We start from the raw sequence: 56489 nt of genomic DNA, 5'->3' as shown, positions 1-56489 counted from the left end.
CGGACGTGCAGCCGACCGTGACTGGCGGCCTCACCTTCTTCGGCGCGCCGCTCAACACCTACATGACCCATGCGGCCTGCGCGATGGTGCGGCGTGTGCGCGACGGCGCAAAGCTCGGCCTGCTCTACGGCCAGGGCGGCTTCGTCACCAAGCATCATGCGCTGGTGGTGTCGAAGGCGCCGCCGCGTGAAGCATTGGCACAGGAGACCAGCGTGCAGGCGGCGGCGGACAGCAACAAGCGCGCGGTGCCGGAGTTCGTCACGGATGTCTCAGGCAGGGGCAAGGTGGAGAGCTTTACGGTGCTCTACGGCCGCGGCGGCGAGGTCGAGCATGGCGTGGTGATGCTGCGGACGGAAAACGATAGGCGCACGCTGGCGCAGATTCCCGCGAGCGATGCGGCAACGCTGGCGCATCTGCTCGACATGGATCGCACGCCGGTGGGTTCGCTCGGCGAGATCACGATGACGGTAGATGGCGTGCCGGAATGGAGGGTGGCGTAGCTCTCGTAGGGTGGGCAAAGGCGCTCTTGCGCCGTGCCCACCAATCTTTTTTAGGATCGCAGAGAGATGGTGGGCACGCTTCGCTTTGCCCACCCTACGAAACCGAGGCTACCCCTTCGGCGCCTGCTTCTCCGACGCCGTCGCGGGCTTGCCCTTGGCGCCGGCGCCGGTCACGCGGACCTGGTCGCCGTCGGAGAGGCCGTCCGGTGGTGCCGTGATGACGCGGTCATCCGCTGCAATTCCCGAGGCGAGCTCGATCTCCTTGCCAAGATCGCGGGCGATGGTCACGGGCTTGAACAGGACCTTGTCGTCCGGACCGACGGTTGCGACGCGCAGGCCGCTGCCGTTGAAGATCAGCGCACTGGCGGGAATGCTGAGCGGCGCGGCGTCGCGCTGCAGGCTGAGCTTCACGCTAGCATAGCCGCCGGGCATCAGCTCGCCTGAGGAATTGTCGAGACCGAGCTGCATGCGCGTCGTGCCGGAGGCGACGTCAACCGCCTGCGAGGAGGCCTCCACCGTCGCCTGGAAGGTCCGGTTCGGATACTCCGGCAGCACGATGGCGGCCTTGGCGCCGATCTTGATCGCGGGCACGTAGTTCTGGGGCACGTTGATGTAGACGCGCAGCTTGGTGATGTCGGAGACCACGAACATTGCCGGGCCCGAGCCGCCGCCTGAATTGATCAGCGCACCGACGTCGGTGTCGCGCGCCGTGACCACACCGTCAAACGGAGCGGTGATCTTCTTGTAACCGGCCAGCGCTTCGAGGCGCTCGACGTTGGCCTGGCCCGAGCGAACCGCCGCGTTCTTGTTGGAGAGATCGGCGGTACGCTCGTCGATCTCCTGCGCGGAGACGAAGTTGGAGGCGACCAGCGTCTTGCGGCGGTTGAGGGTGGCTTCCGACAGCCTGGCGCTGGACTGCTGGCTGGCGAGGTCGGCGCGGGCCTGAAGCAGTTGCTGGTCGAGGTCGGGCGCCTCGATCTCGGCGATCACCTGACCGGCCTTCACCCGCGCACCGATGTCAGCGCTCCAGCTTTTGAGATAGCCGGGAACACGGGCAAAGATCGGCGCGCGATAATAGGCTTCGAGACGGCCCGGCAAGTCGATGGTCGCATTGAGAGCCTTGGCATTAGGCAGCGTCACCGCGACGCTGGGAACAGCCTGATCATCGGTCCATGCCTTCAATTTGGAGCCCTGCTCCTCGCGGGCGCGGATGCCGGTGCCCACGACCAAGCCGGCCGCGATTAGCGCCACCACGCCGAAAATGCCCAGTTTCCGGTGCGACACCGGGGAGCGGGGTTCAGTGGGCGACATGCGGGGGCTCCAGGGAGGCGGCGCCTTTGGCGCCTTGCTTCTTGTGTACCATACTGAACACCACGGGAACGAACATCAGCGTGGCGAAGGTTGCAAAGATCAGGCCGCCGATCACGGCACGGCCGAGCGGCGCATTCTGCTCGCCGCCCTCGCCGAGCCCCAGCGCCATGGGCGCCATGCCGATGATCATGGCGAGCGCGGTCATCAGCACCGGGCGGAACCGGACGAAGCCGGCTTCGAGCGCCGCGGCGATGGGATCGCCGAGCTCTTCGTAGCGCTCGCGGGCGAACGAGATCACGAGCACGCTGTTGGCGGTGGCAACGCCCATGCACATGATCGCGCCGGTCAGCGCCGGCACCGACAGCGTCGTCTCGGTGGCGAACAGCATCCAGACGATCCCGGCGAGTGCTGCGGGCAACGCCGTGATGATCACGAAGGGATCGGACCAGGACTGGAAGTTCACGACGATCAGGAAATAGATCAGGACGACCGCGCCGAGCAGGCCGAACAACAAGCCGGTGAAGGCGCTGTTCATGGTCTGCACCTGGCCGAGCAGCACCACGGAAGAGCCTTTCGGCACCTCCTTGGCGGTGTCGGCGATCACCTGGCGGATGTCGGTCGCGACCGCACCGAGATCGCGGCCCGAGGTCGTGGCGAAGATCTGCACCATCGACTGGATGTCGTATTGCGAGACCACCGCGCTCGAAGTCGATCGCTTGATATCGGCGATGCCGCCGAGGATCGGCGACTGCGAATTGCCGGCCGCCGTGATCGGCAACGTCTGAAGCGCGCTGAGCGAATCCATCTGGTATTGCGGCGTCTGCATCACGATCGAATAGGATACGCCGTTGTCCGGATTGAGGTAGTAGGTCGGCGCCACCTGCGAGGAGCCGGCAAGGTTGACCACGAGACTGTTGGTGACGTCACGCTCGGTCAGCCCGACATACTGCGCGCGGGTGCGGTCGACATCGATATTGAAGGTCGGATTGTTCGGTGACTGCTGGATGCGCGCATCGGCGACGCCGGGAATCCTGCGAACCTTGGCCAGCAGATTGTTGGCATAAACGAAGTTGGCGCTGATATTGGCGCCGCGGATCTGCAGGTCGATCGGCGCCGGCGCGCCGAAGTTCAGGATCTGGCTGACGATGTCGGCCGGCAGGAAGGCAAAGCTGACGCCGGGGAACAGCCGCGGCAATTGCTCACGCAGCACGCGCACATGCTCTTCGGTCGGCTTGTGGCCTTCCTTCAGCTTGATCTGGATGTCGCCATCCTGCGGGCCGATCACGCCGGTGTTGTTGTAGGTCATGTTGATGCCGGAGATCGGCATGCCGATGTTGTCGGTCAGCGTTTCGATCTCACCCGGGATCAGCTTGCGGATCGCCTTCTGCACGTCGGCGAGCTGGTTCGCTGTCTCCTCGACGCGGGTGCCGACCTGGGTGCGGACGTGCATCAGGATGTTGCCGGCATCGACCGCGGGGAAGAAGTTGCGTCCGAGGAACGGGACCAGCGCGAAGGACGCGCCGACCACGCAGAGGAAGCCGATCACGAACACCGGACGGTGCGCGAGCGCGAGCCCGAGGAAATTGTGGTAGCCGCCGCGAATGCGCTCGAAGCGAGCCTCGAAACCGCGCTGGAACCAGACCAGTGGATTGCGCGACTTCGGCGGACCGTTCTCGTGATGGACATGCGCCTGCAATAAATAGTTCGCCATGGTCGGCACCAGCGTGCGCGACAGCAGGAACGACCAGATCATCGCGAACATTACCGCTTCCGCCATCGGCACGAACAGGAAGCGCGCCACGCCGGTGAGGAAGAACATCGGCACGAACACGATGCAGATGCAGAGCAGCGAGACGAAGGCCGGCGTCACGATCTGGTTGGCGCCGTCGAGGATCGACTGCTCAACCGGCTTGCCCTGCTCCAGATGGTAGTTGATGTTCTCGATCGTGACCGTGGCATCGTCGACGAGGATGCCGACCGCGAGCGCCAGGCCGCCGAGCGTCATGATGTTCAGCGTCTCCCCGATCGCCGACAGCATAATGATGGCGCCGAGCACCGAGAGCGGGATCGAGACCGCAATGATCACAGTCGAGCGCCAGCTGCCGAGGAACAGCAGGATCATGACGCTGGTGAGCAGCGCCGCGATCACGCCCTCGAACGCGACGCCTTCGATGGCGCCGCGGACGAACACCGACTGATCGCCGATGAAGCCGATCTTGAGCGCGTCCGGCAGCTGGTCCTTGACGTCGATCACCTTCTGCTTGATGCCCGCGATGATGTCGAGCGTCGAGGTCGCGCCCGCCTTCAGCACCATCATCAGCACCGAGCGGTTGCCGTCGACATGGACGATGTTGGTCTGCGGCGGGTTGCCGTCCCTGACGGTCGCGACGTCGCGCACATAGACCATCGCGCCGTTGACGGTCTTGATCGGCAGATTGCCGAGCTCCTCGATCTTCAGCGGCGAGTTGTTGAGCTGGATGATGTATTCGAACTGCCCGATCTTCTGGGTGCCGACCGGCGTGATCAGGTTCTGGGCCGCGAGCGCGTTGGCGACGTCCTGGCCGGACAGGCCGCGGGCCTGGAGCGCGGTCGGGTCGAGGTCGATCTGGACCTGGCGCTGCTTGCCGCCGAACGGGTACGGGATCGCGGCGCCGGGCACGGTGACCAACGGCGTACGGAGCTGGTTGATGCCGATATCGGCGAGGTTCTGCTCGGTGAGGCCATCGCCCGAGAGCGCCACCTGGACGATCGGCACGGTGGAGGCGGAGTAGTTCAGGATCAGAGGGGGCGTCGCGCCCGGCGGCATCTGCTTGATCAGCGTCTGCGAGATCGCGGTGACCTGCGCGTTGGCGGTGCGGATGTCGACGTTCGGCTGGAAGAAGATCTTGATGATGCCAAAGCCATTATAGGAATTGGCGGTGATGTGCTCGATGTCGTTGACCGTTGTCGTCAGCGCGCGCTGGAACGGCGTGGTGATGCGGCCCGACATCTGATCGGGCGGCAGGCCGGTGTATTGCCAGACCACGCCGATCACAGGGATGCGGATGTCCGGGAAGATGTCGGTCGGCGTCCGCAGCGCCGCCAGCGGTCCGATGATCAGGAGCAGGAGCGCGAGCACGACAAACGTGTAGGGCCGGCTCAGGGCAATACGGACCAGAGCAATCATTCGTTGGGCAATTCCAGATCAGGGACAGGAAACACCGCCCCCGCGGGTTCCTCGGCTGATTTACCTGAAGACCGCCCAAATGGCCAACGGCACTGCGTCACGAGCGGTCAATTCCCTGCTATCGCACTGCGAAATAGCATTCCAGATATGCACCTCGCGCCCCGAAAGATGACAGATGCCGCGGTCCATCCATAAAAAAAAGCGGCGCCCAAGGACGCCGCTTTCAGCAACTCCGTGCCTGCCCGGCCTAAGCCGCGCGAACGTTGGTCAGGAACTTGCTGACCTCGGTCTTGAGCCGGCCGGAGTCGTTGGAGAGCATCTGTGCCGCCGACAGCACCTGCGAGGAGGCCGTGCCGGTCTCGGTTGCGCCGCGCTGCACGTCGGTGATGTTGGAGGAGACCTGCTGGGTGCCCTGCGCCGCCTGCTGGACGTTGCGGGCGATCTCCTGGGTCGCAGCGCCCTGCTCTTCCACGGCCGCCGCGATGGCCGACGAGATCTCCGACAGACGCTCGATGGTCGACGAGATCTCCTTGATGGCGCCGACCGAGTCGTTGGTCGCCGCCTGGATGCCGGAGATCTGCTGGCCGATCTCACCGGTCGCCTTCGCGGTCTGCTCGGCGAGCGCCTTCACCTCGGAGGCGACCACCGCAAAGCCGCGGCCGGCTTCGCCGGCACGTGCGGCTTCGATGGTCGCGTTCAGCGCCAGAAGGTTGGTCTGGCCGGCGATGGTGTTGATGAGCTCGACGACGTCGCCGATGCGTGAGGCTGCCTTCGAGAGTTCGCTGACGCGTTCGGTGGTGGCGCGGGCCTGGCCGACGGCATCGCCCGCCATCCGCGCAGATTCCTGCACCTGACGGCTGATCTCGCCGACGGACGAGGCCATCTCCTCGGTCGCCGAGGCCACCGACTGCACGTTGGTCGAGGCTTCCTCCGACGCTCCGGCAACGGTGGTCGCCAGCCGCTGCGAGCGGTCGGCGGTCGAGGTCAGCGTCGAGGCCGAGGCCTCCAACTGGGTCGAGGCCGACGACACGGTCTGGACGATCTCGCCAATCATCGTCTCGAATTCGCGAGTGATGTTGTCGACGCGGCGGCCGCGCTCGATCTTGGCTTCTGCATCGGCAGCGGCAGCCTCGTCCGCAGCCTTCTTGGCGATCAGCGCTTCCTTGAAGATCTGGAGCACGTCGGCCATGGCGCCGATCTCCGTCTTCTCACCGCGATGAGGGACTTCGGCGGAAAGCTCGCCCTTGCCCAGCGCCTGCATCGGCTCGATGATCGAATTGATGCCGCTGGAGACGTCCTGGACGAGGTAGAAGCCGACGCCGATGCCGACGACGACGGCCGCGCCGAGGATGATCGAGACCAGCATGAAGGCATAGTAGTAGCTGTCGGCGGCATCCTGCGCGGCCTGGTCTCCGCCCTTGGTGTTGAGCTCGATGTCCTTGGTCAGGATCGCGTCGGCCTCAAGGCCGATCTTGTTGACCGTCTTGGTGTTCAGCTCCTGGGCCTCATGCGGAACCTTGCCGGCCTCCTTACGCGAGAGCGCCATGACATCTTCGGTGCCCTTCTTGTAGTCCTCCCAGAGCTTGGCCCAATCGTTGTAGAGCTTCCGTTCCTCCGGAGAGGTGATCATCGGCTCGTAGGCCTTGCGGGCCTTGGCGAGCGCCTCGATTACCGTGGCGCCCGTCTTCTCGTTTGCGAGCTTGTCTTCAAGGATTTCCGACAGCATGTGCTGACGAACCACGTTGCGATAGGTGATGACTGATGCCCGAAGCTCGCCCAGCACCCTCACGCTCGGCATCCAGCTCGTGGTGATCTCGGTGGTATTGGCATTCATCGACCGCATCTTCATGACGGCGAGCAGGCCCATGCCGGCCATCGCGACCAGCAGGAACGCCACGACACTGATGATCTTGGCACGAATGGAAATGGTGGCGAGCATAATCGGTCTCTTTGCGTTGGCGCGGCGGCGTCCGGAACTTTTACGAATCAACCTAAGGGAGCAGAACCGACATCCAACACGAGAGCACCTGAGCAGATGTTAACGACGACTCCGTACGAGTACGAAGCCCGAAACAAATGAACAGGGCGCTAAAAATGCCCTGCGCTCAGCGCATGAGCCCAAGCGCGTCGGAGAAAAACTCCGCGCCGCCGAAATTTCCGGACTTCAAGGCGAGCAACATGTCGCCTTTTTCAGCACCGACCGCGCGCAGCACTGGAACGCCCGCGGCGATCTCTGCTCCCACGAGAAATCCGGGAATCTTCAACCGGTCGACCACGGCGCCGGATGTCTCCCCGCCGGCGACGACCAGGCGCTTCACGCCGGCCCGCACCAGACCCTCGGCGATGTCGGCCATCGCCTGCTCGATGGCGTGACCGGCCGCGTCGCGACCATGGCGCGCCTGGAGGGCGGCGACCTGATCGGGCGTCGAGCTCGATGCGATCAGGACCGGACCGTCCGCCAGCCGCGGCTTTGCCCAGGCCAGCGCGCGCTGCGCCTCGTCCTCGCCCGTAGTAATACGGTCCGGGTCGAGATGCAGCACCGGCATGACGCGCTCGGCATTGGCGATCTGCTGAAGCGTCGCCTGCGAGCAGCTTCCGGCAAGGCACGCCGCCGGTCCGCCGACGGCGGCTCCCGCGGCGCTGCTCGCCGCGGTCGATGTGACCTTGCCTGTGGACATCAGCGCCCGCGCCAGCCCAAGACCCATGCCGGAGGCACCGACCGACAGCCGATGCTGGGCAGCGACGAGGCCGATGGTCTCGAGGTCGCGATCGAACACGGCGTCGATGATCGCCGCGCCAATGCCCTTGCCCGCGAGTTCGGCCAGCCGCGCCCGCACGGCATCCGCGCCGCGCGTGACGATGGCGAGGTCGACCAGGCCGATTTGCGCCTTGCTCTGGCGCGCGAGCACGCGGACCAGGTTGGAATCGTGCATCGGGTTGAGCGGATGGTCCTTCAGCGGGCTCTCGTTCAGCGGCACGGCGCCGACGAACAGATTGCCCTGGTAGACGGTGCGGCCGGTCTCCGGAAAGGCCGGCGTCACCAGCACGGCCGTCTCGCCGCAATCGGCGCGCAACGCGTCCATCACCGGGCCGATATTGCCGGCATCGGTGGAATCGAAGGTCGAACAGATCTTGAACAGCACGTGGCCGGCGCCACGGCTGCGCAGCCATTTGTCCGCCGCGCGCGAGCGCGATACGGCAAGACCGGCTTCGATCGAACGGCTCTTCAAGGACACCACGACGGCGTCGACCTCGGGCAGCGCGAGATCGTCCGCGGGCACGCCGATAGTCTGCACCGTGCGCAGGCCGGCGCGCGTCAGCGTGTTGGCGAGGTCGGAGGCGCCGGTGTAGTCGTCGGCAATGCAGCCAAGGGATATTTTCGCTGCAAATGTCACGGCTTCACTCCCGCATAAGGCCTGAACCAGGCAAGGCCGTCGGTGGTCTTGCCTCGCGGATTATATTCGCAGCCGACGAAGCCGGCATAACCGAGCCGGTCGAGTTCGTCGAACAGGAACGGATAGTTCAGCTCCTCGCCGTCAGGCTCGTTGCGCGAGGGAATGCTGGCGATCTGGATGTGACCGATCACCGGCATCATCTCGCGCAGCCGCATCGTAACGTCGCCATGGATGATCTGGCAGTGATAAATGTCGAACTGGAGTTTCAGGTTCGGAAGCCGCAGCTCCTGGATCAGGTCGCGCGCGAAGCCGAAATCATTGAGGAAATAGCCGGGCACGTTCCGCGCATTGATCGGCTCGAGCACGATGTCGATGCCGTGCGGCGCAAAGAACTCGGCGGCCCACGCCACTGATTTGTAGAACGCCTCGATCGCGACGCGCTCGCCACGGTTGGCGATGCCCGCCATCAAATGCAGCCGCTTGACGCCGGTCGCCTTGGCGTAGGGCAGCGCAGTTTCCAGGCTCGCCTTCAGCTCGGGGAATCGCGACGGGAGCGCCGCAAAGCCCTTCTCGCCGGCATTCCAGTCGCCCGGCGGCAGGTTGAACAGCGCCTGGGTTAAGCCGTTGCGCTTGAGCCGCTCGCCGACCGCCTCGGCGGGATGCTCATAGGGAAAGAGAAACTCGACGGCGGTGAAGCCGGCTGCCGCAGCGGCGTCGAAGCGGTCGAGGAACGGCACCTCGGTGAACATCATCGAGAGATTGGCGGCAAAACGGGGCATTGGAATCCTCTTGTCTACTTGTCGCCGGGCAGTTTGACGCCGGTGACCTGCGCATACATCCGCGCCACCGACGCATCGTCGTCGCGGCCCATGCCGGCGGCTGCCGTCATCAAGAACATCTGAAGTGCTGCGGCGGAGACCGGAACCGGGAATCTGGCACTGCGCGCCATATCCTGGATGATGCCGAGATCCTTGACGAAGATCTCGACCGCACTGCGCGGCGTGTAATCGCCGTCGAGCACGTGCGGCATGCGGTTCTCGAACATCCAGGAGTTTCCGGCGGACGCCGTGATCACCTCATAGACCTTGCGGATGTCGAGACCCTGCTTGGCCGCGAACGCGATCGCCTCGCTGGCAGCGGCGATATGCACGCCGGCGAGCAGCTGGTTGATCATCTTGAAGGCGGCGCCCTGGCCTGCGGCATCGCCAAGCTCGTAGAGCTTCGCGGCCATGGCATCGAGCGCGGGCCGCGCTTTCTCAAACGCAGCCGGACTGCCGGAGGCGAGGATCGTCAGCTCGCCCTGCGCTGCGCGCTGCGCCCCGCCGGAGATCGGTGCATCCAGATAGTGCCGGCCGGTCGCCTCCAGCTGCTTGGCGAGACGCCGCGCCACGTCGGGATCCATGGTCGCCGACGACAGGAAGACGCTGTCCTTGGCCATGGTTTCGGCGACGCCATCCTTGCCGAACAGGATCGTCTCGGTCTGCGCGGCATTGACGACGACGCTGACGACGATGTCGGCGCCCTTGGCGGCTTCAGCCGGCGTCTTGGCGCCGGCGCCGCCCTCCGTCACGAAGCGCGCGACCGCATCAGCCGAGACGTCGCAGCCGGTGACGACATGACCGGCGCGCTTCAGCGAGCTCGCCATGCCGAACCCCATCGAGCCGAGCCCGATGACGGCGATGCGCTGATTCTGTGACGTGGAGGCGGACATACAACTGATCCTTGCAACGTTTCCCGGACGGCCGCCTTTTGCGGCAGCTTGGCAACCGAATAACACGGCTTGGCCGCGCTGCCAAAGCGTGAGACAAACGGACATGACGGCCATGAGCAACGAGACATTGCTGCGCGAAGACATTTGCCGCTTCGGACGGTCGCTGTTCGAGCGTGGGCTGACGCCCGGCTCCTCCGGCAATATCAGCGCCAGGCTGGACGGCGGCGGCTGGCTGGTGACGCCGACCAATGCCTCGCTCGGCTTCCTCGATCCCGCAAAACTGTCGCGGCTGGACGATCAGGGCCGACTGGTTTCGGGCGATGCGCCGACCAAGGAAGTTCCGCTGCACAATGCACTCTACGCCACGCGCGGGAGCGCAAGGGCGATCGTGCATCTGCATTCCACCCATTCGGTCGCGCTGTCGATGCTGCCGGAGATCGACCCGCGCGCCGCGCTGCCGCCGATGACCGCTTATTATCTGATGAAATGCGGCGCCACCGCGCTCGTGCCTTATTACCGCCCTGGCGATCCCGCGGTCGCCGATGCGATCAGGGGTCTGGCGGGGGAATATTCGTCCGTGCTGCTCGCCAATCACGGTCCGGTCGTCGCGGGCGACACGCTGGAAGCAGCCGTGTTCGCGACCGAGGAGCTGGAGGAGACGGCGAAGCTGTACCTCCTGCTGCGCGGATTGAACCCGCGGTATTTGTCGCCGGAGCAGGTGAATGATCTGGTGAAGGTGTTTGGGCTGACACTGCCGGAGCATGGGCACGAGCATTGAGCCTCGTGCAGCCGTGGGCGAACTAACACCGCCCTACTCACCGCTGTCATTCCCCGCGAAGGCGGGGAATCCAGTACGCCGCGGCTTCTCGACTCAATCACAGCGGCCTCTGGAATACTGGATCGCCCGCCTTCGCGGGCGATGACGCCGAGTGTGTTGCGCGACGTGCCCAACGCTTCGCGGCTACAGCCCCAGATAGGCCTTGCGCACGTCGGGATTGCCCTTGATCTCGCTTGCCGCGCCCTGCATCAGCACGCGGCCGGTTTGCAGGATGTAGGCGCGGTCGGCGATTTCCAGGCACTCCGCCATGCGTTGCTCGACGATCAAGACGGTCATACCGGCATCGCGGATGCGCTTGACGGCCTGGAAGATCTCGTCGACCAGCTTCGGCATGATGCCCTGCGAGGGCTCGTCCAGCATCAACAGCCGCGGGCGCGTCATCAGCGCACGGCCGATCGCGAGCATCTGCTGCTCGCCGCCGCTTAGCGTCTCGGCGCGCTGCTCGAGGCGTTCGGAGAGGCGCGGAAATAGCTGGAACACGAGATCGAGCGGGCTCTCGCGGTCGGCCTCGCCGCGGTAGAGATAGCTGCCGAGGCGCAGATTGTCGCGCACGGAGAGGCGCGGAAACAAGCGGCGGTTCTCCGGCACATAGGCGATGCCGGTCGCCGTGATGTGGTGCTGCGCCATGCCGTCGAGGCGCTTGCCGTCGAACGTCACCGTGCCCGAGCGCGGGCGCTCGGCGCCGGCGATGGATTTCAGCAGCGTCGACTTGCCCGCGCCGTTGGCGCCGGCGACGCAGACGATCTCGCCCTTGGCGACTTCGATGCTGACCGCGAAGATCGCGACCAGGCCCTGATAGGCGGTCGTGACTTCACGCACCGACAGCATGACGATCTCCCAGATATGCGCTGATCACCTTGGGATCGCGGACGATTTCAGTGGGCTTGCCCTCGACCAGCACCTTGCCGAGGTCGAGCACGATGGCACGATCGACCAGCGGCATCACGATCTCCATGACGTGCTCGACCATCAGCACGGTGATGCCGGCGTCACGCACCTTGCGCACCAGCGCGACACCGGTCTGCGCCTCGGTCGGCGTAAGACCAGTGAGGACTTCGTCGAGCAGCAGCAGCTTTGGTTCAGTCGCAAGCGCGCGCGCGACTTCGAGGCGGCGCTTTTCGGCCGGCACGAGGTCGCTCGCGAGCACGTTGGCGCGCGCAGCAAGGCCGGTGAATTCGAGCACCTCATGCGCCTTGCGGCGTGCCTCGCGCATCACGGTGTTGCGCACCAGCGCACCGACGATGACGTTGTCGATCACCGTCATGGTCTCGAAGCTCTTGACGACCTGGAAGGTGCGCCCGATGCCGCGCTGGCAGCGCTCGGCGGCCGGCATGCTGGTGACATCCTCGCCGTCGAACCAGATCGAGCCTTGCGTCGGCGGCAGCACGCCGGCGATGAGATTGAACAGCGTCGACTTGCCGGCACCATTCGGGCCGATCAGGCCGACGATCTCGCCGCGACCCACAGAGATCGAGACGTCGCTGTTGGCGACGAGGCCGCCGAAACGCTGCCAGACGCCGCGGGTTTCAAGCAGCGGGGTCATCGCGTGGCTCCCTTCCGCTTCGCACGAGAGAACAGGCTCACCAGACCCTGCGGCAGGGCGAGCGAAATCAGCACGATCAGCGTGCCGTAGACAATGAGGTCGACGCCGCGGCCGGAGCCGCCGATATAGGAGCGCGTCAGCTCCGTCATCGGGATCAGGATGGCCGCCCCTAACACGGGTCCCCACAGGGTGCCGATGCCGCCAAGCACGGCGGGCAACGCCATCAGCAGCGAGAACTGGAAGCCCATCACGCTTTCAGGATCGATATAGGCGAGAAACTGGGCATAGAAGGCGCCGCCGATGGCGACGAGGAAAGCGGAGACGGCGGCCGCGCCCATCTTGGAGTTGAACACGACGACACCGAGGCTCTCGGCCGCTTCCGCATTGTCCTTTACCGCGCGCCACCAGAAGCCCCATTTGGAGTCCTCCAGCCACCAGGTGACGAACCAGGCGAGGCTGCACAGCACCAGCGCGAAATAAAAGTAAGGCAGCTTGCTGCGCATGAACTGGAACTTCAGCCAGCTGTCGCCGCGCACCGGAATGGTGATTCCCATCGCAGCCCCCGCCCATTCCCAATTCTGGAACAACAGCAGCCCGATCTCGGCGATAACGATGGTCGCGATCACGAAGTAATGGCCGCGCAACCGAAAGAAGGGATAGCCGAGCCCCATCGCAATCGCGGCCGCGACCGCGCCGCCGGCGAGCATACCGAACCATGGCAGCACGCCGAACTTAGTGAACAGGAGTTCGGTGGTGTAGGCGCCGATGCCGAAATAGAGCGCATGTCCCAGCGAGATCTGCCCGCAATAGCCAGAGAGAATGTTCCAGCTCTGCGACAGCGCCGCATACATCAAGGTCAGGATCAGGATGTTCTGGACGTAGACGTCCTTGATGAACAGCGGAGCGAGCGCCGCCAGGGCGGTCAGCACCGCGGCGATGATGAGGTCGCGGCGGCGCCGCGCGGCAAAATCCTTGTCCATCACATCGATCCGAACAGGCCACGCGGCCGGATGAAGACGACCAGCAGGTAGACGGCGTAGATGCCGACCGATTTCAGCGACGGCGGCAGCACCAGCGCGGTGGTGGCCTCGACGAGGCCCACGATGATCCCGCCGGCGAACGCGCCGAACACGCTGCCGAAGCCGCCGAGCGCGACCGTGACGTAGGCGATCAGCGCAAAGGACGCGCCGACGTCGGGATAGATATAGAAGAAGCTTGCCATGATCGCTCCGGCGAGGCCGACCAGCGCGGCACCAAGCCCCCAGCCGAGCGCGAACACGCGGTTCTTGTCGATGCCGACGAGGGCCACCGCGCCGGGATCTTCACGGGTGGCCTCCAGCGCGCGACCGAAATCGGTGCGATGGATGAAGAAGTAGAGGCCAGCAAAGGCCAGGATCGAAACCAGCGCACCCATGAGCTGCGGCTCCGGCAGGAAGACGCCGGCGATCGAGATCGTCTTGCCGCCGAGCCAGGACTGCGGAACGCTGCGATAGTCAGGCGTGAAGAAGAACTGCGCGAGGCCGCGCATCACGATGGCGAGGCCAAAGGTGGAGAAGATCTGCACCATGCCCGCGTTGGCCTTGGCCCGCATGGCGAAGCGCACGATCAACAGATAGACGACCGCTCCGAATACGAACAGCGCGGCGGCCACGAGCGGCGCCGACAGCAAGGGGTCGATGGCGAAGAACGTGAACAGGAAGAAGCTCACATACATCGCGATCATCAGGAACTCCCCGTGAGCGAAGTTCACGACGTCCATCAGGCCGAAGATCAGCGCGAGGCCGACGGCGATCAGTCCGTAGAGCAGGCCCATGAGGAGGCCGCTCGCGAGACTTTGGATAATGGTTTGGGCTGTCAAAAGTCTGTCCCCCGAACTACGTCCTCATCCTGAGGAGCGCGCACCGCGCGCGTCTCGAAGGATGGCCCAGCCCTCGTCCTTCGAGACGCGGGTTGCGCCCGCTCCTCAGGATGAGGGCGGGAGCTACGATCTGTGCTCCCGCAGCGCTCACTTCATCGGCCAGATCGCCTCGGCAATCGCGGCCTGCGGCGGGAAGATGGTGACGAACTTGCCGCCGACATATTGCAGCAGCACCGGGTCGGCGTCGTTGTTCTGGCCCATCTCGTCGAACTTGACGCGCTTCCAGGGCATGATGGTCTGCTCGCCCGGGATGTCGGTGGCGGCCAGCGCGTCGCGGATCTTCTCGCCGTCAGTCGACTTGGCGCGGCTGATGGCGTCGGCGAGGATGATCAGGCCCATGAACTGACGCGAGGTGAGGTCGTTGAAATCCTTGCCCGACCGCGTCTTGAACATCTCGTTGATCTTGCCAACCATCGGACGCTTCTGCGCGAGGTCGAGCGAGAAGGTGCCGCGCGAGATCACGCCTTCCAGCTTGTCGCCGACAGCGTCGTAGAGCGCCTTCTCGGAGAAACCGGCGTCCTGCGCCACGATCGCGTTCGGCTTGTAACCAAGCTCGCCCATGGTCTTCACCAGCAAGATGCCATCAGTGGTGTAGCTCGAGGGCATCAGCACGTCGGCGTTGGCGCTCTTGAGCTGCTGCACCTCGGCCGAGAGCGAGGGCGAGTTGGCGCGATACTTGATGTCGGAGACGATCTTGTAGCCGCGCTCGCCGGCGATCTTGGCCTGGGCGTTGCCGGAATCGGTGCCGAAGATGGTGTCCTCGTGGAACAGCGATAGCGTCTCGATCTTGGTGCCCTTCTTCTTCAAGGCATCGAAGAAGTCGAACATGGCGGCCGAGTACATCTCGTCATGCGGCGCGGCGCGGAAGTAATATTTCAGGCCACGGCGATGCAGGCTGGGCGAGGAGTTGTCGGCCGAGACGAACGGGATCTGGTAGCGCTCGCAGATCTGGCTGACGGTGACGGCGACCGCGCTCTGATAGGTGCCGATGATGGCGGAGACCTTCTCCTGCGTGATCAGGCGCTCGGCCTCGGCGCGGCCCTTCTGCGGATCGGCCTGGTGGTCGGCGAAAACGAGGCGGACCTTTGCGCCGCCGAGACCCGGCAGGCCCTCGCCCTTCGCCAGTGGCAGGTCGAAATCGGTGTCCTTGTTGATGACCTCGAGCGCGGTTTCATAGGCCTTCTGCGCGTCGACGCCCTGCTGTGCGCTGCCGCCGGAGAACGGATAGATCACGCCGATCACGACTTCCGAAGTCTGTGCGCGCGCTGCCAGCGGCACTAGCGCGGCCGTAGCGGTGGCTCCCAACAATACGTCGCGGCGAGTGATCGTCATGGCAAAGTCCCCTGTTACTGAATTTCAGCCGATCGAATGAAGCGATTGATGGATGCGGTAAAGCTCGAAGAAGCAGCAAACGCTGCCCACTAAATCACGGCCATGGTCCTGTTCTTGAGATCCGTCACCAGCATCAGGCCGGGCGAATGCGTGATCGCAAACGGCAGCTTGGCAGCGTTGATGACCGATTGCGGTGTCACGCCGCAGGCCCAGAACACCGGGATCTCGTCGTCGGCGACCGGCACCGGATCGCCGTAATCGGGCTTGGCGATGTCCTTGATGCCGATCAGGTGCGGATGGCCGAGATGCACGGGCGCGCCGTGCACGGCCGGATAGCGCGAGGTGATCTGCACCGCACGGATCGCATCCGCCGGCTTGAACGGACGCATCGACACCACCATGGGACCGGCGAAGGGACCGGACTCGCCGCAAGCGATGTTGGTGCGATACATCGGCACGCGCACATTGTGCTCGATGTGGCGGATCGGCATGCCCTCGTCGAGCAGCGCCTCTTCGAACGAGAACGAGCAGCCGAGCACGAAGGTCACGAGATCGTCGCGCCAGTATTTGGTGACATCGGTCGGCTCGTCCACGACTTCGCCGTCGCGCCAGACGCGATAGCGCGGCACGTCGGTGCGAATGTCGAGATCGGCGCCCAGCGCCGGGATGTGCGGACTGCCCACATCGGACATGCCGATGATCGGGCACGGCTTGGGATTGAGCTGGCAGAAGCGATGGAACGCCCCGGCATATTCCGCCGGCAAGATTGCCAGATTGCCCTGGACGAAGCCGGGGGCAACGCCGGCGGTGGAGGCGACCAGCCCCTCGCGGTAGGCAAGCCGCGCCTTGCGGCTCGGGAGCGTGTCGGGCGTTTCAGTTTGCTGCACTGCCACCAAAACAGTCATGGGATCGACCTGCCTATAAACTCGACAAAGACAAGCCAACACCACGCGTGCTATAAAGTCTAATCTTCCTTTCTAATCAATATCGATAAATTTCATTTATCGGACGGGAATCCTTCCAATGCTGGACTTCAGATCGATCGAGACGTTCCTTTGGGTTGTGAAGCTCGGCAGCTTTCGCGGCGCCGCAGCACGCCTCAACACGACTCAGCCGGCGATCTCCCAGCGCATCGCCCAGCTCGAGCGCGAGATGGGGGTGAAGCTCCTAAATCGCGACCACCGCGTGGCCTCGCCGACACCGAGCGGCCGACAGATGATGGTCTATGCGGAGAAGCTGATCGGCCTGCGCGCCGCGATGATCGCCGAGATCGGCGACCGCTCGGCGATGCGCGGCGTGATGCGACTCGGCGTCGCCGAAACCATCGTGCACACTTGGCTGCCGCGGCTGGTGAAGAGCATGAACGACGTCTACCCAAACCTGTCGCTGGAGATCGAGGTCGACATCACGCCGAACCTGACCGCGCGCCTGCTTGCGCAGGAGATCGAGCTTGCCTTCGTCGTCGGTCCGCTCTCGGCCTCCGGGGTGCACAATCGCGTCCTCGCCGACTATCCGATCGGTTTTCTCGCCAGCCCCTCGCTCGGCCTCGGCGATGGACCGGTGACGCGGGCTGAGCTCGCGCGGTTTCCGATCATTACCTTCCCGCGGAAGACGCGTCCCTACGAGGTCGTGCGCGAAGTGTTCGACCGGCCGGAGCTGCCTCCGATCCGGCTGCACGCCTCCGCCTCGCTTGCGACCGTCATCCACATGGCGGTCGAGGGCCTCGGCATCGCCGTGATCCCCGACGCCATCGTCGAGAACGAGCTCGCAGACGGGCGGTTGCAACTGCTCGACACCGATTTCAAAATCGCGCCGCTGACATTCACCGCGAGCTGGCTCGCCTCGCCCGATGTCGTGGCGGTGGAGCGGGTCGCAGAGCTTGCATGTCAGATTGCGCAGAGCAGCCTCGCAGTTGACGCGCCCGCGCCGGCGCGTCATTGAAACAGGCGCCGGACAATTGAGAGACTGACCGCATGAGCCGAGCCGCCACCAATTTGCAAATCGATTCCGCCCGCCTCTGGGGCTCCATCCACGAGACCGCGCAGTTCGGCGCGACGGCCAAGGGCGGCGTGCGGCGGCTGACGCTGAGCGCGGAGGACAAGCTGGTACGCGACTGGTTCCGCAAGGCCTGCGAGGACGCCGGCTTGGAGGTGCACACCGATGCGCTCGGCTCGCAGTTCGGGCTGCGCAAGGGACGCGACATGTCGAAGCCGCCCGTCGGCATCGGCTCGCATCTCGACACGCAACCGACCGGCGGCAAGTATGACGGCATTCTGGGAACGCTCGGTGCGCTCGAAGTGATCCGCACGCTGAACGACGCCGGGATCGAAACCGAGGCGCCGATCTGCGTCGTCAACTGGACCAACGAAGAGGGTTCGCGCTTCGCTCCCGCGATGATGGCCTCCGCTGCCTATGTCGGCGACTTCACCACCGATGACATCTTGTCGCGCAGGGACGCTGATGGCACCACCGTCGGCCAGGCGCTCGATGGCATCGGTTATCGCGGCGACAAGCCGGTCGGGTTCCAGAAGCTCGGTTCCTTCGTCGAATTGCACATCGAGCAGGGCCCGATCCTGGAGGCCGAAGGCAAGACCATCGGCGTGGTCGATTCCGGCCAGGGCGTGCTTTGGTACGACGGCAAGATTTCCGGCTTCGAGAGCCATGCCGGATCGACGCCGATGCCGCTGCGGCGCGACGCGTTGGCGACGCTGTCCGAGATCGTGCTGGCGATGGAGGCCATTGCGAGGAAGTACGGGCCGAAGGCCGTCGGTACCATCGGCGAGGCCGTGATCGCAAACCCCTCGCGCAACGTCATTCCCGGCGAGATCGCCTTCACGATGGATTGCCGCAGTGCGGATGGCGCGATCATGGATGCGCTCGATCGCGATCTGCGCAGCGCGATTGCCGAGATCGCCGCACGCCGCAAGGTCGAGGTGAAGATCGACCTGGTCTGGCGCAAGCCGCCGACGCATTTCGATCCCAAATTGATTGCCGCAGTCGAGAACGCGGCGAAGACGCTCGGCTACTCCTCTCGCCGCATCACCTCCGGCGCCGGCCACGACGCCTGCAATCTCAACACAATCATGCCGGCCGCAATGGTGTTCGTGCCCTGCAAGGACGGCATCAGCCACAACGAGCTGGAAGACGCCACGCAGCCCGATTGCGCCGCGGGCACCAACGTCCTCATGCACACGGTGCTGGCGATCGCCGGCGTCGCATCCTGACCGGAGAGAACCATGCGCGGAGTTTTCGTCGACGCCAATGAAGCTCTCGCCGTAATCATGGAGCGGCTGGAGCAGCCCGGCGATCCCAAGGTGCGGATCCACAGGGATCCCGACATCAAACCCGAACAATATCCTGAAATCCTCGACGGCGCCGAGATCGCGATCGTCGACCACACCGCGCTGCCTACCGACGTCGCAAAGAAGTGCACAGGGTTGAAGCATGTCGTGTTCCTCGGCACCGGCGCGCGCAGCTACATGAACCCGGAGGAGCTCGCTGAGCTCGGCATCTCCGTGCACCTGATCAAGGGCTATGGCGACACGGCGGTCGCGGAATGCGCGATCACGCTGATGTGGGCTTCGGCCCGCGTCATCGCGATGATGGACCGCGAGATGCGCGGCGGAAACTGGCTCCGCGAAGACGGCATGCAGCTCACTGGCAAGACGCTCGGCCTGATCGGCTTCGGCGGTATTGCCGCGGAGGTCGCGCGCATTGCCTTGGGCAGCGGCATGAAGGTGATCGCCTGGAACCGCTCGCCGAAGAGCTATCCGGGCGTGGAATTCGCCGATCTCGACACGGTGTTGGCGAGAGCAGACGTCGTATCGCTGCATCTGCTGCTCAACGACGAGACGCGCGGCATGATCACCCGCGAGATGATCGCGAAGATGAAGCCGGGCGTCATCCTCATCAACACCGCCCGCGCCGCCGTCGTCGACGAGGCCGCCATGATTGATGCCCTGAAGTCGGGCCACATCCGCCATGCCGGCCTCGACGTGTTCAATATCGAGCCATTGCCCGGCGATCATCCGCTGACAAAACTGCCGAACGTGACGTTGTCGGCGCATTCGGCGTTCCGGACCCCGGAGGCGAGCGAGAACCTGATTGGCGCGGCATGGGAGCACTGCCGCCGGATCGTGAAGGAATAAGAGCAACAACAATGGCCGATTACCGCACCATCAAGGCACAGCCGCTCATCGAAGCTATCAGCGCCATCGTCAAGGCCGGCGGGTCTACGGACCGCGAGGCCGAGCTCGTGTCCACCAATCTGGTCGAGGCCAACCTCAAGGGACACGATTCGCACGGCGTCGGCATGATCCCGCGCTATGTCCAGAGCGTCACCACGGGCGGCCTCGCCGTGAACCAGCACGTCAAGGTCGTGCTCGACACCGGTCCGCTTCTCACCCTCGACGGGCTCACCGGCTACGGCCAAGTGATCGGCCATGAAGCGATGGAGCTGGCAGCCGAGCGCGCCAAGCGCAACGGCGTGTGTCTCGTCGGCCTCTCAAACTCGCACCATATCGGCCGCATCGGCCACTGGGCCGAGCAGTGCATCGACCATGGGCTGGTCTCGATCCACTTCGTCAACGTGATCTCGCGTCCCATCGTGGCGCCCTGGGGCGGCAGCGATGCGCGCCACGGCACCAACCCGTTCTGCGTCGGCATCCCGCGCGCGGGCAAGGACCCCATCGTGCTCGACTTCGCCACCAGCAGGATCGCGCAGGGCAAGACCCGCGTCGCCCACAACAAGGGCGTCGAGCTGGAGCCCGGCACGATCATCGACAATGAGGGCAAGCCGACCACCAACCCGCGCTACACCGTGATCCCGCCATACGGCGCCATCCTGCCGTTCGGCGAGCACAAGGGTTCAGGGCTCGCGCTGGTTTGCGAAATCCTCGGCGGCGCGCTCTCCGGCGGGCAGGTGGTCAAGGGTCCGTCCGATGGCAAGCACAACGTCCTCAACGGCATGCTCTCGATCATCATCGACCCCGGCAAGCTCGGCACCGCGGAGAATCTCGCGCGCGAAGTCGAGAGCTTCGTCGCCTGGCACACCGGCTCACCTCCGGCCCCAGGCGTCGACAAGGTGAAGATCGCGGGTGAGCCCGAGCGCGCGACGAAGAAGAAGCGGCTCGCGGAAGGCATCCCTGTCGATCCGACCACCTGGCAGGAGATTCTGGAGGCCGGAAAGAAGTTCGGGCTGGATCAGGCGGCGATCGAGAAGATCGCGGGGTAGTGAGGCGGAGCACGGTGCTCTTCCCTTCTCCCCTTGTGGGAGAAGGTGGCGCGAAGCGCCGGATGAGGGGTTCTGTCCGCGAAGGGAAATGCACAATTGAGAGGTCTGTCTCCGCGGAGACAACCCCTCACCCGTCTTCGATGCTTCGCATCGAAGCCACCCTCCCCCACAAGGGGGGAGGGAAAGCAGCGCTCTAATCCACCATATCCGCGACCGCCTTGCCGCAAGCCGTAGTGTCGGCATTGCCGCCGAGATCCTTGGTGCGGAGCGTGCGCTCTGCCAGCGTGCGCTCGATCGCATCGACGATCGACTTGCCGGCTTCCTTCTCGCCGAGATGCTCGAGCATCATCGCGCCGGACCAGATTGCTCCGATCGGATTGGCGATGCCTTGCCCCGCGATGTCGGGCGCCGAGCCGTGCACCGGCTCGAACACCGACGGGAAATTGCCCTCGGGGTTGATGTTGCCTGACGGCGCGATGCCGATGGTGCCGGTGCAGGCCGGGCCGAGATCCGACAGGATGTCACCGAACAAATTGGAGCCGACGACGACGTCGAACCAATCCGGATGCAGCACGAAGTTCGCGGTCAGGATGTCGATGTGATACTTGTCCCACTTCACGCTTGGATACTTCTTCGCCATCGCCTCCACGCGCTCGTCCCAATAGGGCATGGTGATGGAGATGCCGTTCGACTTGGTGGCCGAGGTCAGGTGCTTCTTCGGCCGCGACTGCGCGAGCTCGAATGCGAACTTCAGGATGCGATCGACGCCGATGCGGGTCATCACCGTCTGCTGCGTCACGAATTCACGGTCGGTGTCCGGGAACATGCGGCCGCCGACGGAGGAATATTCGCCTTCGGTGTTCTCGCGCACCACCCAGAAATCAATGTCGCCGGGCTTGCGGTTGGCCAGCGGCGACGGCACGCCCGGCATCAGCCGCACCGGGCGCAAATTCACGTACTGATCGAACTCGCGGCGGAATTTGATCAGCGATCCCCAGAGCGAGACGTGATCCGGAATCTTGGCCGGCCAGCCGACCGCGCCGAAATAGATCGCATCGTGCTTGCCGATCTGATCCTTCCAATCGTCCGGCATCATCTGGCCGTGCTTCTCGTAATAGTCCCACGACGAGAAGTCGAAATGATCGAAATGAAGGGACACGCCGTGCTTCTTCGCCGCGGTCTCCAGAACGCGCAGGCCCTCGGGCATCACTTCCTTGCCGATTCCGTCGCCGGGAATGACCGCGATCCGGTATTGTTTCTTGCTCATCGAGAACGTCCTTGATTGGTCCGGCAGCCGCCGTCTTTTTGACCGCACTGCAATGGACCAAACGCGACGGCAGTGCAACGCTGCACTGCAATGTTGACCATGGCGCGGCCGACCGCCTACTGATTTTATTCCCGTTCCTCTCCTGCGAGTAACTCCCATGGATCTGCACCTGCGTGGCAAGCGCGTCCTGATCACGGGCGCGTCCAAGGGTATCGGCGCAGCCGCCGCCGAGGCCTTTGCCGAGGAAGGCTGCCATCTCCTCCTCGCCGCCCGCAATGGCGATCAGCTCAAGGCTTTGGCCGAGCGCTTGCGCTCGGCGCACCAGATCGATGCCGCCACGAGCATTGTGGATTTGCGCAGGAGCGAGGATTTGACGCGGCTCGCCAAGGAAGCCGCCGACATCGACGTGCTCGTCAACAATGCCGGCGACATTCCCGGCGGCTCCATTGACAAGATCGACGAGGCCACCTGGCGGCACGCCTGGGAATTGAAAGTGTTCGGCTACATCAACCTCACGCGCATGATCTATGCGCAGATGAAGGCGAAGGGCGGCGGCGTGATCGTCAACGACATCGGCGCCGCCGGCGAGAAATTCGACGCCAACTACATCTGCGGCAGCGCCGGCAATGCCGCGCTGATGGCCTTCACCCGCGCGCTCGGGGGCAAGAGCCTCGCCGACAACATCCGTCTGGTCGGCATCAATCCCGGCCCGGTTGGCACTGACCGTCACGTCACCCTGCTGAAGACGCGGGCAAACCACCAGTTCGGCGACGAGAGCCGCTACAAGGAATTCCAGAAGAGCCTGCCGCTCGGCAGGCCTGCGCATGCGCGCGAGATCGGCGATCTCATGGCGTTCCTGGCGTCGGATCGCGCAGGCTATACGTCGGGGGTCATCTATACGGTGGATGGCGGAATCAGCGCAGGATGGGGTTAACTTTATCCTCGTCATTGCGAGCGCAGCGACTTGTCCGCCGAAGCTTTAGCGAAGGCGGAAGCAATCCAGGAATGTATCTGCGGCAAAAGTCTGGATTGTTTCGTCGCTTCGCTCCTCGCAATAACGCCTAAAATAAGCACAGGAGTAGAATAGTTGTCTCAGGACCTGATCCGCGAATCCGCTTGCGCCGTCGTCGACAAGCTGCGCTCCGGCGACGTCTCGCCGCTGGAGCTCTTGGATGTGCTGGAGAAGCGCATCACCGAAGTCGATGGCAAGGTCAACGCGCTGCCGACGCTGTGCTTCGATCGCGCGCGGGATAGCGCAAAGGCGCTGATGCGGAAGCCGGCCGGTGCGCGCGGATTGCTCGCAGGCCTGCCGGTGCCGATCAAGGATCTGACCGATGTTGCAGGTGTGCTGAACACACAGGGCTCGCCGATCTTCAAGGACAACATCCCGGCGACGTCCGACATCCTGGTCGAAAATCTCGAGGCCAACGGCGCGGTCGTCTATGCCAAGTCGAACACGCCGGAATTCGGTGCGGGCGCCAACACCTTCAACGAGGTGTTCGGTGCAACCCTCAATCCCTGGGATACGTCCAAATCGGCAGCCGGCTCGTCAGGCGGCGCGGCCGTTGCGCTCGCCACCGGCATGGCCTGGCTCGCGCAAGGCTCCGACATGGGCGGCAGTCTGCGCAGTCCGGCAGCTTTCTGCGGCGTCGTGGGCATGCGGCCGAGCATCGGCCGCGTCGCGCACACGCCGAAAGCGGCCATCGATCGTAACCTCGGCGTCGTCGGTCCGATGGCACGCAACGTCGAGGATCTCGCGCTGCTGCTCGACGCCATGAGCGGCGACTATGCCGCCGACCCGCTGTCGCTGCCGACGCCCTTGACGTCGTTTCTCTCGGCGGCGCAGTCAGGCAGCAAACCGAAGCGCATCGCCTATTCGGCGGATCTCGGCATCACACCGGTCGATCCCGAAGTCAAAGCGATCACGCGGAAAGCGGCGGAACGCTTTGCCGAAGCCGGCGCCATCGTCGAGGAGGCGCATCCGGATTGGCGCGATGCGCATGAGTGCTTCCACGTGCTGCGCGCGTTCGACTTCGCGATCAGCAAGGCGCAGCTGCTGCGCACCAAGCGCGACCTGCTCAAGCCCGAGGTGATCTGGAACATCGAGGAAGGCCTCAAGCTCACGACCGAGCAGCTCGAACGCGCCGAGGCGCAGCGCGTCGGCATGACAGCGCGTGCGATCGAGTTCTTCAAGCGCTACGATCTGCTGCTGGTACCGACCACGATCGTGCCGCCCTTCCCGATCGAGCACCGTTATGTCGCCGAATGCGTCGGCAAGAAGTTCGACAATTACGTCGAGTGGCTCGGCATCGTCTATGCCATCACGCTCGCCTGCTGTCCCGCGCTGTCGTTGCCGTGCGGCTTCACCGCATCGGGACTTCCGGTCGGCCTGCAGGTCGTCGGGGCTCCGCGCGCGGATGCGCAGGTGATCGCCGGCGCGAAGACGCTGGAGGATATTTTGGGCGTGCGTGGCACGACGCCGATTGATCCGCGGGTGAAGAACTAGGTTCCCGCTCTCGTGCCCCGCACGCGGCGCAGCGCCTCTTCGGCGGTGCGCTGCAGAGCCGGGGCCCAAGTCTCCAGGACTTCCCGTGTATCTCTGGGTCCCGGCTCTGCGGTGCAGCGCTTTGCGCCGCACCTTGTCCGGAACACGCGCGGCCTTCACCTTCCGCTCGTCGCCTCCAGGCTCCGGCTATACCGCGACATCGCGAAGCAGAAGACAAAATAGATCACGGCGACGAAGATGTAGACTTCGACGGAGAATTGCTGCCACGCCGGATCGATGATCGCGGTCTTGGCCGTGGTGAGCAGGTCGAAGATACCGATGATCAGAACGAGGCTGGTGTCCTTGAAGAAGGCGATGAAGGTGTTGACCAGCGGCGGGATGACGTGACGGATCGCCTGCGGCAGGACGATCAGCCGGTTCTTGCGCCAGTAGGACAGGCCGAGCGCCTCGGCGGCCTCGTATTGCCCGCGGGGCACGGCCTGGAGGCCGCCGCGGATGACTTCGGCAAGATAGGCACCCGCGAACAGGATGATCGCGACCTGCGCGCGCAAGAGCTTGTCGATGTTGAATCCGTTCGGCATGAACAGCGGAAACATCACGCTCGCCATGAACAGCAGACTGACCAGCGGCACGCCGCGGATCAGCTCGACATAGAGCACGCTGAGCGAGCGGATCGCCGGCAGTTTTGAGCGCCGGCCTAGTGCGACGAGGATGCCGAGCGGGAAGCCGAAGGCCAGACCAAAGGTCGCCAGGATCAGCGTCACCGGTAAACCACCCCAACGGTCCTGCGAGACGAACGACAGACCGAGTATGCCACCCCACATCAGCATACTGATCAGCGCGAGCGCTCCGATCCAGAGATAGGCCAGTTCGCGCCGCCATAAGGCGCGGCGGCTGGAGAGATAGAACAGGGCGATGAACAGCAGCACCGCCAGTGCCGGCCGCCACTGCTCGTCGAACGGATAGGTGCCAAACAGGATGAAGCGGTATTTTTCGGGGATGATTGCCCAGCATGCACCGAGGCCGCGTACCGCGCGGCAGGCGCTGGAATCGTTCGCCGGGGTGACCCAGACCGCATTGGCGATACCCCATTGCACGAAGCTGAAGAGGCCCTTTGCAAGCACCGCCAGCAACACGACCGAGAGGATGCCGTTCGGGATCGACGAGAACAGATTGGTGCGCAGCCAGCGCAGCACCGGGTTACCAATCTGCGGGCGGCGGACGGCGCGCGGTGCTTCCGGAATGTCGGCGATCGCCGTCATGGTCAGCGCTCCACCAGCGCGATGCGCGAATTGTACCAGTTCATGAAAAAGCTGATGCCGAGGCTGATGGTGAGAAACACCGCCATGATCAAGGCAATGGCCTCGATCGCCTGCCCGGTCTGGTTCAATGTCGTATTGGCGATCGAGACCACGTCCTGATAGCCGATCGCCACCGCGAGCGAAGAGTTCTTGGTCAGGTTGAGGTACTGGCTCGTCATTGGCGGCACGATGACGCGTAGCGCCTGTGGCAGGATGATCTGCCGCAGCATGAAGCTGCGGCGCAGTCCCAGCGCGTTGGCGGCATCCCACTGGCCGCGCGGCACCGACTGGATGCCGCTGCGCACAATCTCGGCGATGAAGGCCGAGGTGTAGGTGACGAGCGCGATCAGCAGCGCGAAATATTCCGGCGCGAGCGTCAGTCCGCCGACGAAGTTGAAGCCGCGCAACTCAGGCCATTCGATCGTCCAGGCCACGCCCAGCAGCACGGACACCGCCGCAGGCAGCACAACGAGCAAGCCGAGTGCAAAAGGCCAGGCCGGCCGCGGCTTGCCGTCGCGCATTTGCTGCGCGATGAGCCGCCGCCGGATCACATAGAACACGACAAGTCCGAGCACTGCGGTGCCGAGCACCCAAAGCTGCGGCGTCCCGATGGGAATCGCCGGCAGGATCAACCCGCGATTGGACAGGAACACGCCCTCAATCGGCCGCCATGCCGCGCGCGCGGCCGGGAGCGCCTGCATCAGCACGTACCAGAACAGGAGCTGGAGCAGCAGCGGGATGTCGCGGAGCGTCTCGACATACACCGCGGCGAGCCGCGACAGCAGCCAATTGGCCGACAGCCGCGAGATGCCGATCACCGTGCCCAGGATCGTTGCAAGCACGATTCCGATCACGGCGACGCGCAGGGTATTGGCGATGCCAACGACAAAGGCCCAGAGATATGAGTCCCTCGGATTGTAGGCGAGCAGGCTGTCGGCGATGGGCATGCCGGCCTCACGGCCAAGGAAGGCAAAACCGGTCGTGATGCGGCGCACGGAGAGATTGGTGACGGTGTTGGACCAGAGGAACACGATGACCGCGACTACGATCCCCACCACCAGAACCTGCCAGAACAGGCCTTTCAGCTCGCGCTGCCCGAAGGCGCCGAAGAAGCGACGGCGCGGCGGCGGTCTCGGACCGTCTGACGTCACAGCACAAAAATCCTTCTCAAGACGGCGATTTCCGGCAGCGCACGTCAACTGTTGCACCAAACTCAGCTTCGTGCAACAAATGTTTCATGGCCGAGCCCGCGAAATCCTCGCCACTGAGCGAACTGCGCATTGCATTGCCATCGCTTCCGATGCGGTTGCAGGAGGTCGGGCGTTTCGTTGCAGCCAACGATTACGACGCCACCACGCGTTCGATGCGCGATCTCGCAGCGGTTGCCGGCGCCGATCCCGCCGCGTTCACGCGGCTTGCCAAGGCGATCGGCTATTCGGGTTGGGATGAATTGCGCGCGGCGTTGACGGAGGCGCGGCGGCCCTCGCAGCTAGCGCCTTTCTCCGGCCGCGCCAAGGGCCGCCGCCACGGCCCGAACGCCGATGTCGCGCTCATCACCGACAAGCTGGAGGCCGAGGCCGCCGGCCTTCCGCGCATCCCGGCCCGGCCGATCGCGGAGGCGGCGCGCGCACTCCACCACGCCAAGCGGATCTGGATCACCGGCTACCGAAGCTGCCGCAGCGTCGCGGAATTGCTGAACTACGAGCTCCGGCTGTTTCGTCCCGAACAGGTGCAGCTCGTCGGCGCGTCCGGCCCCGACGATCTCGATATGGGCGCGTTCCGGCCCGGCGAGGCCGTCATCGTCATCGGCTTCATGCCCTACACCCACGCGAGCGTCCGGGTCGCGCAGGCCGCCTATCGCGCCGGCGCGGCCCTGATCGCGATCGCCGATAGCCCATCGGCGCCGATGGCTGAAGGTGCCGACCACGTGCTGCTGTTCGAGGCGGCCTCCTCTCCCGGCTTTTTCCCGAGCCTCACCGGCGCCATCGCGATCGCGCAATCGCTCGCCGCCGTGACGTTTTCGCTCGGCGGCACGGCCGCGAAAAAGCGCCTGGAGAATACCGAGGCCCGGCTGGCCGCGGCTTCAACTTACGTATCAGAGAAAGGTTGACCCATGGCCGCCCGCACCAGCCGCGTGCTGCATCGCTCGCTGCGCGAAACGCCGCCCAAGGCAATCGGCGGCGAAGGCGTCTATCTCTTTGCCGAGGACGGACGCCGCGTGATCGACGCCTCCGGCGGCGCGGCGGTCTCTTGCCTTGGCCACCAGCATCCACGCGTGATCGCAGCGATCACGAAGCAGGCTTCGACCCTCGCTTATGCCCACACAGCCTTCTTCTCGTCGGAGCCGGCGGAGGCGCTTGCCGAGACGCTGGTCGGCCACGAGCCCGGTGGCCTCGCCTACGCCTATTTCGTCAGCGGCGGATCGGAAGCGATCGAGGCCAGCATCAAGCTCGCGCGGCAATTTTTCATCGAACGCGGCGAGCCGCAGCGGCAGCATTTCATCGCTCGGCGCCAGAGCTATCACGGCAACACGCTTGGCGCACTGGCCGCCGGCGGCAATGCCTGGCGGCGTGCGCCCTATGCGCCGCTGCTCTCCGACGCCTTCAGCCATGTGACCCCGGCCTTCGCCTATCACGAGAAGCACGATGGTGAATCGGACGCGCAGTTCGTGGCGCGGCTCGCCGCCGAACTCGAAGCCGAGTTTCAGCGGCTTGGCCCCGACACCGTCGCCGCGTTCCTCGCAGAGCCCGTCGTCGGCGCCACCGCAGGTGCCGTCACGGCGCCGGACGGCTACTTCAGGGCGGTGCGCGAGATCTGCGACCGACACGGCGCGCTGCTCATTCTCGACGAGGTCATGAGCGGCATGGGCCGCACCGGCACCACGCACGCCTGGGAGCAGGAAGGCGTGGCACCCGACATCCAGGCGATCGCCAAGGGTCTCGGCGGCGGCTACCAGCCGATCGGTGCAATGCTCGCGAGCGGCAGGATCATCGACACAATCCGCTCAGGTTCGGGCGCCTTCCTGCACGGCCACACGTATCTGGCGCACCCTCTCGCTTGCGCCGCCGCGCTCGCGGTGCAGGACGTGATCCGCGAGGAGGGCCTGCTCGACCGGGTCAAGGAGCGCGGCAAGCAGCTCGAGCAGCGGCTCACCGAGCGCTTCGGCAATCACCGCCATATCGGCGACATCAGGGGCCGCGGCCTGTTCTGGGCGATCGAGCTCGTCGCCGATCGCGCCAGCCGAACCTCGTTTGATCCCGCGCTGAAGCTGAATCAGAAGATCAAGGCGGAGGCCTTCGCCAACGGCCTCGGCTGCTATCCCGGCGGCGGCACCGCAGACGGCATCCGTGGCGACCACGTGCTGCTGGCGCCGCCCTATATCACCTCCGCGGAGGAGATCGATCTGATCGTCGACAAGCTCGGCACGGCCGTCGACAGCGTATTGCGTCGTGTCAATCACTGAGGGGAGAAAAGCATGATGAGGAAAGTGGTTATCATAGCCGGCGTGCTCGCGGCGTCGACGGTGGTGGCGTCGGCGGCAACGCTCGACACGGTGAAAAGCCGCGGCACGCTGATATGCGGCGTCAGCGCCGGTTTCGCCGGCTTCTCCGCACCGGATTCGCAAGGCAACTACAAGGGTCTCGACGTCGATTATTGCCGCGCGCTCGCCGCCGGCGTGCTCGGCGATGCCAGCAAGGTGCGTTACGTCTCGCTGACCGCGCAGAACCGCTTCACCGCGCTCCAGTCCGGCGAGATCGACGTGCTCTATCGCAACTCGACGCAGACCTATCTGCGCGGTGTCACGCTGGGCCTGCGGCAAGGTCCAATCAACTTCTACGACGGTCAGGGCTTTGTCGTGAAGAAAGACCTCGGCGTGAAGGAGATCAAGGACCTCAAGGGCGCCACCGTCTGCGTCGCGCAGGGTACCACGCATGAGGTCACGCTCGGCGATTACGGCCGCGCCAACGGCATCGATTGGAAGCCGTTGGTGTTCGACCGCGTCGACACCATGTACCAGACCTTCTTCGGCGGCCGCTGCGATGCCATGACCCAGGACGCTTCCGCGCTTGCTGGCGCCGTGACGACCGCGGCGCCGAACGCGGCCGACTACGTCGTGCTGCCGCAGACCATCAGCAAGGAGCCGCTCGGCCCCTTCACCCGCAATGGCGACGAGGTCTGGAGCGACATCATCACCTGGCTGCACTACGGCTTGATCGAGGCCGAAGAGCTCGGCGTCACACAAGGCAATGTCGATGAGATGGCGAAGTCGCAGACGCCCGCGATCCAACGCCTGCTCGGTGCCTCCGGCGATCTCGGCTCGCGGCTCGGGCTCGACAACAAATGGCTGGTCACGGCCATCAAGGCCACCGGCAATTACGGCGAGATCTACGAGCGCAATGTCGGCAAGGCGAGCCCGCTCAAGCTCGAGCGCGGCCTCAACGGTCTCTGGAGCAAGGGCGGCTTGATGTACGCGGTGCCGTTCAAGTAAACGTTTTGCGTGTCCCGGACGCGTTGCGTCCGGGGCTCGCGACCTTCCATCAGGTAACGTTCAATGACGAAGTCTCCTCGCATCGCGCTGATCCACGCCCTCAAGCATTCCATCGCCCCGATCGAAGCTGCGTTCGCGAAGGTGTGGCCGGAAGCGCGGCTGATGAACCTGCTCGACGACAGCCTGTCGTCGGATCTGGCGCGTGACGGCAAGCTCAACGATGCCATGACCGAACGCTTTCTTGCGCTCGGCCACTACGCCGCGGCGACAGGCGCGGACGCGATCCTGTTCACCTGCTCGGCCTTCGGTTCCTGCATCGAGGCGGTTGCGCGCGCACATGCGCCGATGCCGGTGCTCAAGCCGAACGAAGCCATGATCGAGCGCGCGATGACGATGGGCCGGCGGATCGGCCTGCTCTCGACCTTCCCGCCGACGCTGGCTTCGATGCCGCCGGAATTTCCGGCCTCCGTCCAGATCGTGCCGAAACTCGCCGAAGGCGCGCTGGCCGCGCTCGACCGTGGCGACCGCGCTACGCATGACCGGCTGATCGTGGAAGCCGCACGCGATTTGCGCGATTGCGACGTCGTCGCGCTCGCGCAGTTCAGCATCGCGGCAACCGCGCCTCTCGTGGCAGAAGCCACCGGCCGCCCTGTCGTGACCACGCCCGACAGCGCCGTCGAGAAGCTGATGAAGCTGTTGGCGGCGAGGGCTTAAGCGCCAGCCTGTTTCCGGCGCCGCGCGCCTTTGATCGCCGCCGCAAGCGCGGCCTTGGTTTCACTGACAAAATCCTCGACCAGGTCTTCGCGCGTGGCATGGGCCGCCTCGCCGGTGAACAGTCCCTGCTCAGCCAGCATCACCACGCCGTGCACCGCCGCCCAGATCTTGAGCGCCTGCCGCTCGCGCAGATAATCAACGGCCGGGGCTTCCAATGCGTCGACCACGAGCGCAAAGGTTTCGCGGGTCGCTTCGTGCAGCTCGCTGCCTTTCGCCGCACACGACACCGTGCGCGAGGCGAACATCAAGCGGTAGATGCCATTGCGGCGTAAGCCGAAATCCAGCGTCGCCTGCGCCAGCAGCGACAGCTTCGACCGCTTCGACGGCTTTGCCATCGCCGCCCGCAATATCCCGTTGAGCTGCCGGAACGCCTCCGCCGTCACCGCCGCAAGCAGCGCCTCGCGATCGGCGAAATGCCGGTAGGGCGCCGGCTGCGAAACACCCAGCTGCTTTGCCAGCGCCTTGATGCTGATCGCCTCCGTCCCGCCCTGCTCGGCTTCGCGCAGCGCGGCCTTGATCAAGGCGTCGCGGAGATCGCCGTGGTGGTAGGTATTCTCGGGCTTGCGGGCAAGTTGTGAACGCATGTTGCGCAGAGCCTATAAGTTTGCGCTTGACAGGGGAAGCCTGCCGCGAATGTAATAGCCTATAACTTGAACAAAAACTCAAATGGGAGCGCGCGCCGCCTTCGGGCCGGAGTGCACACCATCGAGGAAGCCGCCATGACAGAGCGACTGAGGGTTCACGTTGATCCCAACAAATGCCAGGGGCACGCGCGCTGCAAGGCGCTGGCGCCGGAGCTGTTCGAGCTGGACGAATACGGCAACGCCCACGAAGCCGGCGACGGCACGGTCCCGCCCGGCCTCGAAGACAAGGCCTGGCTCGCCAAGTCCAATTGCCCGGAAATCGCGATCGACGTGATCGAGGAGTAGCGCGCCCGCTTCTGCCCGCGTGCCTTCCGCGACCACGAGCCCCCAAGGGATTTCAAGGGATTTCGAGATGTCCGACATCAGCCAGCCCACCGCCCATCCGCCCGTGACCGACTGGGTCCATGATTTCGACCACACCGATCCGCAATGGACGGAAGATCCCTTCCCGATTTGGGACGAGCTGCGCGCCGCAAGCCCGGTCGTGCATACCGAACGCTTCCTCGGCTGTTACATGCCGACGACCTATGAGGCAGTGCGCGAGATCGCCAACGACAGCGAGCATTTCTCCTCGCGCCGCATCATCGTCCGGGACGTTCGGCCGGAGATCACCAGCAGAAACTCCGCCCCGCCGATCACGTCCGATCCGCCGGTGCACAAGCCAGCCAAGCAATTGCTGCTGCCGCCGTTCACGCCGGACGCGATGAAGAAGCTGGAGCCGCGGGTGCGCGCGATCTGCAACGAGTTGATCGACGGCTTCATCACTGAAGGCCGACTTGACGCGGCAGAGCGCTACACCAAGCACATTCCGGTTCGCGCGATCGCACACATGCTCGGCATCCCCGAGACGGACAGCGATCTCTTCATCCGATGGATCCACATGATCCTGGAACTTGGCATCAAGGACGAAAACACGTTGCTCCAGGCGGTGCACGAGATGAGCGCCTATTTCAGCGCCCATATCGAAGCGCGCAAGAACAAGCCAACCGACGATCTGATTTCCTACCTGATGAATGCCAGGGACAAGGACGGCAATCCGCTCGAGGATTCGCATGTGCTGGGCTCGTTGCGCCTGCTCCTGATTGCCGGCATCGACACCACCTGGAGCGCGATCGGCTCCTCGCTCTGGCACCTTGCCCGGACGCCCGCCGACCGCGAGCGCCTGGTTGCCGAGCCCGAGCTGATCCCGACCGCGGTGGAGGAGCTGCTGCGCGCCTATTCGCCGGTGACGATGGCGCGCGAAGTGGTCAAGGAGACCACGGTGTCAGGCTGCCCGGTCAAGGCAGGCAACATGGTGCTGCTGTCCTTTCCGGCCGCCAACCGGGATCCGAAAATGTTTCCGGATGCTGATAAGGTCGTGATTGACCGCCGCGAGAACCGCCACGCCGCCTTCGGCCTCGGCATCCACCGCTGCGTCGGCTCGAACCTTGCGCGCATGGAGATGCAGGTTGCGCTCGAGGAATGGCTGAAGCGCATTCCGGACTTCGCCCTCGATCCGGCAGGCACGGTGACCTGGTCCCAAGGAACCGTCAGAGGCCCCCGCCAGTTGCCATTTTTGCTTGGAAAGGCGATGTAGACCTCTCCAAACAGTGATACGGAGAGGCCGGACTTGACTGAGCAAGCAATCAAACCGGCCTCTGAGCATTTTGATATCGCCAGCGCCCAGCGCGGATCAAGGCGATCTTCATCGGCTCGATCGGCAACCTCTGCGTCGGGCTGCCCTGTGCGATCACCGTCTCGATGTTCGGCGGCACGGCGCCGGCGATCGCGCTCTATTTCAAGACCATCGGGCATGAGGAGTGGTTCTACTATTATCTCGCTGGTATCATCTGCCTGTCGCTGAGCATCTACCATGCGCGACACCAAGCATGCCTCCGCGATGCACCGCCACGAGTAGCCGATGGCCGAAGACAACGAGCCGCCCGACAGCAAGCTGACGCGCACCAAGGAAAAATGGGCGCGCGAGGGCCGCTTTTTGACAGGCAAGATCACGCGCCCGGAAGATCAGCGCCTGCCGCCCGGCCAGCACCAGACAAAGGACTGGCCAGTGCTCGATCTCGGAGCCGCCGATTTCGCGCGAGCGCTGGCGGCTCGACGTCTACGGCGCGATCGAGAACCCCGTGTTCTGGACCTTTGCCGAGTTCGCCGCCCAGAAGCGGGCGCAGTTCATCTCCGACATCCACTGCGTCACCACCTGGTCGCGCTACGACAATGAGTGGGAGGGGCTCGCCACGCGCGAGCTGCTCGCGGCCTGCCAGCCGCGCCCGGACGCGCGCTTCGTCGTGTTGCATTCCCATGATGGCTACACCACCAACCTCGCGCTGGACGACTTTGCCGCCGAGGACGCATTGCTCGCCCATAGCTGGTCCGGTGAGCCATTGTCGGCCGAACATGGCGGCCCGGTACGGCTGGTCGTGCCGCATCTGTATTTCTGGAAGAGCGCCAAATGGGTTCAGTCGATCGAATTCCTGACCGAGGACGCGCCGGGCTTCTGGGAAGTCCGTGGCTACCATAACCGCGGCGATCCCTGGGCAGAGCAACGCTATTCGGGCGACTAGGTTCAGCAAGGAACGGGGGAAACCCATGCCGACAGAGCGCTTTCAATTCACCGGCGAAGGCGGCCATCAGCTTTCGGCCGCGCTGGAGCTACCCGACGGCGAGCCCGGGGCCTTCGCGCTGTTCGCGCATTGCTTCACCTGCGGCAAGGACACGCTGGCCGCCAAACGCATCTCGGTCGCGCTGGCCGCCAAGGGCATCGCGGTGCTGCGCTTCGACTTCACCGGGCTCGGCTCCAGCGAGGGGGATTTTGCCAATTCGACGTTTTCCTCCAACGTTGCCGATCTCGTGCGCGCCGCCGATCATCTGCGTAGCGTCCGCAAGGCGCCGTCGATTCTGATCGGTCACAGCCTCGGCGGCGCCGCGATCCTTGCGGCAGCAGGACGAATCCCGGAAGCCAAGGCGGTTGTGACCATTGCAGCACCATCCGATCCCGCCCACGTCACCGGCCTTTTCAAAGAGCATCTCGGCGACATTCGCACGCAAGGTGAGGTCGAAGTCTCGCTTGCGGGACGCCCGTTCCGGATCAAGCGCGAATTCCTCGACGACATCGCCGAGCACGAGCTGATGAAAGACGTCGCCGGCCTGCACAAGGCGCTGTTGGTGATGCATTCTCCGGTCGACGATACCGTCGGTATCGACAATGCGACGAAGCTCTTCGTCTCCGCCAGGCATCCCAAGAGCTTCGTCTCGCTCGACCATGCCGATCATCTCCTGACCAAGCCGGCCGACGCGCTCTATGCAGCCGACGTGATCGCGGCCTGGGCGAGCCGGTACATCGACGCGGCCAAACCTGCGAAGGCGATGGATCTCCCCGAGGCGCCGCGCCGGGTCGTGGTGCAGGAGACCCGCAAGAGCAAGTTCAACCAGACCATCTCCGTCGGTCCGCATCAGCTCGTCGCGGACGAGCCGGTCGCCGCCGGCGGCGAGGATGCCGGCCCTGGTCCTTACGATCTCCTGCTCGCTGGCCTCGGGGCCTGTACCTCGATGACCATGCGCCTCTATGCCGACCGCAAGTCGCTGCCGCTCGATCGTGTCACCGTCTCACTGAAGCATTCCAAGATCTATGCAAAAGACTGCGCGGAATGCGAGACGCGCGATGGCATGCTCGACCAGATCGAGCGCGACATCGCGATGGACGGCGCGCTCGATGCCGAGCAGCGCAAGAAATTGATGGAGATCGCCGACAAGTGCCCGGTGCACCGGACGCTGACGTCGGAAATCCGCATCGTGACCAAGGCCGTGGATTAGCGCGACTGCGCTAGAAGCACGACGCCATTGTTCCCACCGCCGCGGTGATCTCGCTCTCGCGCCAGGCCGCGAAGCCGAGCAGCAGGCCGTGGTCGCGCGGCCTGCCCAGTGCCAAGCCGGACAGGGCACGCGTTTCAACGCCCGCTTCGACCAGCCGCTTGACCGCCACCTGATCAGCGCGACCGCGCTTGAGACGCGCGACGAGCTGAATGCCACCGGGGGGCACTTCGGCAGAGAGCACATCGCCCAAATGGCGCTCCAATCCCTCCACGAGGTGATCGCGGCGGGCGTGATAGATCCGGCGCACCCGGCGCAGATGCGCCAGGAAATGCCCGTCGGCAATGAACTCGGCCAGCGCCTCCTGGATGTGGCTCGCGGCGATCAGTCCGATGTGCCGCTGTACGATCTCGAGAGTACCGACCATGGCCCGCGGTATGACGAGGTAGCCGAGCCGGATATCCGAGGTCATGACCTTGGAGAACGTGCCGACATAGAACACGCGGCCGTGGGCATCGAGTCCCTGCAAGGCCGGCACCGGCCGGCTATCATAGTGGAATTCGCCGTCGTAATCGTCCTCCACGATCCAGGTCTTGCCGGGCCTGCTCAGGCCAAGAAACTCCGTGCGGCGCGAGAGCGACATCAGGCGGCCGGTCGGGTGCTGATGCGACGGCGTCATGAAGATCAAGGTCGGGGCCGCCAAGCCACGAATCCGCTGCATGCCCTGCTCGTCCAAACTCATCCCGATCACGCGCGCACCGGATGCGCGGAAGGCGGCCGCGGCGCCGGGATAGCCGGGATCCTCGACCCAGACATCGTCGCCGGGGGTGATGACGGCGGCCGCGATCAGGGTCAGCGCAGCCTGCGCGCTCGGCAGAATCAGGATCTGATCCGCCCTCGCGCGCACGCCCCTGCTGGTCGCAAGATAATGCGCCAGTGCCTCGCGCAGGCGCGGCCGATTGACCGGTCCGAGCTCGCGCCTCGCCGCGCGCACAGCGCTGCGGCGCAGGCAGCGCGCCCAGACGTCGTTGGGAAACTCCCTGAAATCGCCATGTCCGGGACGCAAGGGTCTCAGTCGCGCCTGATAAGACATCGGCCAGTCGGTCTGCGTGAGGCTCGACGCCCAGGGCGAAAGCCGCGGCTTGCCAGGGCGTATGCGAGATGCGACGGCGCCAGCCTCTGTGACGCGCTCGCCGCCGTCAACCGCAACCATCGGACGGCGGCCGTGCGAGGCTTCGAGATATCCCTCGGCGGCGAGTTGCTCGAACGCATAGCTGACGGTGTTGCGCGAGACGCCGAGATCGCTCGCAAGCCCACGGCTCGACGGCAGCGTGCGGCCTTTGACGAGACGCCCGGTCGCGATCAAGCTTCGGAGCTGGCTCGTCAGTTGAGCCACCAGCCCCTCGTCGTCGGCCCGGTTCAGGTCGATCAGGGCGGAGATCATGCTGTCCGGAACTGGCACCCTATTCCTTTCCGATCTGGCACTGTTTCAGGTGCCAGACGAGATGCTATCCGCTGGACTGGACTGCTTCAAGGACCTCCGAAATGAACTCCCTATCCCCCCGCGCAGCCGTTGGCCTGTTTCTCATCGTCGTGCTGGCTTGGGGCATAAACTGGTCGGTGACGAAGCAACTCGTCCAATTCCTTCCACCACTGTGGGCTTCAGCGATCCGGAGTTGGATCGCGCTGGCTGGATTGTTCGTGATCCTCGGGCTCAGCAACAATCTGGTGATTCCGGAGCGTCGCGACATCCCGGTGGTCCTGAGCGTCGCACTGCTGCACATGACCGTGTTCTCGGTCCTGGTTGCGGCCGGTGTGCGCTTCCTACCCGCAAGCAAGGCCGTTGTGCTCGGCTACACCACGCCACTCTGGGTCGCGATCGCCGCGCCGCTGCTCGGGAAGGACACTTTGACGGCGCCGAAGGTCGCCGGCGCGCTGCTGGGCCTGATCGGGCTGGTCGTCATCCTGAACCCGGCCTCGATCGACTGGACCAACACCAATGTCGTGCTCGGCGCCGGCATGGTGATCCTGGCCGCGATCTCATGGGCCGCGAACATTATCTATATCCGCGCCCATCGCTGGATTGCCTCGCCGCTCCAGCTTCTGATCTGGCAAGTGCTCGTGGCAACCATCGTGCTATCGGTGAGCGCGACCATCGCGGATGGCCTGCCGCATGTGGAGTGGTCGTGGAGACTCGTTTTGCTGTTCCTGTATTCCGGGCTGATCGGGACGGTGCTCGCCTATTGGGCGATGTCGATGGTGAATAAGAGCATCTCGGCCCTGACGACCTCGCTCGGCACCACCGCAACGCCGCTCGTCGGCATCGCCAGCGCCGCGATCCTGCTGGGCGAGCCGATCGACATGAGTCTGGTGATAGCGGCCGCGCTGATCATCACCGGCATCGGTCTCGCGACGCTCGGCGATCGCCTGGTGCGTGGTCAGGCTACCGCGAACGGCTGAACGCGCAGCATCCCGCGCAATCCCGCCGTCGTGCCGAGCAGGATACCGGCGACGGCGACGAATGAGCCGAGCGCGAGCGTCGACACGCCGGTGAGCCCTTGGCCGATCGAACAGCCGAACGCCATCACGCCGCCGATGCCCATCAGTGCGGCGCCAGCCGCCGATCGCAGCATATGGCGTGGCGAGGAATAGCCTTCGAGATGGAAACGGCCCGTCGCAAGCGCGGTGACCAGACTGCCGGCGAAGACACCTGCAACCGTCGCGATGCCGAAATTCAGCGTCAGGCCCGTCGAGAGCATGACATATTGCAGGCTGTCCGCGATCGGCGCGACGAAGGTAAGCGAGGTCACGGGGACGGGGTTGAAATCATCCGCGCCGAGATAGCCGGTGACGAACCAGCCGCCGGCGACGAGGAGACCGACGACGACACCGGCTGCAATCTGGCCGGGCGAACGTCGGAACGCTGGGTGCGCGAAAGCAAACAGGATCAGCGTGACGACAACGACAGCAGCAGCCATTGCGCGCGAAAGCGCTTCAGCCGGACCGAACATGGCCAACAATGACGGCAGCGAATTCACGTTGACCGTGGTTTGCGAGGCCTGGACAAGGGCGATGCGCGCCGGCGCGATCAGGCCCTTGAGCGTCATCTGCGCGGCGATGGCGAGCACGACCACCACGACGAAGGAGCGGAGATTGCCACGACCGAGCAGCACCAGCGCGCGCGAACCGCAGCCGTTGGACAGTACCATGCCGTATCCGAACAGAAGTCCGCCGAGAAACAGCACCGGCATCGAGAAGGACTGTTGCAGGTAAATCGACTTGCCGAGATTGACCATGCCGGTGCCGGCGAGGAACTGGCTCGCTGTGGTCGCAACCGCGATCGCCAGCGCATAGGTTCGGACCAACCGCCCATCCCCCTCCGACAACCAGCCGCGCATGCTGCTCATCAGGCAGAAGCCGCTGAGCAGGCCGACAGCGCCGTAGACCAGGCCGATGACGAGGCCGGCGAGGATGATGAGTTGGGGAGACGAATCCATGATCAAGGTTTCAGGAGCACGCGATCCCGCGAGGAGCCTGCAACGGCGACATAGGCCTCCTTCGCGCGTTCGAGCGGATAGACGGCGTTCGCGTTGATCGGAAACGGTTTCAGGTGCCCGCTCGCGAAGCCCGGGCCGAGGTCACGCAGCACAGCGCCTGTCGCGATCGACGACAGGCCGAGCGTGTCGATGCCGACATAGGTGTGTTGCCCGCGGTAGAATTCGAGAATGTTGAACTGCACGATGCGGTCGATGGCGGCGATCAGGATCTGGCGGCCGCGAAGCGCGAGCGACTTGTGCGCCGCCTGGAAATAGGGATCGCCGACCGTGTTGAAGACGATGTCGGCGCCTTTGCCATCGGTCAACTCGCGCACGCGTGTGGCGACGTCGGTCGCGGAAGCGTCGATCACCTCGATGGATGCGTTGGTGTGGCCCTCATAAGGTTCCGCCTTGCGCACCACGCCGATGACACGCGCGCCCTGCCAGGTCGCGATCTGCACCGCCGCTTGACCAACCTTGCCGTTGGCGCCGAACACCAGCACCGTTTCCCCGGGCTTTGGAATGCCGGCGCGGCGAAAACCCTCCATGGCGGTGACAAAGGGCACGCCGATGCCGGCGGCCTCCTCCCAAGACACGGTCTTCGGCTTCTCCACCACCGCGTCGGATTCAACGACGAGATGGCTGGCGTGAGTGCCGTCGCGGCGGATGCCGAGATCGCCGGAGGAGCCGAACACCTCGCGGCCCATCGTACCGGCCGGCCCGTCGATCACCACGCCGGCGTAATCGCGCCCCGGCGTGCGCGGGAAGATGGCATAGGGCATTAGCCCCGTCGCGGCCTTGACGTCGGACGGATTGACGGCGGCGGCCTTGACCTCGATCAGGAGATCGTTCGGACCGCGCGCGAGCGTATGAGGCTCGACGCGAGGTGCAATCCCAGCGGCGTTCTCGGCCTTGGCATGGACGCGGACGCAGCGCGCCTCGACGGCTTTGGGATTGGCTGATGACATGGAAAAGATCCGCGATTTCTCGCGGGCCTTGTCGCCTCTGAGGGCAGTCAAGTCAATCCGTCAAGTCAATCCCGTCAACTTAATCCTTCGGCCGCTTGTCGTAGAGCCGCTTCGCCTTGCCGAGCGAGCGTTCCAGCGTCGCAGGCGCAACCACCCGCACGTTGGAGCTGATCCCGATCGTGTTCTTGATATGGGTTGAGATCCGATCGGCATGGTCGAGGAGACCACGGCCATCCCAACTCTCCGGCCGCGCCTCGGCAATGATGGTCAACTCGTCCATGCGTCCTTCCCGAGTCAATTCCAGAATGAAATGCCCGCCGCACCAGTCGGTGGCGAGCAGAACCTCCTCGATCTGGGTCGGGAACAGGTTGACGCCGCGCAGAATGATCATGTCGTCCGAGCGCCCCGTGACCTTCTCCATCCGCCGCATGCCGGGCCGCGCCGTGCCCGGCAGAAGCCGCGTCAGGTCGCGGGTGCGATAGCGGATCACCGGAAAGGCTTCCTTGGTGAGCGATGTAAACACCAGTTCGCCCTTCTCCCCGTCGGGCAGCACCGCACCGGTGTCGGGATCGATCACTTCGGGATAGAAATGATCCTCCCAGATATGCAGGCCGTCCTTGGTCTCGATGCATTCCTGCGCGACGCCGGGGCCGATCACCTCGGAGAGACCGTAGATGTCGGTCGCATCCATGTCGAAGGCATCTTCGATCTCGCCGCGCATCGCATTGGTCCACGGCTCCGCGCCGAAGATGCCGACCTTGAGCGAGCATTGGCGCGGATCGAGCTTCTGACGCTTGAACTCGTCGAGGATCGCCAGCATATAGCTCGGCGTCACCGTAATGATGTCGGGCCGAAAATCGTTGATGAGCTGCACCTGCCGCTCGGTCATGCCCCCGGAGATCGGCACCACAGTGCAGCCGAGTTTTTCGGCGCCGTAGTGCACGCCAAGCCCGCCTGTGAAAAGACCGTAGCCATAAGCATTGTGGATGATCATGCCGGTGCGGCCGCCCGCGGCGCGGATCGAGCGTGCCATCACGTCCGACCAGGTGTCGATGTCGCGTTGCGTATAGCCCACCACGATCGGCTTGCCCGTCGTGCCGGAGGACGCATGCACGCGCACCAGTTTCTCACGGGGCACGGCAAACATGTTGAAGGGATAATTGTCGCGCAGGTCCGTTTTTACGGTGAACGGAAATTTCGCAAGATCCGAGAGCTCGCGAAAGTCGGACGGGTGCACGCCGGCCGCGTCGAAGGCCTTGCGATAGTGCGCGACGTTGTCGTAAGCGTGCTTCAGCGACCAGGCCAGCCGCTGCACCTGGAGTGCCATGATCTCGTCGCGCGATGCGCGCTCGTGCGCATCCAGCTCGGCCTTATAGGTGTTGCCACCTTCCTTGAGCCTCGTCAGAGCCATCCTCGTTTCCCCGTATCATTGTTTTTCTTTATTGATCCTGCGCCGGCAGCCAGTTTCCGGGAATGACCCGCGAATGCCCGCGGAATTCGGCGATGACTGTATCGCCGGCGGTGACGCGCACGTCATAGATGCCGGAGCGGCCGCCACGCGTGACCTCGCGGGCCTTTGCGACGAGGCGATCGCCGAGCTTGCCTGGCTTGATGAAGGTGATCTGGCCCTGCGCCGCCACGACGCGGTCGTTGTGCGAGTTGCACGCGAAAGCGAAGGCGGAATCGGCCAGCGTGAAGATGAAGCCGCCATGGGCGATGCGCTGGCCGTTGACCATATCCGGCCGCACATTCATCGCCAGCGTCGCGAACCCCGGGCCGATCTCGACGATCTCCATGCCGAGTCCTTTGGAGGCATCGTCCTCCGCCCACATCGCATCGGCGCAGGCGCGGGCAATATCCTCGGGCGACAAGGCGGCTTTGACGTTCACGCGCTTCTCCCGTCCGATTGTTTGGACACGATGTTCTGCTGCCTGGCTAAAACTGTCAAACGTGGTCGTAGTCGACCACGACCCGCTCCGACGATGGCTTGGCCTGACAGGTCAGGACAAAGCCGGCCTTCAGCTCCCAGGGTTCCAGCGAGTAGTTGATGTCCATCGGCGCCTCGCCCTCCACCAGTTTGGCACGGCAGGTCGAGCACATGCCGCCCTTACAGGCGAAGGGCAGATCGACACCGGCGCGTAGCGCCGCATCGAGGATCGCCTCGTCCTCTGCCACCGGCACGTCGCGGCGCTTGCCGTCGATGATCAGCAACGCGATCGCTTTCGGCGGCGCGTGCGGCGCAACGATCTTCTTCGGCCGCGGCTTGCCACCGAACTCCGAGACAAACCGCTCGACATGGATACGCTCCTCCGCGATGCCGAGATCGCGACAGGTCGCCTCGATGTCCTCGCTCATGCCGGACGGACCGCAGATGAAGACGTGATCGACGCTTTCCGCCGGTACCAGCGAGCGCAGCAGCACCCTCACCTTGTCGCCGTCGAGCCGGCCGTGCAGGATCGGAATGTCCTGTTCCTCGCCCGAGATGACGTGGAAGATCGAGAGGCGGTCGATGAAGCGATCCTTGAGCTCTTCGAGCGCCTCGAGGAACATGATGTTGTCGGTCGTGCGATTGCCGTAGAACAGGAAGAAGCGGCTGTCGGCTTCGCGCGCGAGGACGCCCTTGACGATCGACAGGATCGGCGTGATGCCGGACCCAGCGGCAAAGCCGACATGGATGCGGCCGCCGCCGGCCGGCGGGATCACGCCGAAGCGTCCCGTGGGCGTCATCACGTCCAGCGCGTCGCCACACTTCAAATCGTCCGCTGCCCAGCTCGAAAACGCGCCTCCATCAACCTTCTTGACGGCGATCCGTATCTCGCCGTCGTCGGGGCCGGAGCAGATCGAATAGGAGCGGCGCACTTCCTCGCCATCCAGCATGGTGCGGAGTGTGAGGTATTGGCCGGGCGTGAAAGCGTAGTCGGTCGCAAGCTCCGTCGGGATGGCGAATGTCAGCGATATGGCGTCCGACGCCTCGCGGCGGAGGTCGTTGACGGCCAGGCGATGAAAGCGTGGTGCGACTGCTGACATGGTCAATGACACTTGAAATAATCGAAGGGTTCGCGGCACGCCCTGCAGCGCCAGAGTGCCTTGCAGGAGGTGGAGCCGAATTCGGACAGCAGCTCGGTATTCGCCGAGCCGCATTGCGGGCACACAACGGCTTGCTCGCCGAACAGCGCGCGGCGTGAATTCGAGGCCTGCGGCGGTGCGATGCCGTAGGCATGAAGCTTCCGGCGGCCCTCTTCGCTCATCCAGTCGGTGGTCCAGGCCGGCGACAGCACGGTGCGGACCTTTGGACTGCGGAAACCGGCGCGCTCCAGCGCGACCTCGATTTCCAGCGCGATCATGTTCATGGCCGGACAGCCCGAATAGGTCGGGGTGATCGCGACCTCGACCTGATCGCCGTCGAGGACGACATCACGAAGCACCCCGAGATCGGCGATGGTCAAAACCGGGATTTCGGGATCGACCACGCTCGCCGCGGCATCCCAGGCCCGTCGGCGCAGGTCGCTATGGGGCTCCAGCACCGTCACCATGTCTGCCCCGGGAAGGTACGCTGTATCGATTGCAGCTCTGAGAGGAGATGGCCGAGATGCTCGCTGTGCCGGCCCACGCGGCCGCCCTGCTGCATCCAGTCGTTCTGCGGCAGCTTGAGCGTTGCTTCGCCGATCACATCCGAAAGTGTCGTCAGCCAACGACCCCGCAAGGTGCCTGGGTCTACGGCGATACCGGCATGGATCAAGGCGTGCTCGCCGTCGTCGACGGCAAACATCTCGCCGGTGAAAGCCCAGAGATGATCGATCGCAGCCTGCGCGCGGGCATGGCTCTCGTCGGTGCCGTCGCCGAGCCGGATCATCCACTCCGAGGAATGCCGCAAGTGATAGGCACTCTCCTTCTCCGACTTCGCGGCAATCGCAGCGAGCGTCGTATCGCGCGAGGTCATCATGGCGCGCCAGTAGAGATCGGCGAAGGCGGAATAGAAGAACTGCCGCACCAGCGTCTGGGCAAAGTCGCCGTTCGGCTGCTCGAGGAGCAGCAGATTGCGATACTGCCTGACATCGCGAAGGTAGGCGAGCTTGTCTTCGTCGTTGTCCTTGCCTTCGGCTTTGGCTGCGTAGGTGTAGAGCTCGCGGGCCTGGCCGATGAGGTCGAGCGCGATGTTGGAGAGCGCCATGTCCTCTTCCATCATCGGCGCATGCCCGCACCATTCCGACAGGCGGTGGCCGAGGATCAGCGCGTCGTCGGCGCGGCGTAATGCGTAGAGCACCAGCGGTGTTTCGGAGACCTCGATGTTCGCCATCACATGTGTCCTACTTCCTCAGGCACCTCGTAAAACGTCGGGTGGCGGTAGATCTTTGATTCCGCCGGCTCGAACATCATGCCCTTCTCGGCGGGATCGCTTGCGGTGATCGCCGTCGACGGCACCACCCAGATCGAAAGGCCCTCACCGCGACGCGTGTAGATATCGCGGGCGGCTTGCAAGGCCATCGTGGCGTCGCTCGCATGCAGCGAGCCGACATGCTTGTGCGCGAGCCCGTTGCGGCTGCGAATGAAGACTTCCCACAGCGGCGTGTTCGGCGTGGCCATCGCGATCTCCCTACTCTGCCGCTTGTGCAGTTCGACGCTGCGTGCGCTTTGCGGCATAGCTAGCTGCCGCCTCGCGCACCCAGGCGCCCTCATCGTGCGCCTTGCGGCGTGCCGCGATGCGATCCCGGTTGCATGGGCCGTTGCCGGCGAGCACCTGCTTGAACTCGGTCCAGTCGATCTCGCTGTAGCGCCAGTGCCCGTCGGCGTCCTGAATCATGCCGGGATCGGGAATGGTCAGGCCGAGATATTGCGCCTGCGGCACGGTGGCGTCGACGAACTTCTGCCGCAGCTCGTCATTGGAGAAGCGCTTGATCTTCCACTTCGTCGAGGTGTCGCTGTGCTGGCTGGTGGCATCGGGCGGGCCGAACATCATCAGCACCGGCCACCACCACCTATTCAAGGCATCCTGCGCCATCGCCTTCTGCTCGTCCGAGCCACGGCACAGCGTCAGCATGATCTCGTAGCCCTGGCGCTGGTGGAACGACTCCTCCTTGCAGACGCGGATCATCGCGCGGGCATAGGGACCGTAGGAGCAGCGGCACAGCGGGATCTGGTTCATGATCGCGGCGCCGTCGACCAGCCAGCCGATGGTGCCGATGTCGGCCCAGGTCAGCGTCGGATAATTGAAGATCGAGGAATATTTTGCCTTGCCCGCGAGCATGGCGTCGACCAGCTCTTCGCGCGAAGTGCCGAGCGTCTCGGCCGCGGCATAGAGGTAAAGCCCGTGGCCGCACTCGTCCTGCACCTTGGCGAGCAGCGCGGCCTTGCGGCGCAAGGACGGCGCTCGCGTGATCCAGTTGCCTTCGGGCAGCATGCCGACGATTTCGGAATGAGCGTGCTGGGAGATCTGGCGGGTCAGCGTCTTGCGATAAGCCGCCGGCATCCAGTCGTTCGGCTCGATGCGCTCCTCGGCATCGATGCGCGTCTGGAACTGCGCAGCGTTGGCCGCATCCTCGAGGCCGCGATCATCGGTCTCGGCCGTGTTCAGCGCCTGGGTATACATGCGCATCCTCCCATTTTATTGAGGGGCAATATATAACAAGAATCAGATCACGCAAGATATTTCTGTAACATAACAATCAAGTCTCGAATCTCCTCTCCAGGAGTTTCCGCGCCGGCGGCAATGGCCCCTTTTCATTGGTCCCATGACCATCAAGCCATTGTTCCGATGGGACAAGCAGCGCGCGATAGATGTCGCCGCACAACGCACGGGCGGCCTTGCCTGGCCAGTTCGCCGGAAGCAGGCTTTCGGGCAGCAGCGGATCGCGCAGCACGACTCGGCGATAATGGTGGATCAGGAGGATGCGCGCCGTGAAGGCGTCGGCCTCGGACAAGTCGCTGCCGCGCGCGATCGCGGCGCGCAGCGGCTCGAACGTCTTCATGAACTTGAGATAGGCGTCCGCGGTGCGATCCAGCGGCCAGCTCGCACTGAGCAGCCGGCGACCACTGTCATCCTCGGCCGAGACCTCCAGACGGATGGCGCCCGCGGCCTCGCCGGGCACTGGCACGCCTGACGGGGCGACCCACACGCCCGGCAGCGGGCTGCCGAAGCCGGCATTGCGGAGCGCCTCGCGCGAGGCATCGCGATCCTCCCCATTGCCGATCAGAAGCAGCTCGAAGCGCCCGGTCCAGTCGGACGGCGGCGGATCGTAGATATGCCGCGTCGCGGCCTCGAAGATCTGGCGGCCCTTGTCGGCCAAGCGGTAAAAACTATTGCGGCCGACCTTTTCGCGCGTCAGCCAGCCATCGGCAGCAAGCCGCGACATCGCGGTACGCACCACGCCGCTGTCGATGTCCAGGGTCTCGAAGAATTCCAGCAGCGTGCCGAGCCATACCGAACCGCCACGCGGCACGATGGCATCACCGAATACCGTGATGACGATAGAGCCGGTGCGCGACGGCTCGCGCTTGAGCTGATCGATGATGCGGGACAACGGATGCGCCATGCGCGAGGCATAGCGCGTTTGGTGCGGGCACGACAATGGACGGGTGCGACGCTCTTCTCCCTTGCCCCGTTCTTACGGAGAGAGGCAAAGAATTACCGATGCGGATCGGGATAGACCACGCTGCGCCAGCCGCTGCGGTCGAAGGGCCGCCAGCTGCCTTCCTTCTGCGCAAGGCGATCAGCCACCGCGAAGACGGCGGCGGGATGATGGCCCATGCCGCAATGGCTGCTCTCGATTTCGATGCTCTCGGTCTGTGCGCCCGTCTTCTCCACGCAGCCCTGCCAGGCGCAGACGCCGTCGGTGCGGCTGAAGATCGCCGTGGTCGGCACCGGCGGCGGAACGGCGAGATCGCCACCGAACTGCGGATCGACCTCGTTGGACTTCCGCCCGCTCGCCCATTCATAGACGCGCCAGGCATTGGTCGAATGCGGATCGCCGGCAAAGGGGCTGCCGAGCGTGATCACCTGGCGTACGCGGTTGGGCATCATCTTGGCGAGCTGGCGCGCATAGAGACCGCCGAGGCTCCAGCCGACCAGGCTGATCTTGCGGCCGTGCCTGTCGCTGAGCTCCTGAACCAGATCCACCATCGCGTGCTGCACGCCCTCGCGCAGGCCATAGTTGCGGCCCTGGCGCCAGCCGCTCACCGCATAGCCCTTGCCGGACAGAAAGGTGCGCAGTGCACGCGTGGACCCGTCGGAGGCCACGAGGCCCGGCAGAACCAGCACCGGATGCCCATCGCCGCGCGGCGCGAGGCTGAGCAGCGGCAGCGCGCCGAGGAAGGCGCCGAACTCGTGGATCGCTCGCCCTTCCAGGAACATCAGGGTGCGAGACGGCGGGCTCAGCGTCTGGGCAGTAGCGGTCATCCATGGTCCCCTTGGGAAAATTGCTGAAAAGGCCACCGGTTGTTTGCCGGCAAATGGGTATGGGATTCCAACACGCCGGCTTCTTGATCGTTCCGCAACGCAACATGAATCAGCTAGGCAGCGGGTTCCCGACATTCAAGCGGGAGACACCCCGGGCCACAATAGGCCCGCGCGTTAATGCTGACGTCCGTGACGCAAAAGTCACAACAATCGAAGCAGGAATTCTACGGAGTAAAGCGCAAGACCCGCCAGCCCGCCGATCAGCGAGCCGTTGAAGCGGATGTATTGCAGGTCGCGGCCAATGTTGATTTCGATCAGCGAAATCAGCTGCGCCATATCCCACGATTTGACCTGGTCGGAGATGAAGGTCGAGACGCCGCTCTTCTGGTCCGCGACGAAACTGCGCAGCACCGCGACCAGCCCCTTGTTGATCTCGCCGCGCAGCTCGGCATCGCCCGCAAGCGCTTCGCCCGCCGCGACACACATGCCCGCGAGATGATGCTGCAGCACCTGCGTCTCGCCGCTTGCACTACGTTCGATGAAGGACCGCGTATTGGCCCAGACGGTGCGGGCGAGATCGGCAAGCTCGGGACGCGCGAGCAGATCGCGCTTCAAGCCGTCGATGCGGTCGATATAGGCCTGGTCGGTGCCGAGCCGGTCGACGAAGCTCAGCACCATGCGATCGAACTCGCCGCGAAAAGGATGTTTGGGATCGCTGCGCACTTCATTGAAGAACGCGGTGGCGGAGGCCACGATCTTGTTCACCAGAAACTTGTCGGCGCGATAGAGCCTGAGCAAGGTTGGCAATTCCGCGCGCACCTTCTCGCGGATGATCGCCATCGTCTCGGTCTGGTTCAGCGTCTCGTGCATCACGCGCAGAAGATCGTCGAACAGGATCTGGTGCCGCCCTTCCGCGACGAAGCCGCGCAACGTGCCGGCCGCGAGCGGCGCCAGATCGACGGCCTGGAGCTGCGAGGACATGCGGCGGATGATGAAGGTCATCAGACCGGAGCTCTCGGTCGCGGAGACAGCCTCCGGCAGCAGGCGCAGCGCAAAGCGCGCGAGGTCATCGCTGCGCTTGCGATCGCGCAGCCAGTCGGCGACGAAGGAGCCGAAATCGATCTCCTTCAGCTTGGCCTCGACGGGAGCGGCCTCGAGGAAATGCACCTGGATGAACTCGCCGAGCTTGTCGGCGATACGGGCCTGGTTGCTCTGGATGATCGCGGTGTGTGGGATCGGCAGGCCGAGTGGACGCTTGAACAGCGCGACCACCGCATACCAGTCGGCGAGCCCGCCGATGGTCGCGGCTTCGGCGAAGGCCGCGATGAATCCGAACACGGGATGTACGGGCAGCAGCCATTTCGCAACGACGAACAGGACAAGCGTCGAGCCCAGCACCAGCGTCGCCAGCGCTTTCACGCGGCGCAATTCGGCTGCGCGTTCGGCATCGCCGGGAGTGTCGAAAGAGAAGGCGCCTGATGGAGTCATCACAGCATCACCCTATCCGTCATTGCGAACGAAGCGAAGCAATCCAGAGTCTTTCCAAGGAGGCAGACTGGATTGCTTCGCTTCGCTCGCAATGACAGCTACGGCGGAATAACAAAAGGCCCGCCGAAGCGGGCCTCAAATTCAGTTTTTACTCAGGGGGCCGTATCAGGCGGTCTTGTTGTAGACCTTGGCAAAATTGTCCTGAGCGGACTTCGCACCGTTAGCGGCGAGCTTGCCGAAATAGTCGGTGGTCGCCTTGGCGCGCGAGACGAACGCTTCGCCGCGGGCGCGGAGCAGGCCGGACTGGATCTCGACAGCTTCGCTGAACGACTTGGCGGACGCGAGCTTGTCGATGCCCGCGAAGAATGCCTCGGCGTCCTCGTAGATCGCCTGCTGGATGTTGCGGCTGATCTTGCCGGCTTCGGTGACGGTCTCGGTCACCGCGTTTTCGACGGCGGCGGTCACGCGCTCGGAGCCAGCGAACACCTCGGCAGCACGATCCTTGGCAGTGTTGGCGGACTTCTTGACGAACTCGCGGGCGGCCTCGGGAACTTCCAGGTTCTGGATGTTCTTGAACGCGTCCTTGAAGCCTTCGAAAGCGGTGTTGGTTTCGGTGGTCATTGGGGGTCTCTCCATCCTCATTGGTTGAGCTATGGGCTCACCCCGTCCGGTTTTGGCCCGGGGCACGGCTTATATGCCATAGTTAATTGTGCGATGCAATATCCATATTGCAGTGCGATATCACGAAACCGTGAATAGCCATGTTGAGAGGGATCTGGCGCCTCCCTGACCATCCGGGTTCCCGAACACCGTCCAGCGGTTCTCAATGCTGGGCGGCGCCAAGCAGCCCATAGGCCTCCATCTGGGCCTGGACCTGCGCGATGTTGTGCCCGAGCACCACGATATCGTGGGTCTTGCCGTCGACGTCGCGAACATGGTCGCGCAGCAGTGCCTCGGCCTTGAAGCCAAGGCTCTCGAACAGCGTGATCGCCGCCTGCTGATCGACCGTCATTTGGACCGAGAGCTTCTCGAGGCCGGCCCCGAGCGCGAGGGCGAAGGTCTCCTGCGACAGCGTCCTTCCCACCCCCTTCCCGCGCACGTCGAGCGAAACCACCATTCGGATCTCGCCGACATGAGGCGACCAGGAGTGCGGATCGCGCACCAGCGTGCCGCAGCCGACGACCGTGCCGTCCCTGACCGCGAGCAGGCTCGTGATCGCGCCGCGCGCGATCTCCTTGACCCAGGCGGAGAGCACCTTCGGCTCACTGATGTTGCGCGGCAGGAACAACAGGTCGTGGGTCGGCAGGCCCTTGCCGAAGGCGAGCACCGCGGCTTCGTCCGCCGGGGACATCAGGCGGATCTCGATATCGCCCGCGTCCGTCTTCACATGGCGCGGATAGGAACGCTGCTCACTCATGTCGATCTCTTCCCCAGCCAGGAATCCAGTTTCGGCCACAGCCGCTTCACCGCATTGGCGCCGGCGACCAGCGAGACGTGACCGCCCTTCAGCATCACCTCCTCCTTGTCCTCCGATCCGATCTTGGCGATCAGGTGCTTTGCCGCCTCATACGGCACGATGTGGTCATGCTCGGCGACCGCATGCAGGAACGGCACCTTGATGTCCTCGAGCTTCGCCGCACGGCCGCCGACCGACATGGTGTCGTTGAACAGCTTGTTGTCCCACATCAGGTCCTTGGTGATGGTGCGGAAATATTCGCCGGCCAGCGGCAGCGTGTCGGTCGCCCAGCGGTCGAACATCCGGTAGGATTTGACGAACTCGTCGTTCCAGATGTTTTCCCAGAGCTGGATCTGGCTGACGGTGCGGGAGGCCGGGCGCAGCATCTCGAACGACGACAGGATCATCTCGGGCGGCACGTTGCCGACGCTGTCGACGAGGCGATCGACGTCGAAATAGCGACGGTCGGAGAAGTTCGAGAACAGCTTCATCTCGCGAAAGTCGATCGGCGTGGTGAAGCAGATCAAATTCTTCATCGGCCCATCCTTGTGGATCGAGCCGTAGAGCAGCGACAGCACGCCGCCGAAGCAATAGCCGATGACGGAGACGTCCTGTTCGCCGGAATCCTGCTGCACGCGGCGGATGCAGTCCGGGATGAAGTCGAGGACATAATCCTCCATGCGGAGGCTCTTCTCCTCCGGCCGTGGCGCGCTCCAGTCGAGCATGTAGACGTCGTAGCCGCGCTTCAACAGGAACTCGATGAAACTCTGGCCGGGCACGAGGTCGAGAATGTAACCGCGATTGGTGGTCGCCATCACGATCAAAATCGGAATTCGATAGATCTCGTCGGACATCGGTCGATAGTGGTAGAGGCTCATCGTGCCGCGTGAATGCAGCATGTCCTTCGGCGTCGACCCGAGCGTGGGGCCGGACGTCGAGAAATATTCGACGCCCTTGATGCTTCTCTGGATGGCGCGTTGCACCTCGGACTGGATGCGCTCCGGGATCCCTGCGAAGTCTAATCCGGCGGGTGCATTCATGTCTTCTCTCCGCCTTCAGACGGCGGGCGCTTGGTGCGCGGCGGGCGCAATGCAGTATCGGAGCCCTGAGAAATTCCGGAACTTGCCGCCATCTGGCTCAGCATCGACTTGATCTCACCGATCTGTCCTTCGATGGACTGTAGCCGTTCCGCAAGGCCGGTGACCTGGTCCCGGCTCGGCAGATTCATGGAGACCAGATATTTCTCCATGAGGTCGCCGAGCTGCTTCTGAGCACCTGCAGCAACGCCGCCGGCCCGGTTCACGGCTTGCGAAAACTCGGGCGACGACATGGCCTGATTGGCGAAGGAGTTGAACCCCTTCTCCATCTCGCCAACCATCTTCTGCCACATGGCAATGGGGTCGTTGCTTTTGTCGGTCATCGGCGTCCTCCTGAAAGCGAGAGCTTCGATGCCCTTCCTTTTTCGCCATACCACACCGTTGCGCGGTGCCGGTCAACCGGCAAGCAGCGGGTCCGGTGTCGCGGACGCGGCTTCATTGCGAGGGGAAACCGTGCGATACAGCATTAATCAAAAGCCGAGGGAACGCACCCGTGAACGCCTATCATCCGCCGCAAACCGTCCACGCCAACGGCATCGACATCTGTTACGAGACTTTCGGCAACGACAGTGCCGAGCCGCTGCTTCTGATCATGGGGTTAGGCGCCCAGATGATCCACTGGGACGATGCGTTCTGTGAGCAGCTCGCCGCGCACGGCTTTCGCGTCATCCGGTTCGACAATCGCGACATCGGCAAGTCGAGCCATCTCACAGGCGGCAAGCGTCTGACGCCGCTCGAGCTGTTGAAGCTCCGATTCCTCAGGATTCCCGTGGCCGCAACCTACAAGCTGATCGACATGGCAAAAGACACTATCGGGCTGATGGATGCGCTCGGCATCAAGTCGGCGCACCTGGTCGGGGCGTCCATGGGCGGCATGATTGCGCAGGAAGTGACGTTGTCGTTTCCCGAGCGGGTGCGCTCGCTCACCTCGATCATGTCGACGACCGGCAATCCGCGCCTGCCGCCCCCGACACGCGAGGCCGCCGCGATGCTGATGGCGCCGCCGCCGCGCAGCAAGGAGGAGTTCATCGTCCGCTACGGCCAGACCTGGAACGTGTTGCGGGCCGGGTCCTTCCCGGAGGAAGAGGCGCTCGATCCCGGTCGTGCCGAGCGCGTGTTCGCGCGCGGGCTCAATCCGGCCGGTGTCGGCCGGCAGCTCCGCGCGGTGCTCGCCTCGGGTAGCCGCAAGGAGCGGCTGCATGGCGTCAAGACGCCGACACTCGTCATCCACGGCACCGTCGATCCGCTGGTCCGCCCCGAGGGCGGCAGGGACACGGCAGAGTCAATTCCGGGGGCCAAGCTGCTGATGATCGACGGCATGGGCCACGCGCTGCCGATGCGGTTCTGGCCGGACATCATCGACGCCATCGCCAAGCACGCCCATGGCGCGGAGGTGCAGGCGGCGTAGATTGACCGACGCAGACAGTCTCCTCACGGTGACCATGTGAGCTGCCGGTTACTCTCTTAACGCGTGCCGGTGCGAAAGCTATACAGGCCTCCTTCAATCGCCGAGAACCTCAATCGCCAACAAAGAGGCCGCGGCCTCTCGGAGTTCACATGCATCTCATCGTCCGGTCGGCCGCAATCGTCGCTGCTTCAGTCCTCACGCTGTCCCTCGCCAGCGGCGCCGCGATGGCGGGTGGCGCGCAAGAAGAAGCCAATCGCAAAACTGTGCTTGCGTTCTACGAGAAGGGGCTCAACCAAAAGGACGCCGATGCAGCCCTCGCCCACATCGGCGACCGCTACGTCCAGCACAATCCAAACGCAGCCGATGGCCCGGACGGCTTCCGAAAGTTCATTGGCTTCCTGCGCGAGAAATTCCCGAACTCGCACAGCGAGATCAAGCGCAGCTTCGTGGATGGCGACTACGTCATCCTGCACGTTCACGCGGTTCGCGAGCCCGGCAGCAGGGGCAATGCGATCGTCGACATCTTCAAGCTGGAGAACGGCAAGGTTGTCGAACACTGGGACGTCGTGCAACCGATCCCGGAAAATCCGGCGAACAACAACACGATGTTCTGACGGATCGAACCGGTTGCTGGGCAGGCGGCCTAGCTCTTCCTCGCCAGCCAGATCACGTGACGTGCGCCACCGCCTCTTCCGGTGGCGCGGATATTGACTTCGTTGACTTCGAATCCGGCGCTCCCGAGCCGCTTGGTGAAGGCCGGGTTGGGCCCCGAGGACCAGACCGCGAGCACGCCGCCCGTCCGCAGCGCCGTCTTCGCCGCCTTCAACCCGCTCGCATTGTAGAGCGCATCATTGCCCTTCCGGGTCAGCCCTTCCGGCCCGTTATCGACGTCGAGGAGGATGGCATCGAATGCCGACCGCTGCGCCCGGATGATTTCGCCAACGTCGGTTTCCCGAATGCTCACCCTGACGTCATCGAGACTGTCGCCGAACACCTGCGCCATCGGACCCCGCGCCCAGGCGACCACCGCCGGCACGAGCTCGCAAACCACGATCTTCGCCTTGCTTCCGAGCACGGTCAGCGCAGCACGCAGCGTAAAACCCATGCCCAGGCCCCCGATGAGGACGACAGGTTTTGCGACCGTCTCGATCTGCTTCGCCGCGAGCGTGGCGAGCGCGGCCTCGGAGCCCGACAGGCGGTTGTTCATCAGCTCGTCGGTGCCGAGCTTGATGGAGAACTCCTTGCCTCGCCGCATCAGGCGAAGCTCTTCATCGGAGCCGGGGATTTTGGCGGTATCGATCTTTTCCCAGGGAATCATGCGAGAGCTTTAGCACGTCCGGCTGCCGGGTTATCCACCCGCCCATACGTCCAGCACATACCGGTTCTTTGCACCCATCTCCTCGATCCAGCGGGCAGCCGTGGCGGCATCGCTGCCGCTCTTCTCGCGATGGATCGCGACCAGCGCCGCCTTCACGTCGGGCTCCATCTTGCTGCCGTCGCCACAGACATAGACGATCGCGCCCTGCTCGATCAGCGGCCAGATCTTGTCCTTCTGCGCAGCGAGGACGTGCTGCACGTAGGTCTTTGGCCCCTCCGCGCGCGAGAACGCCGTGAACAGCTCGGTGATGCCGCTCCCCGCCAGCGCCTTCAGCTCGTCCGCGTAGAGAAAATCCTGACCGGGATGACGGCAGCCGAAAAACAGCATGGCCGGGCCGAGCGCGGCGCCGTTGGCCTTGCGCGCGGCGCGCTCCTGGAGGAAGCCGCGGAACGGCGCCAGTCCCGTGCCCGGGCCTATCATGACGATCGGCACGGATGGATCGTCCGGGAGCCGGAAGCCGGCCTTGGTCTCACGCACGATTGCATGGATAACGTCGCCCGCGCGTCGATTGGCGAGATAATTCGAGCAGATACCCTTGTACGTGCCGCGGCCGGAGGCGGCCGGTCCTTCAACCACGCCGACCGTGACGCTGCAACGAACCGGGTCGACCGACGGCGAAGACGAGATCGAGTAATAGCGCGGCGCCAGCAGGGAGAGCATTTCCAGATAGACGTGGAACGGCAATTCACAGGCCGGATATTCGAGCAGCAGATCGAACACCGATTTTCGCCTCGCCAGAATCTCGGTGCGATAACGCTCGAGTGTTTCAGCCTCCTCGCCAACGAAGGCCAGCAGTTTTGGTTTCGTGACCGGACAACGCGTATGCTCGGTAATGATCTGAATCTGCTTCCGTGTCGCCACTTGCTGGAGCTCGACGAACTCGCTGAGCAGGCGGCCCACTGACACGGCATCGCCGACCGGCAATTGCGCGCGGCGGCCTTCGGCGACCTGAAGCCTGATCTGGTCGGCCGGCAGGAAGCCGAAGCGACGGGCAACCGAATCCACCAGCGTCGGATCGTTGCGCGGGACCACACTCAGATGATCGCCGACGCGGTACGTGATGTTGGACGGCAGCTGCACCTCGATGTGGCGCGTCGAGCGCTCCGACGGATTGGAACCGGCCTTGTTCTGAAGCTCGTCATTGACCAGCACCTTCATGGCCACCGCGCCGCCCTGGGCGACGATGGTGTTGACGGCGGTCACCGCGACCGGCTCGATCGCGTAGAGCGGATCATCCTCCGCGGTACGGGTGAAATTCCAGTCGATGCCGAATTCCTTGGTCGCGACCTGGGCGGCCGCCGGGAACCATTTCTGAAACTGGCCGTCGAGATCGCTGCGCGCATCGCCTTCGCCACGCGGATAGACCGCGCGCGCACCATGCGCCGATAATTGTTCATCGATGAAGCGCGGTACCGATTGATAGGTCGCGGCCCAGTCGCTGTTGCCGCAGCCGAACACGGCGTAGCGCACATCGGCAAACGCATCCTTCGGCAGCTCGTCGCCGAGCCATTTGACAAATTGTGTCGCATTGTCCGGCGGCGCGCCGTTATAGGAGGCGCAGATGATCAGGACGCCGCCCTCCCGCGGCAGCTTGCCGACGTAATCGTCGAGCGGCCCCAAATGCACGGCAAAGCCGTTGATCTCGGCAAGGTCGGCCATCCGCGTCGCCAGCTCTTCGGCGGTGCCGAGATTGGAGCCGTAAAGTACGAGCATCGGCGTGTTGTGGCCGGGGCGCGCGGTGGGCTGGCGCGGTGCCTTCGGCGCCGACGACACCGCTACAGGTCCACCATAGGCGCCGCGCTCGCGATCGGCGCGCGGACGGACCTTGATCTTGAAGCCTTCCGGCTTCATCGTGAGCGTTTCCTTCAGATGCATCTGGTAGCGCTGGTGGTCGACCAGCTTGAAGCGCTGGAGGATCATGCCGAGCGCGAGCGCGGCCTCGTGCATGGCGAAGCCGCGGCCGATGCAGGCGCGCTGGCCGTTGCCGAACGGCTTCCAGGCATTGATCGGCCGTTTGGCTTCCGCCTCCCGGC

53 protein-coding genes and 2 pseudogenes (2 of these 55 cut by a window edge) are annotated in these 56489 nt (G+C 64.4%); 20 read left to right on the top strand and 35 right to left on the bottom strand.

Annotated elements, in window-relative coordinates; translation table 11 throughout:
* Window positions 1–500, top strand: the final stretch of a protein-coding gene (locus tag IVB42_RS33345) for an acetyl-CoA acetyltransferase (RefSeq protein ID WP_247394219.1). The gene continues 1018 nt to the left of window position 1, outside the view; only the last 500 of its 1518 coding nucleotides appear in the window; the start codon falls outside the window, past its left edge; the stop codon is at window positions 498–500.
* A gap of 108 nt (window positions 501–608) precedes the next feature.
* On the opposite strand, the gene IVB42_RS33340 is transcribed toward IVB42_RS33345, so the two are convergent.
* From IVB42_RS33340 to ltnD, 6 genes are all read right to left on the bottom strand, one after another.
* Window positions 609–1811, bottom strand: a complete 1203-nt coding sequence (locus IVB42_RS33340; RefSeq protein ID WP_247363463.1) for an efflux RND transporter periplasmic adaptor subunit — start codon at window positions 1809–1811, stop codon at window positions 609–611.
* Window positions 1798–4977 (bottom strand): efflux RND transporter permease subunit, encoded by a 3180-nt coding sequence (locus IVB42_RS33335; RefSeq protein WP_204510633.1) that lies wholly within the window; start codon window positions 4975–4977, stop codon window positions 1798–1800. Before IVB42_RS33335 ends, IVB42_RS33340 begins: the two co-directional genes overlap by 14 nt.
* Before the next feature lie 247 nt (window positions 4978–5224).
* A complete protein-coding gene (locus IVB42_RS33330; protein ID WP_247394222.1) occupies window positions 5225–6916 on the bottom strand; it encodes a methyl-accepting chemotaxis protein in 1692 nt (563 codons plus the stop codon).
* A 166-nt stretch (window positions 6917–7082) separates the two neighbouring features.
* Window positions 7083–8372, bottom strand: coding sequence for a 3-oxo-tetronate kinase (gene otnK / locus IVB42_RS33325; RefSeq protein WP_247394225.1), 1290 nt, complete (start codon window positions 8370–8372; stop codon window positions 7083–7085).
* On the bottom strand, window positions 8369–9151 hold the full coding sequence (gene otnI / locus IVB42_RS33320) for a 2-oxo-tetronate isomerase (protein ID WP_247394228.1): 783 nt from the start codon (window positions 9149–9151) through the stop codon (window positions 8369–8371). The genes otnK and otnI overlap by 4 nt, the downstream gene beginning before the upstream one ends.
* A 14-nt stretch (window positions 9152–9165) precedes the next feature.
* Window positions 9166–10083, bottom strand: coding sequence for an L-threonate dehydrogenase (gene ltnD, locus IVB42_RS33315; protein WP_247394607.1), 918 nt, complete (start codon window positions 10081–10083; stop codon window positions 9166–9168).
* 103 nt (window positions 10084–10186) lie between these two features.
* Here ltnD and IVB42_RS33310 point away from each other — a divergent pair, with 103 nt between their 5' ends.
* Complete coding sequence (locus tag IVB42_RS33310; RefSeq protein ID WP_247394235.1) at window positions 10187–10861, top strand: aldolase; 675 nt, start codon at window positions 10187–10189, stop codon at window positions 10859–10861.
* Window positions 10862–11044: 183 nt separating this feature from the next.
* Here the strand turns inward: IVB42_RS33310 and IVB42_RS33305 are convergent, their stop codons facing one another.
* The 6 genes from IVB42_RS33305 to IVB42_RS33280 all read right to left on the bottom strand — a co-directional run bounded on the left by IVB42_RS33305 (window position 11045) and on the right by IVB42_RS33280 (window position 16619).
* Window positions 11045–11749, bottom strand: a complete 705-nt coding sequence (locus IVB42_RS33305) for an ABC transporter ATP-binding protein (protein WP_018456987.1) — start codon at window positions 11747–11749, stop codon at window positions 11045–11047.
* Window positions 11733–12464, bottom strand: coding sequence for an ABC transporter ATP-binding protein (locus IVB42_RS33300; RefSeq protein ID WP_018456988.1), 732 nt, complete (start codon window positions 12462–12464; stop codon window positions 11733–11735). Before IVB42_RS33300 ends, IVB42_RS33305 begins: the two co-directional genes overlap by 17 nt.
* A complete protein-coding gene (locus tag IVB42_RS33295; protein WP_018456989.1) occupies window positions 12461–13444 on the bottom strand; it encodes a branched-chain amino acid ABC transporter permease in 984 nt (327 codons plus the stop codon). The genes IVB42_RS33300 and IVB42_RS33295 overlap by 4 nt, the downstream gene beginning before the upstream one ends.
* The gene (locus IVB42_RS33290; RefSeq protein ID WP_026233279.1) at window positions 13444–14322 is read right to left on the bottom strand and encodes a branched-chain amino acid ABC transporter permease; all 879 of its coding nucleotides are present in this window, start codon (window positions 14320–14322) and stop codon (window positions 13444–13446) included. The genes IVB42_RS33295 and IVB42_RS33290 overlap by 1 nt, the downstream gene beginning before the upstream one ends.
* A 147-nt stretch (window positions 14323–14469) precedes the next feature.
* Complete coding sequence (locus IVB42_RS33285; protein ID WP_018456991.1) at window positions 14470–15714, bottom strand: ABC transporter substrate-binding protein; 1245 nt, start codon at window positions 15712–15714, stop codon at window positions 14470–14472.
* 89 nt (window positions 15715–15803) lie between these two features.
* Window positions 15804–16619 carry a putative hydro-lyase gene (locus IVB42_RS33280; protein WP_085352173.1) on the bottom strand — a complete coding sequence of 272 codons (816 nt, stop codon included), beginning with the start codon at window positions 16617–16619 and terminating at the stop codon, window positions 15804–15806.
* A gap of 118 nt (window positions 16620–16737) precedes the next feature.
* Here IVB42_RS33280 and IVB42_RS33275 point away from each other — a divergent pair, with 118 nt between their 5' ends.
* Genes IVB42_RS33275 through IVB42_RS33260 form a run of 4 tightly spaced genes read left to right on the top strand, consistent with a single transcriptional unit; the run spans window position 16738 to window position 20947 of the window.
* Window positions 16738–17655, top strand: a complete 918-nt coding sequence (locus IVB42_RS33275) for a LysR family transcriptional regulator (protein ID WP_247471860.1) — start codon at window positions 16738–16740, stop codon at window positions 17653–17655.
* A 32-nt stretch (window positions 17656–17687) separates the two neighbouring features.
* Entirely contained in the window at window positions 17688–18938 is a 1251-nt protein-coding gene (locus IVB42_RS33270) for a Zn-dependent hydrolase (RefSeq protein WP_247394254.1), read from the top strand.
* Window positions 18939–18950: 12 nt separating this feature from the next.
* Window positions 18951–19862, top strand: a complete 912-nt coding sequence (locus IVB42_RS33265; RefSeq protein WP_204510629.1) for an NAD(P)-dependent oxidoreductase — start codon at window positions 18951–18953, stop codon at window positions 19860–19862.
* Window positions 19863–19873: 11 nt separating this feature from the next.
* Window positions 19874–20947, top strand: a complete 1074-nt coding sequence (locus IVB42_RS33260; protein ID WP_018456996.1) for a malate/lactate/ureidoglycolate dehydrogenase — start codon at window positions 19874–19876, stop codon at window positions 20945–20947.
* 193 nt (window positions 20948–21140) lie between these two features.
* Here IVB42_RS33260 and IVB42_RS33255 read toward each other — a convergent pair whose 3' ends face one another.
* On the bottom strand, window positions 21141–22214 hold the full coding sequence (locus IVB42_RS33255; RefSeq protein ID WP_204510628.1) for a tartrate dehydrogenase: 1074 nt from the start codon (window positions 22212–22214) through the stop codon (window positions 21141–21143).
* Between the two features lie 157 nt (window positions 22215–22371).
* On the opposite strand from IVB42_RS33255, the gene IVB42_RS33250 reads away from it, so the two are divergent.
* Together IVB42_RS33250 and IVB42_RS33245 are read left to right on the top strand one after the other, a co-directional pair.
* On the top strand, window positions 22372–23148 hold the full coding sequence (locus IVB42_RS33250) for an SDR family oxidoreductase (RefSeq protein WP_204510627.1): 777 nt from the start codon (window positions 22372–22374) through the stop codon (window positions 23146–23148).
* A gap of 153 nt (window positions 23149–23301) precedes the next feature.
* Window positions 23302–24720, top strand: a complete 1419-nt coding sequence (locus tag IVB42_RS33245) for an amidase family protein (protein ID WP_247394257.1) — start codon at window positions 23302–23304, stop codon at window positions 24718–24720.
* 155 nt (window positions 24721–24875) lie between these two features.
* On the opposite strand, the gene IVB42_RS33240 is transcribed toward IVB42_RS33245, so the two are convergent.
* Both IVB42_RS33240 and IVB42_RS33235 read right to left on the bottom strand, forming a co-directional pair.
* Window positions 24876–25982: an amino acid ABC transporter permease gene (locus IVB42_RS33240; RefSeq protein WP_204510626.1), complete on the bottom strand. Its 1107-nt coding sequence runs from the start codon at window positions 25980–25982 to the stop codon at window positions 24876–24878.
* A gap of 2 nt (window positions 25983–25984) precedes the next feature.
* Window positions 25985–27172 carry an ABC transporter permease subunit gene (locus IVB42_RS33235; protein WP_018457001.1) on the bottom strand — a complete coding sequence of 396 codons (1188 nt, stop codon included), beginning with the start codon at window positions 27170–27172 and terminating at the stop codon, window positions 25985–25987.
* A gap of 86 nt (window positions 27173–27258) precedes the next feature.
* Here IVB42_RS33235 and IVB42_RS33230 point away from each other — a divergent pair, with 86 nt between their 5' ends.
* The 4 genes from IVB42_RS33230 to IVB42_RS33215 all read left to right on the top strand — a co-directional run bounded on the left by IVB42_RS33230 (window position 27259) and on the right by IVB42_RS33215 (window position 31224).
* Window positions 27259–28131 carry an SIS domain-containing protein gene (locus IVB42_RS33230; RefSeq protein ID WP_204510624.1) on the top strand — a complete coding sequence of 291 codons (873 nt, stop codon included), beginning with the start codon at window positions 27259–27261 and terminating at the stop codon, window positions 28129–28131.
* Between the two features lie 3 nt (window positions 28132–28134).
* Window positions 28135–29484 (top strand): aspartate aminotransferase family protein, encoded by a 1350-nt coding sequence (locus IVB42_RS33225; protein WP_247394260.1) that lies wholly within the window; start codon window positions 28135–28137, stop codon window positions 29482–29484.
* 12 nt (window positions 29485–29496) lie between these two features.
* Window positions 29497–30510 (top strand): amino acid ABC transporter substrate-binding protein, encoded by a 1014-nt coding sequence (locus IVB42_RS33220; protein WP_085352170.1) that lies wholly within the window; start codon window positions 29497–29499, stop codon window positions 30508–30510.
* A 63-nt stretch (window positions 30511–30573) separates the two neighbouring features.
* A complete protein-coding gene (locus tag IVB42_RS33215; RefSeq protein ID WP_018457005.1) occupies window positions 30574–31224 on the top strand; it encodes an aspartate/glutamate racemase family protein in 651 nt (216 codons plus the stop codon).
* Here the strand turns inward: IVB42_RS33215 and IVB42_RS33210 are convergent.
* Window positions 31221–31868 carry a TetR/AcrR family transcriptional regulator gene (locus IVB42_RS33210; protein ID WP_018457006.1) on the bottom strand — a complete coding sequence of 216 codons (648 nt, stop codon included), beginning with the start codon at window positions 31866–31868 and terminating at the stop codon, window positions 31221–31223. The genes IVB42_RS33215 and IVB42_RS33210 overlap by 4 nt on opposite strands.
* Before the next feature lie 135 nt (window positions 31869–32003).
* On the opposite strand from IVB42_RS33210, the gene IVB42_RS33205 reads away from it, so the two are divergent.
* From IVB42_RS33205 to IVB42_RS33185, 5 genes and pseudogenes are all read left to right on the top strand, one after another.
* Window positions 32004–32213, top strand: a complete 210-nt coding sequence (locus IVB42_RS33205) for a ferredoxin (RefSeq protein WP_247471858.1) — start codon at window positions 32004–32006, stop codon at window positions 32211–32213.
* Between the two features lie 67 nt (window positions 32214–32280).
* A complete protein-coding gene (locus tag IVB42_RS33200) occupies window positions 32281–33504 on the top strand; it encodes a cytochrome P450 (protein WP_247394263.1) in 1224 nt (407 codons plus the stop codon).
* 89 nt (window positions 33505–33593) lie between these two features.
* A pseudogene (locus IVB42_RS33195) lies at window positions 33594–33825 on the top strand (alpha-ketoglutarate permease); the annotation flags it as partial.
* 3 nt (window positions 33826–33828) lie between these two features.
* A pseudogene (locus IVB42_RS33190) lies at window positions 33829–34486 on the top strand (sulfite oxidase-like oxidoreductase).
* Window positions 34487–34511: 25 nt separating this feature from the next.
* Window positions 34512–35735: a bifunctional alpha/beta hydrolase/OsmC family protein gene (locus IVB42_RS33185; RefSeq protein WP_247394266.1), complete on the top strand. Its 1224-nt coding sequence runs from the start codon at window positions 34512–34514 to the stop codon at window positions 35733–35735.
* 10 nt (window positions 35736–35745) lie between these two features.
* Here IVB42_RS33185 and IVB42_RS33180 read toward each other — a convergent pair whose 3' ends face one another.
* Entirely contained in the window at window positions 35746–37176 is a 1431-nt protein-coding gene (locus IVB42_RS33180) for a PLP-dependent aminotransferase family protein (protein ID WP_247394682.1), read from the bottom strand.
* Between the two features lie 101 nt (window positions 37177–37277).
* On the opposite strand from IVB42_RS33180, the gene IVB42_RS33175 reads away from it, so the two are divergent.
* The gene (locus IVB42_RS33175) at window positions 37278–38192 is read left to right on the top strand and encodes a DMT family transporter (protein ID WP_247394269.1); all 915 of its coding nucleotides are present in this window, start codon (window positions 37278–37280) and stop codon (window positions 38190–38192) included.
* Here IVB42_RS33175 and IVB42_RS33170 read toward each other — a convergent pair.
* The 16 genes from IVB42_RS33170 to IVB42_RS33095 form a co-directional block, all read right to left on the bottom strand.
* Entirely contained in the window at window positions 38171–39229 is a 1059-nt protein-coding gene (locus IVB42_RS33170) for a YeeE/YedE family protein (RefSeq protein WP_247394272.1), read from the bottom strand. The genes IVB42_RS33175 and IVB42_RS33170 overlap by 22 nt on opposite strands.
* Window positions 39230–39231: 2 nt before the next feature.
* Window positions 39232–40236, bottom strand: coding sequence for a zinc-binding alcohol dehydrogenase family protein (locus tag IVB42_RS33165; RefSeq protein ID WP_247394275.1), 1005 nt, complete (start codon window positions 40234–40236; stop codon window positions 39232–39234).
* A gap of 79 nt (window positions 40237–40315) precedes the next feature.
* The gene (paaK, locus tag IVB42_RS33160) at window positions 40316–41647 is read right to left on the bottom strand and encodes a phenylacetate--CoA ligase PaaK (RefSeq protein WP_247394310.1); all 1332 of its coding nucleotides are present in this window, start codon (window positions 41645–41647) and stop codon (window positions 40316–40318) included.
* Between the two features lie 28 nt (window positions 41648–41675).
* On the bottom strand, window positions 41676–42125 hold the full coding sequence (gene paaI, locus IVB42_RS33155) for a hydroxyphenylacetyl-CoA thioesterase PaaI (protein ID WP_247394313.1): 450 nt from the start codon (window positions 42123–42125) through the stop codon (window positions 41676–41678).
* Window positions 42126–42180: 55 nt separating this feature from the next.
* Window positions 42181–43263: a 1,2-phenylacetyl-CoA epoxidase subunit PaaE gene (gene paaE, locus IVB42_RS33150; RefSeq protein WP_247394347.1), complete on the bottom strand. Its 1083-nt coding sequence runs from the start codon at window positions 43261–43263 to the stop codon at window positions 42181–42183.
* A 2-nt stretch (window positions 43264–43265) separates the two neighbouring features.
* Window positions 43266–43769, bottom strand: a complete 504-nt coding sequence (gene paaD / locus IVB42_RS33145) for a 1,2-phenylacetyl-CoA epoxidase subunit PaaD (protein WP_018457018.1) — start codon at window positions 43767–43769, stop codon at window positions 43266–43268.
* Window positions 43763–44533, bottom strand: coding sequence for a 1,2-phenylacetyl-CoA epoxidase subunit PaaC (gene paaC / locus IVB42_RS33140; protein WP_085352161.1), 771 nt, complete (start codon window positions 44531–44533; stop codon window positions 43763–43765). The genes paaD and paaC overlap by 7 nt, the downstream gene beginning before the upstream one ends.
* Window positions 44533–44820, bottom strand: a complete 288-nt coding sequence (paaB, locus tag IVB42_RS33135; RefSeq protein WP_008136594.1) for a 1,2-phenylacetyl-CoA epoxidase subunit PaaB — start codon at window positions 44818–44820, stop codon at window positions 44533–44535. The genes paaC and paaB overlap by 1 nt, the downstream gene beginning before the upstream one ends.
* A gap of 10 nt (window positions 44821–44830) precedes the next feature.
* Window positions 44831–45823 (bottom strand): 1,2-phenylacetyl-CoA epoxidase subunit PaaA, encoded by a 993-nt coding sequence (gene paaA / locus IVB42_RS33130; protein ID WP_085385947.1) that lies wholly within the window; start codon window positions 45821–45823, stop codon window positions 44831–44833.
* A gap of 76 nt (window positions 45824–45899) precedes the next feature.
* Complete coding sequence (gene paaX, locus IVB42_RS33125; RefSeq protein WP_247394365.1) at window positions 45900–46766, bottom strand: phenylacetic acid degradation operon negative regulatory protein PaaX; 867 nt, start codon at window positions 46764–46766, stop codon at window positions 45900–45902.
* A 92-nt stretch (window positions 46767–46858) separates the two neighbouring features.
* On the bottom strand, window positions 46859–47629 hold the full coding sequence (locus IVB42_RS33120; RefSeq protein ID WP_247394369.1) for an alpha/beta hydrolase: 771 nt from the start codon (window positions 47627–47629) through the stop codon (window positions 46859–46861).
* A gap of 201 nt (window positions 47630–47830) precedes the next feature.
* On the bottom strand, window positions 47831–49117 hold the full coding sequence (locus tag IVB42_RS33115; RefSeq protein WP_018457023.1) for a DUF445 domain-containing protein: 1287 nt from the start codon (window positions 49115–49117) through the stop codon (window positions 47831–47833).
* Between the two features lie 165 nt (window positions 49118–49282).
* On the bottom strand, window positions 49283–49738 hold the full coding sequence (locus IVB42_RS33110) for a phasin (RefSeq protein ID WP_204510614.1): 456 nt from the start codon (window positions 49736–49738) through the stop codon (window positions 49283–49285).
* 202 nt (window positions 49739–49940) lie between these two features.
* Window positions 49941–50534: a GNAT family N-acetyltransferase gene (locus IVB42_RS33105; protein WP_247394372.1), complete on the bottom strand. Its 594-nt coding sequence runs from the start codon at window positions 50532–50534 to the stop codon at window positions 49941–49943.
* Complete coding sequence (locus IVB42_RS33100) at window positions 50531–51613, bottom strand: alpha/beta fold hydrolase (RefSeq protein ID WP_247394374.1); 1083 nt, start codon at window positions 51611–51613, stop codon at window positions 50531–50533. The genes IVB42_RS33105 and IVB42_RS33100 overlap by 4 nt, the downstream gene beginning before the upstream one ends.
* Window positions 51610–51993: a hypothetical protein gene (locus IVB42_RS33095; RefSeq protein ID WP_018457027.1), complete on the bottom strand. Its 384-nt coding sequence runs from the start codon at window positions 51991–51993 to the stop codon at window positions 51610–51612. The genes IVB42_RS33100 and IVB42_RS33095 overlap by 4 nt, the downstream gene beginning before the upstream one ends.
* Window positions 51994–52163: 170 nt before the next feature.
* Between IVB42_RS33095 and IVB42_RS33090 the strand changes: the two genes are divergently transcribed.
* Together IVB42_RS33090 and IVB42_RS33085 are read left to right on the top strand one after the other, a co-directional pair.
* The gene (locus IVB42_RS33090; RefSeq protein ID WP_247394634.1) at window positions 52164–53078 is read left to right on the top strand and encodes an alpha/beta hydrolase; all 915 of its coding nucleotides are present in this window, start codon (window positions 52164–52166) and stop codon (window positions 53076–53078) included.
* 149 nt (window positions 53079–53227) lie between these two features.
* Window positions 53228–53692: a nuclear transport factor 2 family protein gene (locus IVB42_RS33085; RefSeq protein WP_247394379.1), complete on the top strand. Its 465-nt coding sequence runs from the start codon at window positions 53228–53230 to the stop codon at window positions 53690–53692.
* A 29-nt stretch (window positions 53693–53721) separates the two neighbouring features.
* Here IVB42_RS33085 and IVB42_RS33080 read toward each other — a convergent pair whose 3' ends face one another.
* Together IVB42_RS33080 and IVB42_RS33075 are read right to left on the bottom strand one after the other, a co-directional pair.
* Window positions 53722–54396: a spermidine synthase gene (locus tag IVB42_RS33080; RefSeq protein WP_247394381.1), complete on the bottom strand. Its 675-nt coding sequence runs from the start codon at window positions 54394–54396 to the stop codon at window positions 53722–53724.
* Between the two features lie 30 nt (window positions 54397–54426).
* Window positions 54427–56489 carry the 3' portion of a cytochrome P450 gene (locus IVB42_RS33075; protein WP_247454653.1) on the bottom strand. The gene runs 1171 nt beyond the window's last position, so only the last 2063 of its 3234 coding nucleotides appear in the window; its start codon lies beyond the right edge, outside the window — the gene reads right to left on this strand; its stop codon occupies window positions 54427–54429.

Origin of the sequence: Bradyrhizobium sp. 45 (assembly GCF_023073155.1) — a bacterium.
GTDB lineage: Bacteria > Pseudomonadota > Alphaproteobacteria > Rhizobiales > Xanthobacteraceae > Bradyrhizobium > Bradyrhizobium canariense_D.
Note: the sequence above shows the minus strand (reverse complement) of the source record. Positions and strands in the feature narration are given on the sequence as shown.

Bases quoted from the DNA above. Each gene is read 5' to 3' on its own strand.
- IVB42_RS33340 (WP_247363463.1), bottom strand. From the start codon at position 1,811: ATGTCGCCCACTGAACCCCGCTCCCCGGTGTCGCACCGGAAACTGGGC.
- IVB42_RS33335 (WP_204510633.1), bottom strand. From the start codon at position 4,977: ATGATTGCTCTGGTCCGTATTGCCCTGAGCCGGCCCTACACGTTTGTC.
- IVB42_RS33330 (WP_247394222.1), bottom strand. From the start codon at position 6,916: ATGCTCGCCACCATTTCCATTCGTGCCAAGATCATCAGTGTCGTGGCG.
- otnI (WP_247394228.1), bottom strand. From the start codon at position 9,151: ATGCCCCGTTTTGCCGCCAATCTCTCGATGATGTTCACCGAGGTGCCG.
- ltnD (WP_247394607.1), bottom strand. From the start codon at position 10,083: ATGTCCGCCTCCACGTCACAGAATCAGCGCATCGCCGTCATCGGGCTC.
- IVB42_RS33310 (WP_247394235.1), top strand. From the start codon at position 10,187: ATGACGGCCATGAGCAACGAGACATTGCTGCGCGAAGACATTTGCCGC.
- IVB42_RS33305 (WP_018456987.1), bottom strand. From the start codon at position 11,749: ATGCTGTCGGTGCGTGAAGTCACGACCGCCTATCAGGGCCTGGTCGCG.
- IVB42_RS33300 (WP_018456988.1), bottom strand. From the start codon at position 12,464: ATGACCCCGCTGCTTGAAACCCGCGGCGTCTGGCAGCGTTTCGGCGGC.
- IVB42_RS33295 (WP_018456989.1), bottom strand. From the start codon at position 13,444: ATGGACAAGGATTTTGCCGCGCGGCGCCGCCGCGACCTCATCATCGCC.
- IVB42_RS33285 (WP_018456991.1), bottom strand. From the start codon at position 15,714: ATGACGATCACTCGCCGCGACGTATTGTTGGGAGCCACCGCTACGGCC.
- IVB42_RS33280 (WP_085352173.1), bottom strand. From the start codon at position 16,619: ATGACTGTTTTGGTGGCAGTGCAGCAAACTGAAACGCCCGACACGCTC.
- IVB42_RS33275 (WP_247471860.1), top strand. From the start codon at position 16,738: ATGCTGGACTTCAGATCGATCGAGACGTTCCTTTGGGTTGTGAAGCTC.
- IVB42_RS33270 (WP_247394254.1), top strand. From the start codon at position 17,688: ATGAGCCGAGCCGCCACCAATTTGCAAATCGATTCCGCCCGCCTCTGG.
- IVB42_RS33265 (WP_204510629.1), top strand. From the start codon at position 18,951: ATGCGCGGAGTTTTCGTCGACGCCAATGAAGCTCTCGCCGTAATCATG.
- IVB42_RS33260 (WP_018456996.1), top strand. From the start codon at position 19,874: ATGGCCGATTACCGCACCATCAAGGCACAGCCGCTCATCGAAGCTATC.
- IVB42_RS33255 (WP_204510628.1), bottom strand. From the start codon at position 22,214: ATGAGCAAGAAACAATACCGGATCGCGGTCATTCCCGGCGACGGAATC.
- IVB42_RS33250 (WP_204510627.1), top strand. From the start codon at position 22,372: ATGGATCTGCACCTGCGTGGCAAGCGCGTCCTGATCACGGGCGCGTCC.
- IVB42_RS33240 (WP_204510626.1), bottom strand. From the start codon at position 25,982: ATGACGGCGATCGCCGACATTCCGGAAGCACCGCGCGCCGTCCGCCGC.
- IVB42_RS33230 (WP_204510624.1), top strand. From the start codon at position 27,259: ATGGCCGAGCCCGCGAAATCCTCGCCACTGAGCGAACTGCGCATTGCA.
- IVB42_RS33225 (WP_247394260.1), top strand. From the start codon at position 28,135: ATGGCCGCCCGCACCAGCCGCGTGCTGCATCGCTCGCTGCGCGAAACG.
- IVB42_RS33220 (WP_085352170.1), top strand. From the start codon at position 29,497: ATGATGAGGAAAGTGGTTATCATAGCCGGCGTGCTCGCGGCGTCGACG.
- IVB42_RS33215 (WP_018457005.1), top strand. From the start codon at position 30,574: ATGACGAAGTCTCCTCGCATCGCGCTGATCCACGCCCTCAAGCATTCC.
- IVB42_RS33210 (WP_018457006.1), bottom strand. From the start codon at position 31,868: ATGCGTTCACAACTTGCCCGCAAGCCCGAGAATACCTACCACCACGGC.
- IVB42_RS33205 (WP_247471858.1), top strand. From the start codon at position 32,004: ATGACAGAGCGACTGAGGGTTCACGTTGATCCCAACAAATGCCAGGGG.
- IVB42_RS33200 (WP_247394263.1), top strand. From the start codon at position 32,281: ATGTCCGACATCAGCCAGCCCACCGCCCATCCGCCCGTGACCGACTGG.
- IVB42_RS33185 (WP_247394266.1), top strand. From the start codon at position 34,512: ATGCCGACAGAGCGCTTTCAATTCACCGGCGAAGGCGGCCATCAGCTT.
- IVB42_RS33180 (WP_247394682.1), bottom strand. From the start codon at position 37,176: ATGATCTCCGCCCTGATCGACCTGAACCGGGCCGACGACGAGGGGCTG.
- IVB42_RS33175 (WP_247394269.1), top strand. From the start codon at position 37,278: ATGAACTCCCTATCCCCCCGCGCAGCCGTTGGCCTGTTTCTCATCGTC.
- IVB42_RS33170 (WP_247394272.1), bottom strand. From the start codon at position 39,229: ATGGATTCGTCTCCCCAACTCATCATCCTCGCCGGCCTCGTCATCGGC.
- IVB42_RS33165 (WP_247394275.1), bottom strand. From the start codon at position 40,236: ATGTCATCAGCCAATCCCAAAGCCGTCGAGGCGCGCTGCGTCCGCGTC.
- paaK (WP_247394310.1), bottom strand. From the start codon at position 41,647: ATGGCTCTGACGAGGCTCAAGGAAGGTGGCAACACCTATAAGGCCGAG.
- paaE (WP_247394347.1), bottom strand. From the start codon at position 43,263: ATGTCAGCAGTCGCACCACGCTTTCATCGCCTGGCCGTCAACGACCTC.
- paaD (WP_018457018.1), bottom strand. From the start codon at position 43,769: ATGGTGACGGTGCTGGAGCCCCATAGCGACCTGCGCCGACGGGCCTGG.
- paaC (WP_085352161.1), bottom strand. From the start codon at position 44,533: ATGGCGAACATCGAGGTCTCCGAAACACCGCTGGTGCTCTACGCATTA.
- paaB (WP_008136594.1), bottom strand. From the start codon at position 44,820: ATGGCCACGCCGAACACGCCGCTGTGGGAAGTCTTCATTCGCAGCCGC.
- paaA (WP_085385947.1), bottom strand. From the start codon at position 45,823: ATGTATACCCAGGCGCTGAACACGGCCGAGACCGATGATCGCGGCCTC.
- paaX (WP_247394365.1), bottom strand. From the start codon at position 46,766: ATGGCGCATCCGTTGTCCCGCATCATCGATCAGCTCAAGCGCGAGCCG.
- IVB42_RS33120 (WP_247394369.1), bottom strand. From the start codon at position 47,629: ATGACCGCTACTGCCCAGACGCTGAGCCCGCCGTCTCGCACCCTGATG.
- IVB42_RS33115 (WP_018457023.1), bottom strand. From the start codon at position 49,117: ATGACTCCATCAGGCGCCTTCTCTTTCGACACTCCCGGCGATGCCGAA.
- IVB42_RS33110 (WP_204510614.1), bottom strand. From the start codon at position 49,738: ATGACCACCGAAACCAACACCGCTTTCGAAGGCTTCAAGGACGCGTTC.
- IVB42_RS33105 (WP_247394372.1), bottom strand. From the start codon at position 50,534: ATGAGTGAGCAGCGTTCCTATCCGCGCCATGTGAAGACGGACGCGGGC.
- IVB42_RS33100 (WP_247394374.1), bottom strand. From the start codon at position 51,613: ATGAATGCACCCGCCGGATTAGACTTCGCAGGGATCCCGGAGCGCATC.
- IVB42_RS33095 (WP_018457027.1), bottom strand. From the start codon at position 51,993: ATGACCGACAAAAGCAACGACCCCATTGCCATGTGGCAGAAGATGGTT.
- IVB42_RS33085 (WP_247394379.1), top strand. From the start codon at position 53,228: ATGCATCTCATCGTCCGGTCGGCCGCAATCGTCGCTGCTTCAGTCCTC.
- IVB42_RS33080 (WP_247394381.1), bottom strand. From the start codon at position 54,396: ATGATTCCCTGGGAAAAGATCGATACCGCCAAAATCCCCGGCTCCGAT.